The organism is Pseudomonadota bacterium (assembly GCA_018817425.1).
GTDB lineage: Bacteria > Desulfobacterota > Desulfobacteria > Desulfobacterales > RPRI01 > RPRI01.
The window spans coordinates 1-55,361 of sequence record JAHITX010000043.1; the positions used below are offsets into that span (position 1 = coordinate 1).

A 55,361-nucleotide genomic window follows, 5' to 3' on the forward strand; every position below is an offset into this window, starting at 1 on the left:
CATGGTATACTCCTTTCACAATAGTAATTGTTTGTTATTATTGAAAGTGAATATATCATGCTAATGCCATAAAATCAATAGTTATTGTAATATAATTAGTCATTTATAATATTATTCGTTCGCTTAAGTTAATGACATTGAATGGCAACAATCAGATAGGTAATGAGACCTACTATGACTTGCACAATGATGCTGTACAGACTTTTTGTGATTAGTTGTTATCCAGAATAAGCCACTAATTAGTAAGAAAAATAAATAAAAGATCGGTTTTGCCCGGATATATATCAACTCCGCATTATCAGATTCACAACAAATCATTTAAGGCTGTGAGAAAAAATATTTGAGAAGGAGGAATGTTATGGTCGAAAACAAAATATTTTACGGTTGGGTACTTGTTCCCATTTTTGGGTTAATTTATCTGATAAATGTTGGTTTCCCCATTGTTGGCGCCAGTGTTACGAATACATATATGATTCAGGATCTTAACTTGGGGCGAGGCATACTTGGATTAGGATTTACCGTGTCTGGACTTTTCGGTGGACTTTCCTCTCCAATTATTGCTTTTTACATAAAAACCAGAGGGGTACGGTTTACTTTGTTTATAGGTAGTTTATTCTTAATTCTGGGGGCTTTACTAATGGGTACGGTAGTTACCAAGGGATGGCAATATGTTGCTGTCTTTGGGGTACTTTTAGGAATCGGTAGTGGATTCGGCAGTATGATTCCCGTTCAGGCCGGGATTACCCTATGGTTTAGAAAAAAAAAGGCCTTAGCCATGTCACTTGCTATAACAATAGGAAGCCTGGGAGGATTTCTTGCTCCCCCGTTGCTGAATAAGATTATTTTTGTTGCTGACGGGAATTGGCGAATTGCTTGGTTTTTCATTATCGGCTTACTTATTCTCTCGGCTATTTTGATTCTTTCATTAGTTAAAAACAAACCCTCTGATATGGGACTGATTCAGGACGGCGCAAATAACTATGCAGAAACTTCCTTATCTGTTGACGCAAAAAGTACTGCTCCCATGGAAGTATATCGCAGCACCGTAGAATGGAAGGTCTCCGATGCCATAAAAACTCATACCTTTTGGCTGCTTTTTGTTTCTTCACTAGCATTTGTTGGCCCGATGATGTTCTTTATGGCTCATGCTGTCATTTATCTACAGGATATGGGGCATCCAGCGGGCATTTCGGCGATGGCTGTGAGTTATTACATGCTTTTCAGCCTTTTTGGGAGGTTGTTAGGCGGCAGTTTTGCGGATCGCTTTGAGCCTCGCTATATCTGGGCCGCCGGTCTTTTGCTCGAGGCAGTGGGTATACTTTTCTTCCTTGACGCGAAGAGTGTGGCCAGTATTTACCTTTTCGCCATTCCCGTTGGGGTGGGTGTAGGGGCGGCATCGATCTGCTGGCCAACCTTGATAGGCAATTATTTTGGGACAAATTCATTCGCTTCGATTATGGGTACCCTTTTCCCTGTCGTTCAACTTTTCGGAGCTTCTGCCCCTTTTTTTGCTGGGTTGGTATATGATACCCAAGGAAGTTACCGCATGGCTTTTATTGCTTCAGCGGCTTTAGCCTTCATCGGAAGTATTGTTATATTTTTCACAAAACCTCCTAAAACTATTGCAGCAAAAAGTCACCCGGTAGCTGCATCGTAAAGATTTTTAATTAAGCAAGAGTCACAGAGAGACTCTTCTTCTAATACCCATATGGTAAAGTTTTTCATCCAAAGCATAAAGACAGCTTTCAATATCACGAAGGTTTTCGCGATAGGCCAATTGAATAAATGCCATGCATAAAAATTAACCATAGTATGTAAAAGAGCGGACACGATACTTACCATTAAGTTATCTATGATTAATCGAAAACTACCCCAAGAGGAGGATTGTGATGGAAGAGACTCATGAGCAAAAATCCCTAAAAAGGCGATTTCACCCATTGCCAGTCAATGTACCGCTATCTAAAGGAGTTTTACTTGTTGACGATAGAAGGTGTACCGGATGTATGAACTGCATGTACGCATGCACACTTTACAACGACGGTGTGGCTGCCCCGGAGATAGCTAGAATACAGTTGAATGCATATAGTCATCACATATTTGATATTGCAGCTCAACCATGCCTGCAATGCGTTCAGCCTCAGTGTCTGCGCTTTTGCCCTCAGGGAGCTATCCGCATTGATGAGGAATCAGGAACAAATGCCAGGATTATAGTTGAGAAGAAATGCATTGGTTGTCAGGAATGCATTGAGGTTTGCCCCTTTACACCCCCTCGTATAAGGTTTGACAGTGTAAAGAAAAAGGCGATTAAATGCAATCTTTGCGGTGGAGACCCACAGTGCGTTAAGGCATGCCCAATTGGGGCTTTGATATACTACACGAACCCGGAGGGTGTTATTTCGGGATATGGGGCAGGAGGTATATAAGCTATGGCAGAACTATATGGATATGCCGGTAAGATTCTGAGAGTTGACTTAACAAGCGGGGTGATAAGCGAGATCCCATGTGAGCAGTACTTGCCTAAGTATATGGGCGGAAGAGGTTTGGCGGCCAAGCTCTATTGGGATGAGATACCGCCGGAGGTTGGGGCATTTGACCCGGAAAACAGACTGATAATTGCAACCGGCCCATTAACCGGGACCGGTGCGTTGGGAGGCGGACGATGTGAAGCTACAACAAAGTGTCCTGCTATGTATCCTACTCAATCCTTTACAACCGCCAACGCAGGCTATATCGGCCCTGAACTGAAATATGCGGGATATGATGCTCTCATCGTCCAAGGTAAGGCTAAATGCCATGTATACTTATGGATATGCGATGGCAAGGCAGAGGTTAGAAGGGCTGAGGATTTATGGGGTCTAACTACACGCCAAACCCGCGAAAATTTGTGGAAAAAACATGACAAGAAAGCCAAAGTGGCTTGTATTGGGCCTGCCGGAGAGAATTTGGCCACGAGTGCTATCATTTCAGTTGAAGTCAACTCTGCCTTTGGCAAGGGTGGAATGGGCGCGGTTATGGGGTCCAAAAACCTGAAGGCGATAGCAGTGCGCGGAACAGGTAGAATAAAGGTGGCAAACCCTGAGAAATTACTAGGAATAAATAAAATTAGAATGCGCTTTCACAACATCAAGGCTGGAGAAACGAGAGTAATAAATGGGAAAACCACTATAGGTACTGCAATGATAAGGAATAGTCCAACATTCGCGTCTTCTATGCTCGCTGATGAAGCGAAACAAGGCAGGGTAAAGATAAAATTGGGCGGATGCCCAGGATGCTCCTTAAATTGTCGTAATAAAGCAGAATTTACGGACAATTCTTTGCCCAGCGGTTCTGTTGAATGTGCTGACGGATTTGTTTGGGCGATTCCTGAAAAGATGGCTACGGGCGGCAAAAAAATTATCGGAAGGCTTTCCTGGGAAGCCTCTATGCTCATTGATGATATGGGGATAGACAACCTACAAGTATTGGTCGTTGGTCTATTTTCTGGCTTGAAGAAGCTCGATAAAAAAGATAAATACACGAATTTGTTATACGGCGGAGACTGGCTCTACCAGGGCTACTTAGCAGGAATTTTAAATGATGCTAACACCGGACTGCCTTGGGATAAGTTCGGTAGCCAGGAATTTTTGAGACAATTATTGAATATAATGGCTTACAGAGAGGGCTTTGGGGATATCCTCGCGCAAGGTTTAGGGCCGGCAACAAAATACATTATAGAGCATGAGGAATTTGGGTCCAATAGGAAACAAATGGAATATATCTATCAGCGGATTTGTCCAAAGGCGGGGAAACTCGGTAATCCTCAGGAACGGCATAGTTTTCATGCACCTGATCCGATTAGGGCTATTTATTGTGCGGTAGGGGATCAATTCGGTCAAGAACCTGAACCAGGGTGGTGTGGTAAATGTGAGCCTTGGTATTCCCCAGGTTTAGATTCTAAAGTTATCATAAAATGGCTTGGCACGGATAAAATAAAAGACCCTTACTACTGGGGTCCCGAGGTAGCAAAAGCCGTTATCGCTCACGAAGACATTGCGGCCGTGACAGACAGCTTGGTTGTTTGTTCTAAGTTGGACTATGGCATGTATCCAACAGTGATTGGGCATCATGCTCCTGATTGGCCCAATAAACTTCTTGTGGACTGGGAAGAGCTTGTTGAAAACAGTCCTAATGGGGGCCCTGAGTACTTGAGTGCGATCCTCGGAGTAGAAATGACACCGGAAGATGTATGGAAACAGGGCGAGAGGATCGTTAACCTGGTGAGGGCCATATGGGTAAGGGACGGATATACTGAAGGCAAATATGACACATACTGGGATGCTGTTTTCGAGGAAGAAAATGCAGAAGGTAATAAAGTAACGCCAAAAGAAAAATTCGAAAATGCAATAGTTGATTACTATAGTTTGAGGGGATGGAAAGCCGGGGTGCCAACGCGTGCAAAGCTTGAAGAGCTGGATTTAAAGGATGTGGCTGATGAGTTGGATACCTTGGGTAAATTGCCTGCATAACGATTTACTACAAACCATGATTGTACCAATAATTGTCCTCACATCCAAACAAAGGGAGTACATGCTAACCAGCGAGAGGCATATGACCTGTCGCTATTTACAATGTTTATATTTAGCTCTCTTCACCCGTTGTATTAGACTTGTTTTTAGCAGTATAAATAAACGCTCTTTGGCGAAGGGAATTTGTATTAACAAAGCTCCATAATGCATCTAACTCCGCTCTGGAGATATCCGGTTCATTAATCAGAATAGAATTTATTTTTTCCGTTTGCTTAGCGGCAACTTTAAGCCAGCGCTGAATCGTGTCAAACTTCACTTCCATATGTTTCGCCACATGCTGCAGAGGCATTCCCTTGGCCAAAAGCTTAAGGGCACACAGAACTTTTTCTTCCGGAGAGCGTATATCATAAAAGATGGTTCCTGTTCTTATGCAAAAAGATTTACCGCATTCTTTGCATTGAAATCGGCGGCCTATAGTTCCATTCTTGGTTTTGTATGTTCCGTTGGAAATAATAGTACCTTTTTCTGTATTACCATAAAGGGCGCATTTTGGATTTTTACATACTTCTATTTTTGACTTAATATATTGCTTCTTCCCATGTTGTATATAGCACTTATTTTCTTTAACGGTTGAAGGTAGTTGGTCAACGAGTGAGGGTAGTTTACCAACTACTGAAGGTGATCTGTTTTCTTTTATCTTCATCGGCCGTTGCTTTTCTATGGTCAGATTCTTGGTCATCAGTTTCTCGTCAATGTGTTCAATTACATATCTAATAGGTCCATCGGATTTCAGGAAACTATCCAACTTTATTTCATAAATTGCAGGATGACTCTTAGCGAGTTCGCATTCATAGTCTCTTATAAAGTTCATGCCCATGTTTTTAGTAATTAATTCTGACTCTTTTGTAACAAGATGATTGACAAGCAGATATCTTTCTTTCTTTTTTATTTTGTAAAGGTCTCGTATGCCACCTAGGATCACCCATGACGCAGAGCTGATATTGACCGCCAATGCAGAATAACAGAAAAAAACTCCTTCATTTTGCGCAATAATATCATTGATGGTTTCGGTTGTGACATAATCTTCGATGGTCTTTTTTTTAATTAGATTTCGATATGTATCAATTTTTATAGGTAAACAGATTTTATGACCCATGTAATGATTCCAAACATCTAGTATAATGTAATTCATTTCAGGTAGTATAGATGCGGCTTTCTTAATCACATCTCGTTGCAATAGTATTTTGGGACCATAGAGATCTTGATGACATGAAAGAAACATATCAATGTGCTTGTCTTTTGTAATAATGACTTTCTTCAGCATGGAGTAGTATTCTGAGATTTTGCTGTGTTTGAATAAATCAAGGGAGGCATAATGCGATTGTTCTATCGAATAATACATAAACATTCTTTTTTGCAGCGAATACCAAATGGGTTGTTCTGCATTGAGAGCCAGCAAAGGCGCCATAGGAATTCCTGTGATTTCAGAAATATCATGGAGATTATCAATTCGTGCACTTTGACGATTAGCTTCCCAATTCTGTAATTCCCGAACACTTATTTGGATTGATTCTGCAAATGCCTCCTGGCTCAAACCACGCCATTTCCGGTATTCTTTTAATAGAGCTCCAAGGGATGTATAGAGTTTGGCATTATCAAACGAAAGGGTTTTTCGTGGTAATGATATTTTAGATGTCATAATATTCTCCACAACATATGAACACAAAGTGAAGTCGCTGACAAAAAATCAAGAGCCGTTAAATAGATCTAATGTAGTTGATTATTAAGATAGCTATTTTCTATTCAGAAAGTATTAAAGCAAAAACGAGTAAAAAGAAATAATTTTATCTCCATGCAAATAATATATACGAAACATAATTGATTTACAAATGGAATTTTGAAAAAATCTTTTTGATATAAAAAAATAGTATTGGACTAGTCAATTCTGGTAGAGTCAGGTTCTCTGACAAAACCTGAAATGAAAAATCCGATTGAATAGTAGTAATTTAATGAGCTGCCATTAGCAATCCGGCAGAGTTCAAAATCACTATGACTTTCTGTCCAAATACTGGATATAAACACGAAACATAAGGAAGCAAGAGGGATTAGATTATGGAAAGAAATTCGGAATTTTATAGACCTCGTGAAAAAGACCAAGCTTTTCATCCAATGCCAGGGTGCCCTGAAGCGTGTCAGTGGTGGTTTCATGACGGTATATTCACTAACGGATTTTGCTTGCAACTTATGTACTATATAACTCACTCGAAGGCCAGTATCTGGTTTCATGTCTGTGATTCAGATGGAAACTTTACGAAACTGATGCCTGTTTTTCACACCACAGCAGTAGTTGCTTCAACAGAAACCTGCGACGTTAGGATTGGCGATAACCGCATGCACGGCAAATTTCCCAGATATGAGCTGCATTTTCGTAGTGACGATACGGGAGCGGATCTCGTTTACGAATGCCTCACCCAGGGGTTTATGGAACCTCCTGATGGGGTTTTCCTTGGCCGAGAGCAATGTCCGGCTACCCCAATATATGTTTCCTATATCTGTCGTCCCCGATGTAGGATTACCGGTAAGTTGGTCATTGGGGGTAAAGAGATCCCTGTTAATGGGGAGGGCTATGCGGATCATCAGTGGAAAAATGCTGGCATAGGAGAGTTTCAGTTCCACTTCTGGAATTGGGGGAAGATATATTTACCCAAGCACACTATTGTTTGGCAGGATGCGCAATTAAGCCAATCTTTTGGTTACCAAAGAGCCAAGTGGCTGTGGGCACTAAAAGGGGAAAAGCTAATCGAGTATTTAAAAAATGCTGACATGTATGTGAAGTTAGACGACCTTGAAATAGAGCCGGAGTCAGGAGTTACTTATCCTAGAAAGATGGTTCTCATGATCGATGAGCGTAAGATCAAGGGGACTGCAACCTATAAAGTGAAGCGTTTAATACACAACTTCCCAATTGGCCCGGGCCAACAGTTTGGATTGAGACGTTACTTTTGTTATCTATCTGACTGCCACTCTGAATTCGAAATAGAAGGTGAAAAGATCGTAGCTGATTCAAGGGAAATCATTGATATAGGGCTATGATAGTCAAGCCGTTGAGCAGCAAGAAAGCCTTGAGACAATATAGTAAAGTATTTCAGGATCAAGGGCGAATTCAGCTTTCCGGTTAATACTATCAGGTCAAGAATCGCTTGGCTTGTTTTGAAAAGTTGCGGAACCGATTAATCCTGGGCTAATTATTATATATCAATATGTTAATAAAGGAGTCGATTATGGCTGAAACACTAATACAGGTGAAAACGGAGAACTGCTCGGGCTGTATGCGTTGTTGCTTAGCTTGTTCATTTTATAATACTATGGAAAGAGTTTTTAGCCTGGCAGAATCACAGATTGTTGTGACTCCTGACGAGAGTAATGCCTGGTTTAGTATAGATTTTCGGGAAGACTGCCTCGGCTGTGGTATTTGTGTGGAACATTGCGATTTCGGTGCCTTAATAGAATGATGAATTCGTATTACAAGAACTTTGATAATATCAAATAAGTTCGGTTTTTGATTTCGTTTCATAATAGGATGTCATTTATAGCAAAAAATGATTTATCTAATATAGTTGTGGAGTAATTAATAGGGAGACTACTATGGGAAAGCCAGGCGGCTATGCCGGAAAAATCCTGAAAGTTAATTTAAAGGAAAAAGAGATATGCAGTGAATCAATTTCCGAGGATTGGATCTCGCGCTATCTCGGAGGCCTTGGCATAAGTTTTAAGTTGGCCTATGACAATGCCCAGCCCAAAGAGGATGCCTTGGGACCGGGAAATACTCTCATCTTTAGTGCAGGTCCCTTTGTTGGTACTTTAATTCCGGGCGCCTGCAAGACTAATGTTGTCGCCAAGACTCCTGTTTCTGGATTCCTTGGAATTTCCAGCACCGGACATTTGGGTATGTTAAAGTTTACCGGTTATGATAATTTAATGGTCACCGGGAAAGCAGATCATCCGGTTTACCTTAAAATAGATGACGATGTGGAGATTTGCGATGCAAGAGATCTCTGGGGTAAGGATACCTGGGAGACTACAGAAGCCCTCTGGCAAAAGTTGGGCAAGCAGTATGTAGTTGCCTGTATCGGACCTGGCGGGGAAAATCATGCTGTTCAGGCCAGCATCATTGTAAACAAGTATTCTGTCTATGCCCAATCGGGAATGGGAGCGGTAATGGGATCGAAGAATCTCAAGGCTATCGCTATTTACGGGTCTAAGGCCATTTCTGTGGCTGATCCAGGCAGATTTACCGAATTAATAGATAAGGCTTATCAACAGTCTATTGGAAGTAAAAAAGAAACTATCAAAGCCTTCAGAAAGTGGGGAACTCTCGGTGCCATGGGGCCGCCGATCTCTCCATTTGGCCCGCATGAATACAAAAATTACCGCGAGATTGTTCCGGCAGATCTACCCAGCCACTTTCCTCTCGACAAATTTATGAGCGAGATAAAAATAGGAGATATCTCATGCATGGGTTGTCCTGTTGGCTGCAAACACCTTATTCGGATCTTGAAAGGAGAAAAGGTCGGAGATGGCATGGCTGTTTCCTGTCTTGTTGGGGGTTTTCACGGATTTGCCGCCCACTGTGCGATCGAAGGATGGGAGGATGCCATAAGGTGTGATGAATTATGCAATCGTCTGGGTATGGATTATCTATCTACCGGCTCTGCACTGAGTTTTGCAATCGAGCTTTACCAGGAAAAAATCATAGATAAAACCGACACCGATGGGATAGAGTTAGATTGGGGAGCAGCAGAGGAAGTGCAGGAACTGCTCCGAAAGATGGTCTTCAGGCAAGGATTAGGGAATATACTAGCCGATGGATTGATCAAAGGGCCCCAGCTTATCGGGAAAAATTCTGAGAAATATTCAGTCCATGCGAGGGGGCACGCGATTTATTACGATCCACGGCGAGGAATGTCGCCTGATTTATTCAGCGTCATGCTTAACGCTGAGGGAGGTAGATTTCACACACCCGGTTGGGCGGGTAAAGTAATGACCAAGGAGTACCTCGAAAAGAATTTTGGGATGCCATCGGATCAAGCAGAACAAGCTGCCACAGATTTGGAGGGATTTGGATTGGCGCGGTTTGCCAAATGGGCAGAGGATCACGCTACAATGTTCGATAGCCTTGGCCTGTGCCAGATGCCCGTGCATCAGCAGGTGGAATTAAGTGTGTGGGCCGGTCTCTATGAGTCTCTGACAGGTATTAAGATAAACGGGGAAAATCTCATGCAAGCTATGGGGCGTGTCTGGGATATAAGGAGGATGTATAACCTTCGGGAAGGGCGTACCAGAAAGGATGATCGCTTCATTGCCCGGCGCTTTGTTTCAGAGCGTCTTGTCTCTGAGGATGAGGACCATGATCCTGTAAACGAAAAGAGATTCGATGCGCTGCTGACGGAATATTATAAAGAAAGAGGGTGGGATCAAATAGAAGGCACCGTAAAACAAATGAGCAATTTTTAACCGTCTCTATAAGGGGGAAAGTTAAATAGTAAAGTAGAAACCACGACGGACTTATTACCATTTTACGTCAGTATACTGCCGTAAGTAGTGTGTAGATAGCAAATATGATCATAAAAGAGTTTCCCTGAAAGATCATAGTGGCAGTTGAGATCATTATTAGCAAAGAATGAAGGATTGAGGGAGTAAATACGGTGGGAGATTGTGAGGCTCTCAGCAATGCATTGGGCTACATTTTCGATGGTCATGATGTGGTTTTATAGAAACTGCCGTGGCTCGTTATGAACACATATGAGATGATGGAAGGTTTTTCTTTAATGGTGTCAAATACTATAAAGAAGGAGGAAAAAAGGAATAGGCTGAGCTATAAAGTTGTTGCTAAGACACTTTGCAAAGTAAAAAAGGAGGCATTGTTATGAGGTCTAAAAGAAGAATTAGAAGAAAAGGATTGTTATATGTTTTTGCCATAACGGCTATCTTGGGGCTATTCACACCTGAAATCAGGGCTGGGGTGGGGAGCACTGTAACAACCTTCCATGGTTATCTCGAATCAAGCTATGTTCTGCGTGATACAACCGGAATTCAAAACGGCTTTTTCGAAGAAGCAGAAGGAGTTCAGCAGAGAAACACTTTGAAATTCGATCTTGATATCGATCCCGGATCTAATCTGGAATGGGGGAGTTTTCGGGTTTTGAAGGCTCATATGACCTTTCGCGGGGCTTATGACTCTATATACGATTTGAGGGGTAATGAATATCATGACATCCGTGAAAATATGGGACTGTCGCGCTTTGACTATGGCAAGAAGGATGTCAAATTTGAGAATGATTTGCGAGAGGCTTTTATTGATTTTCGTTATAGTGGGGCTTTAGGTAACTTCTTCTTCAGACCCGGAAGGCAGATTGTCTCCTGGGGTGAGGCTGGGGGTAACTCCACCCTTTTGGATGTTATCAACCCCAAGGATCAATCTAATATGATGTTTTTTCAGAACCCTGATGATGTAAAAATTCCACTCTGGATGGCGCGGTTAAACTACAGCCTTCCTGTTATGAGGGGTTTGGGTGTTAATTTTGATTTTCTCTGGGTTCCCGATATCCGCCCCGCGCAATTCGGGCCTCTTGACAGTGTTGCCGGTGACCCATCGGTAGGTTTAAAGGCACCTTATGTAAGTATCCTGTTTGGCGGTTTTAAAGGCTATAACGTCGAACAGCGTGTGCCTACTGAAGAGCAGGAATACGGTGCGAAAGTAACTGTTGATATCAAGGATAATTTAAGTATTTCAGCTACTTACTTCCGAGACGTTAACAATGATGGTGGCACAGTGTTAGTCCCTGCAACAAGTACTTTCTTGTTAACTCACAATATACAGCATGTTTACGGTGCTTATTTTAGTTATAATATTTTGCCCTTGGACCTCATTATCAGAGGTGAGATTGCTCGTCACACAGGCGATCCGATTTCGCGCTATGGCGCTGAGCCAAGCAACAAAGTGCCGGGTGGTCTGGCATTATTTCGTTTGAAACCAACTACCCGGTGGATGCTGGCGCTTGACAAGAAGTATATGCTTCCCTTTCTTACCACTCATGAAAGATCGAATTTAGGTTTCGAGTGGATACATGAGAAGATCAACGAATGGGATAGTGTCTTCAATAAACCGGAATCGCAGAAAGCGGGCTCCAAGCAAAGGGATTTGGATATAATTAGCTTTTTTGTATCATGGAGTTTGCTCGAAGGCAGGATCGCTCCTACGTTTGCTGCCGCTTGGATTCCCAGCCGGCCTGGAGCAGGAGGTGAATCGGGATATATTCACCCTGTAGTATCTTGGCAGATAAGCAACGATTTTTATTCCAGTATTGGATTACACGCCTTCTTGGGAGATAAGACTGCCAAGACCGGCTTTGCGGGACTTGTTACTACGAGCGAGTTGACCTTAAAGTTAGGTTATAACTGGTAACTATGAGGGATAAATAAACCCACAAGTGGCTTGTTGCCCGCTTGGGCAATTGATGAGGAGGAAAAAAGTGAAAACAAAAACAACAAGAGTTTTGGTGTGGTTGGGATGGTCGCTATTTACGGCTTTGCTAATGCTTGGGGGAGTAAGTCCTGCTCAGGAGACCAAGGATATTGCCAAGACGATAGATAGTAACAACGTTGCACAATATAAAAATATGCTTATGCCGGCTCTTTACAGGGCTGTGGAAAGGGGAGACTTCATTCTCCAAACGGGTAAATTAAATTATGAATATAAGCACTGGGATAAATTTGTAGCGGCGGGTAAAAAGAATGACGGTAAATTCGATCTAAATGCCGAGGGTGATTTAATTGATAAAGGCTCGGGGAGACAGGTTCTTCGCAATGTTTATGGCTTTCCTTTTCCCAACGTCAATCCATCGGATCCCAAGGCTGGCGAAAAGATAATGTGGAACTTCTACTATAATAAACATCGTTTGATGGGTGTCAGATATTATAGCCGTATTTCGTGGATACACAAAGATAAAGGTGAGCATCGTTTTATCATCGGGGACAGTCTTAACAACCACCTCTTGGGCCGGCCACCGGAGCTTGCAATCACTGAGAGCCAAAATCCCAACCATTATTCTTACGTTGAGCTTAGTCTGGTACAAGAGCCCTTCAGCATGTACGGAATGAATTCATTGATGTACGATAAGCTCGACTGGCCTGATATTACACAGTTCAACTATATCCCTTCTATTCGCCGTATTCGGCAAAGTTCCGGCGTCGAGCGGTCTGACCCATATATGGGAAGTGATTCCTGGACGGATCTGGGTTTTAGTTGGTGTGGAAAAAACAAAACGATGGAATGGAAACTTGTGGGAGAGCAGACGATCCTCGTTCCGTTTACCTCCGCTTTGAAGATTCATGCCAAGTCTGACCCCGATGGAACGCTTTTCATGCAGGTACCGACGATAAAATTTGGCTTTAATACTCCGGGGTGGAAAGGTGCCAAATGGGCAACCACCAACGCAATCTGGGTGCCAAGGAAGTGCTGGATCATTGAGCAGATGCCAAGAAATCGTTATTATGCCTGGGGATTGCACACAAATTATGTTGATCAGGATACCTGCCTGATCTGGATGAAGGAAGTGAAGGATAGAGCCGGACAGTTCCGAACCTGGACAATGTCCACCTATGGCTTGCAAGAAGGCGAAGATGGCAATAACAATGTGGGATTAAGGGATGCCCAGGTAACTGTTGACGAAAAAGCTCGCCATGCCACCATTGGGTGGTTTTTGACTCCCAAGACTCCGGAAGGGTACGCGATTTTTGAACCTCTTTCCAGGATGCCGTTGGATTGGTTTACTAAGGACTATTTAATGTCCATGTCCAAATAACAGGCAAATCCATAACGATTTTAGAATAGGATTAACTGAGGCGATTTTAATGGGGACTAATTTCACCATTTTACGGTTTTAAAATGCTTGAAATTAGTCCCCAAGATTTACAAAAAATAATCAACAGGAGAAAAACTTCGACCAGTGTCATTTCCAAAATTATATTACCCGGCTGTATATATTCATTGAAATGCCGGTGCTTATACCAAGAGGTAATAAATATTGAAAATGTCTTTTGCGGATGAATAAAAAATATTAATTTTCTGATATTTTTAAGAATATGTTTTAGGAAGAAATTATATTCAAGTTCTTAAATGAAATGACTTTGCTCGTAAAAATATTTTTTCAAAAGCGGTATCGAGGGTAGTAGTTTTTCGGGGCCATCAATAACAGGGTGTTAAAATAACGGCAATTAGTCTATTCAAATCTTTGCATAGAAGCATCTAATATTCTCACGAATCGGTATTAAGCCTTCGGAGAATTCAACCCTATTGATAGTTTACTAATCAACGCCTTGATTCCAACGGCCTGGGCGACTATTGAAAAAACTATAGAAAAGCCAAAATCCATATGGGCTTTAACATAAATATGATGTCAACACCGACAGCTTTGCCTTGATTCGGATATTTTATTACCTATCTGCCCATAGTGATTTATTGCCATGAAACTCATGGAGAGCACATCCGTATCAAAAGAATACGGTGATTACGAATACAAAGAAATACGAACTTCGTGATGCCGGCAGTACTGTAAGTTCGTATTTTTCAGAGAACAAAAACATTCCCGGTTATATGCAAAAACTTAACCGGACATCTCAGTGGTTTTGAAGAAACAAATATAAATTGTGAGATATGAGGAGTAATTGATGACAAGCGAACATAAAAAGACAATTTGGTTAAAGTTGGTTGAATTTCATGTTGGTCATCCGGTTCTGATGCTTATATTAATTGTTTTGGGCACCCTCTTCTTCGGTTACAATTGTTTAAACCTTAGGATCCACACCGATTTTTTCGATCTCTATCCTCCCAAACATGAGTATATCAAACTTTATAAGCAATATCGCAACATGTTCGGCACGGCAAATGTTATGACCATGGTTCTGGAGGTAAAAAAAGGGGATATCTACAATGTGGAAACCATTAAGAAGGTTGATCTGATTACCCAGGAAATCATGGCCGTAAAAGGGGTGGATAACTTACAGATTATCTCCTTGACCCATCCAAGGCTCAAGAATATCGGTGTGGGGGCAAGTGGTTTAAGAATCAGTCCGATCGTGAAAGTATTACCTGAAACACCGGAGGAGTTGAGATCTCTAAAAGAGAGGGTTTATACCAATGAGGGGGTGCGGGGCGTATATGTTTCCCCCGATGACAAAGCGGCTTTGATATCCGCCGGTTTTTGGGAAGAAGGTCTGGACTTGGATTATCTTTTTAAGGAAATGCAAAAGATTAAGTCGAAAGTCGATGACTCTAATCACACCCTTTATATTACCGGCTATCCCATGCTTTATGCTTGGATAGCCCACTATGTCCCTCAGCTTTACAATGTCTTTATCGTGACTGCGGTGGTGATGCTCATCATGCTGTGGTGGTATTTTCGCAGCTTCATGGGGGTATTCATCCCCATGATTTCCGCTGTGGTCAGCGCAATCTGGGGCTTGGGTTTTGCGGCAACGCTGGGAATAAACATTGACCCGCTTGTTCTGGTAATACCACTGCTTTTATCGGCAAGGGCATTGAGCCACTCTGTCCAGTCCATGGAACGTTACCATGAGGAATATGCCACTATCGGGGAGCAGAAAAAAGCCATCATCAGCGCTTACGGCTATCTTTACAAACCCGGTATTTTGGGACTGATCACCGATGGTCTGGGCGTACTCACTATTGCTGTGGCAAGCATTCCTTTGATGCGGAATCTGGCCATCTACGGTAGTTTTTGGATTATCTCTATCTATGTCAGTTCGATCGTAATGCATCCGGTTTTGGTTTCTCTCCTGCCACCGCCGCGGGCCAAGCATTTAAAGAAGGATCAGCTTGCAGCTTTGGACAAGGATGCGGCACGTGAGAAACTGAGAGAGATCACGGCACGTCCCGGTGATAAAATATACATAAAGATTGGTGAGTTTTTTATCTCCCTGACTCAGGGGTTCCGGAAGTGGATTGTTCTGGCTTTGGTTATTATAGTTATCTTTGGAGGCGGTTATTTAACGCAAAAACATTTGAAGGTAGGTGATACCAGCGCAGGCAAGGCTATACTCTATTCTGATCATCCCTACAATATAGCCGCGGATATTGTTAATAAAGATTTTATAGGCGCTAGTCAGATGGTTGTCGTTGCCGAAGGCACAGAAAATAAGGAAGGTTCGATAGCGGATGCGGCTACGGTAAGAGTTATTAATGAATTGGGGATTTATGCCCGCGACAATATCCCAGCCGTGGGCGGTGCCATAACCATAAGCGATATGATAAAAACAGTTTTCCGGATGTTTCATGATGGGCATCCAAAGTGGGCTATGTTGCCCGAAAAACCATTGGATGTGGAACAGGTTCTGCGTTTAATCAGTGGTTCCACAAGCGGAGGTGAGATGGATCGCTACGTATCCTTCGATTATACCAATGCAACCATAATCCTCTATTTCCGCGAGTATAATAACCAGGTCATTAAGGATGCCATTGCAACACTTAAGCAATATATTGATGATAACCCAGTCGATAAGATAAAATTTCGTTTGGCCGGTGGTATTTTAGGTATTCTCGCTGCAGTGAACGAGGAAGTGGAATGGTCCTACTGGATAAATATGGCGCTCATCTTTGGCTTTACATTCCTGTTTTGCACAATTGCATATCGGACCTTTTGGGGTGCGCTAGTCTTGTTTATCCCCCTATTGTTGTCGCAGGTGCTGAGTGATCTTTTGATGCTCGGGCTGGGGATTGACATGAACATCAATTCCCTGCCTGTGGCCTCGGTGGGCGTGGGTATAGGCGTTGACTACGGCATCTATATTCTAAGCCGCCTGTCGGAGGAATACCAGTTCAGCAACGGCGATTACAAAAAGGCACGTTACCTGGCAATCACTACAACAGGGAAAGCGATCATTTTTACGGCATCGACCCTGGTTGTTTCTGTTATTTTCTTTGCTTTTGCCAGTTTCAAATTTCAGGCTGAGATGGCGATTCTTTTGGCATTCCTGTTAGTTGCCAACATGGTTGGGGCACTAACTGTTCTGCCAGCTTTGGTCTCCATCGTGGGCCCTGAAAAGATATTGCCCAAGTACAGGGCATAATATCAGAACAGATTGCCATTGCGTTGCCGGGGTACAGATTTCAATTTTTATTACCCCGATAACAGCACATGATCAAATACGTAATCACAGAGAGGAACAAAATACATGAAAAGAGAGGTTGAAAATAAGATGGAAAGGAAAAGTACCCAACTTATTATCCTGGTGTTGCTGTCCGCATTATTAATATTTTCCAGCGGCCTTGCTTTTGCTGTGTCCAAGAAGCATGGGTTCAGAAATAGTATGTTTTCAGTATGTTTTATAAATGAGCAGGAAGGTTGGGCGGTAGGCGACCGGGGAGAAATCGAGCATACCACAGACGGAGGTTTGAACTGGGAGAAGCAGGATGCCGAGACAAACATGTTGCTTTTATCCGTTTCCTTTTGCAATCCCAAAGTAGGATGGATTGTAGGGAAAGGCAGTACGATCCTTTATACGGTTGACGGCGGCAAGACATGGAGCAAGCAGACTGCACCGGAAAGAAAGCATCTATTTGCGGTAAAAGCCCTTAGCCCTGAGAAATGTGTGGCTGCAGGTGATTGGGGAGCGATTTTCTATACGGGTAATAGCGGGAAAACCTGGGAAAACAAAACATGTCCAAAGGATGTTATTTTTTACAGCATGACTTTCGTTGGAGAAGAAGAGGGCTGGATGGTTGGTGAGTTTGGCACAATATTATACACGAAGGATGGAGGTATAACCTGGAACCCTCAGGATACAGGAACTGAAAACACGCTATTCGGGGTATCTTTTACTTCGAATCATCAGGGGGTTGTGGTAGGGTTGAGCGGCACGGTGCTAAGGACCGAAGACGGCGGAAAGACGTGGAAAACACTTACCCTGGCACGCGATGATAAAGGGGAGTATCCAACGTTTTATGAAGTTAAAATGCAGGGCAATTTTGGTATTGCGGCAGGAGACCGTGGGGAGATAATGACGAGCGAAGATGGCGGAAAGACGTGGCAGCCTACCGAAGTTTCAATGGATATAAAGCTATCCTGGTTCAGCGGACTTGATTTTTTGAGTGAGAAAAAAGCAATCATAGTTGGCGCGCGCGCGATGACCATCATAACTGAAGGCAATCAGATAAACCTGATGGGTTATATGCCTAATGGCCAGTCAAATTGAAAGTAGTCTAAAGCAATATAGTAAAACCGTTATTTGGTGCATGATTTTGGAGCATCAAAGAGAAAGAAGAGAATGCCAATTAAATCTTGGCGGAGACGGTAAAAAGATACAGCTAAGATAAGAATGATCATCAATATACTTTTAGTTTAAGAGAAGGGACATGTTACTTGGAAGCAGAATTTCAAAACAAGGTGGCTCTTATTACCGGTGAATCTATGGGGATTGGTCAAGCTATTGCGTTGGCTTTTGCAAGGGAAAATGCAAAGGTTGTTATTGCTGGTATTATGACAAATGGTGGTGAAGAGACTGTCCGGATGATCAGAGAAACTGGCGGCGATGCCTATTATATCAACACTGATATCAGCCAGCGAATTGAGATAGAGGAGATGATACTGGAAACTATCGGAATATATGACCGTATTGATTACGCCTTTAATAACGCAGAGATCGGTGTGAATTTAGCATTAACAGCAGATATCTCAGAAGAAGACTGGGATCATCTTATGGACATCAATCTAAGGGGGGTTTGGCTATGTATGAAATATGAGATACATCATATGTTAAAGCAGGGAGGTGGGGTTATCGTAAATATGTCGTCAGCTTCGGGATTGTATGGGACGCCTTACCAGTGCGCATATTCAGCCAGCACGCATGGGATATTGGGGTTAACAAAAACAACTGCTCTGGAGTATGCCAAATCGGGTATTCGTGTGAATGCCATTTGTCCGGGCCAGATCCACACTTTTGGGGCGGAGGAACACTTTAAACGTGATCCGGAAGCAGAAGCAAGGCTCAATAATACTATGCCGATAGGAGAGCTTGGGGTGCTGCTGGAGATTGCCGAGACTGTACTGTGGCTCTGTTCTGATGGGGCTTCATCTATTACCGGTCAATTTGTGGCTATCGACGGCTGGAGATCCGCAGTATAATTAAGTCATCTAATATCCTTAGATTGATCGTTCATTTGCCATTTTCCATGTTTCACGCGAATTTGTTGATTATGATAAACAAGGGAAACTGAAAGAAAAAAGGAAAAGGCAGCGTAACTATCCTATCGTCTTCTGTCTCAGGTAAGATATTTCGACTACAAATTTAACATTTTTCCGGGGACAGAAAAATGGACAATTTGTTTGCTATAAAACAGGACAAATCTCTTTGTTAATAACACTAAAATGGAGAATATAATATGCGATTTGAAAATAAGGTAGCCATAGTCACAGGGGCGTCCGGTGGCATAGGCTTAGCCATCGCCAGAGCTTTGGCTGGAGAATGCGCCAGTGTTGTGCTGACGGATGTGCACAAAGAGGTAGCAGAGCAAGGTGCTGAGGACATCAATACAACCGGAGGTAAGGCATTGGCGTTAAAGGTTGATGTAACCAGCGAATACGATGTCAAGGAGATGGTTCAAAAGAGCATTGCCAAATTTGGCCATGTGGATATCCTGGTCAACTCTCACGGTCCTAAGACCGATCACTACGCTTTTAAACGTTTTCACGAAACTGAACTTGAATCGTGGAGAGTGGAAACAGATATACTCTTTATTGGCACCCTTTTGTGTTGCAAAGCTGTCATACCCCAAATGCTTGGGCAAAAAAAGGGCAGGATCATTAATATAGCTTCGGATTCCGGCAAACACGGGACGGCTAATCTTGCCATTTATTCAGGGTGCAAAGCCGCGGTAGCAGGCTTCACCAGAGCTATTGCCCTGGAGTTAGCCGGAGATGGTATAACTGTCAATTGTATATCTCCCGGGCCGGTCAACACTCCAGCCCTGGCTAAGGCTATGACCAAATATTTGGGCATCCAAGACAAGTATGTGTCCGCGGTGCCTGTGGGGAGGCTGGGAGAGCCGGAAGAAATAGCAGCCATGGTCGCTTTTTTATCCTCTGAAGATGCCAATTGGATTACTGGCCAAGATTACAGCGTCAATGGTGGCTTAAGAATGTAGTAAAATGACTTTAAGGTTTATTCCTTGTATCCTCTTATTTCTTTCTTATTGATAGGAGTATTGGAATCTTATAAATATATAAGTATTTACAAAGCTATGATGCAATGTTGCCCTGATAATTTCAGTTTTATCATGTAGCTTTCCCATTCATCTCGAAGCTCAAAGTCGGCCAATGACACGATAGGAGGCACTCAGGCTGGAAAAAAGGATCAAGAAACTGCCAATAAAGAAGAAGGTCGGGGTTTTCGACATTTGAATTTTATCTATCATTTCAGCTTTTAATACACTACACGCATCCCTACGAATGGATCCAAAAAGTCTATTGCCAAAAGATAGCCTTTATAGCACATGACATATGTCAAATTTGTCATATGTCGATTTAGCCACAGTAGAGCTGGAGGTTGCTAAGAATTATAATTTTGGGTGCAGTGCTGTTTTTGATGGCTGAATATATTGGAACCCATTGGTGTCTGAGAGGATGGGGGGGATTTCTGGCAATGAGGCGCGGTCTTCTTCCAGTCCACTTTGGTAGTAATATTTTTCATGTTGGCTATTCATATTCTATGGTCGAATCATCGTCCGGGAAGTTGGAGGCCGCGGCTTGGCATATTTTAAGGAACCCATGGGTTATCTATTCCTTTCCAAAAGTTACTAAAGGTATGCACAGGTTATTTATGGTTACTATAAAAATAATAATGCAATATTAAAAAAAATATTGACAAGAACTAACATTTGTAACTATGCAACATATGACAAATTCGACATTTGTTATTCCATTCAATAGAAATTGGAAGCTGCTGATAAACTGCCACTTTTTCATAAATTTTTATATCATGTATGTATGATGGAAGTATTTTATCGATACGGGTGCATATGAAAAATACTCTGATTTTATTTTATGCAATAACTTTTTTATTTTATTTTTTGACCTTTGGGTTTTGCATACTTCGCAAAAAGATTTTAGAAAATCTCATGGCTCTGATTGGGTTGATTGCTAATGTAATTTGTATGGTTGTCCTTATGGTGTGGTCAGGACACGCACCTGTTTACCGGCTTTTTGAGTCTCTAATGTTAGGGGCGTTAATCCTATCAGTATTGGGGTTTTTGTTTAGCAGGCAGGAAGGGAAAATTCCTGATCTGAGATTCTGGGTATGGCTCGAGATATTGCTTATTATGGGTATAGCTGCTTTTGTAAGAAAAGAACCCAGCCCATTCGGATATGATTATGATGATCTTTATATCATTATGTTTCATGCTCTACGGATAGCAGTGGTTTCATTAACCTTGTTTTCGTCAGCTCTTTATATTCAATCCCGCTTTGATAGCCGCAATAGCAATTCTCTGGCTTTTTACCGTGCACATCTGGGAAGAAATTTTTTAATTTTGGGTGCAGCGCTGTTTTTTATAGCGGAATATGTTGGAATCCATTGGTGTCTGAGAGGGTGGGGAGATTTCTGGCAATGGGGTGCAGGGTTCTTCCAGTCCACCCTGATTGTTATGTATTTTATGTTGGCAGTTCATATTCCGGGTTCTAACCATCGTCCGGGAAGCTGGAGACCCAGACTTGGTATTGTATCCGGTTTTCTGATTTTAGCTCTGATGGCGATCAGGAGTATTATATGAGCAGGATTACGGAACGCCTTTCATCACTTAATTTTGCAGTATGGACCTTCGTTGTCCTTTTATTGTGGTTTGTCTGGGGATTGATACTGGCGTCAAATAAAGACTTCTTTAAATTGTTCAAGGAGATGAATTCTGTACTGACAATAGATTGGCTTATAAATCCCTTACAGGGAACAACTCAGCTAAAGCTTTGGTTTATAGGGCTTTGTCTGGTCATGGTTGGTATGGGCGTCAACCTTATCTTTTGTTCCTGGAATCGCATCTTAAAAATGATGCGGCATCGTTTCAGCGGGGCAAAACTCTTTATGCTGATAGTACATATCATTTTTGGTTTTGTTGCGCTTGGACATCTGGGAGGTTTCATGATGGGTTACAAACACGGGGATGTATCTCTTTTTAAGAACGAAGTGTTTTCGCTTGAAAACACTTATGATCTGAAAATAACTGATATCCATTTTGTAGATGACCCCAAAGTGCTTCAAAAATCACGAAGAGAAATCATGAATAATGAATTAAACTATAATAAAAATTATGCAGAAGTGACACTTAACGAGGGAGACCGTTTACTGGCTAAAGGCCGCATTTATCTGCTCAGGCCGTTATATTACAAAGATATTCAGATTACTCTGAAATGGTTTCTTTCCCCGGTTAACGAAGACGAAACCTTACACGCCTTGCCCGGCGTAAAATTGGCAATAGCCTGCAATCCGGTGCTGCAGGCATTTCTTGTTATTTATCCGTTAATGATATTGGGAATAGCAATTCATTTAATTATGACTTGGAAACATCCTGATAAAGGAGACACGAAAGAAGGACCAACTTCGATATGAATTTTAGATTTAAGTTTTGTGGTTACGAGGAGGAGAGAGAAATGAAGTTCTTTAAGATTTTTGGCTTATGGTTAGTTTTTTCGATTATTACATTTTTGTTGATTAATGTTTCTTTGGCTGAAGAATCGAACTCAGAGACACAAGTTTATGAATTGGGAGAGGTTATTGTTACCGGGCAACAGCAAGCGGTTAATTTGGCTACAACTGTTACTGAAGTAAGTTTGGAAGACATCAAGCAAAGAGGAGCTCAAACAGTTGCGGATGCGCTTGAACTTTTGCCTGCTGTTGATGTCCAAAGGGGTGGAAAGGGTCAGGCTTTTGTAAGTCTTAGGGGATTTGATCAAAGAGATGTCAAGGTTCTGATCGATGGCGTGCCCTCCCTTGAGACTTATTACGGAACTGTTGATTTAACCATGATTCCTATTGATGCAATATCCAAAATTACGGTAACCAAAGGGGCATCTTCTGCACTCTATGGTGCCAACACTATGGGAGGAGTTGTAAACATTATAACAAAAAAAGGAAGTAAAAAACCGTTTACGGAAATTACTACTTCATTTGGGGATTATAACACCAGAAAAATAATTTTAAATCATGGAGCCCAGGTTGGAAAATTTAATTACTGGTTGACATATGGCTATCAAAGTTCCGACGGTTACAGTCTTTCAGATGATTTTAACGAAAACAATTCTACGGTTGGATTGGGTACTGAATATAATGAAGATGGAGGTAAAAGGGATCTTAGTGATTATATAAAACGCACATTTCACGCCAAAGTCGGTTTTGATCCGGATCCGGATACCAGTATCTATTTATCATTTGACTATCATAATAATGAACGCGGGGTTCCGACCGAGTACAGCCGGTATTGGTCTTTTGACAAGTGGGATCAGTGGCATCTTAATCTGGCAGGAGAAAAGAAATTCAACGATATTGTTACACTCAAAGCAAGAGGGTTCTACGTTAAACATAAAGATACTTTGAAGGATGTAAGCTGGGATGCTAATCATACAACTTCAAGAAAATGGTTTGAGGAAAGTTCATATTATGATTATTCATCAGGAGGAATGCTGCATGCTTTTCTCGACTTTAAAAAGTGGAGTTATCTGAAGCTCGGAATAAATTATACAAGAGATAATCATAAACAACAAGATTATCTTGATTCCGCTTCTATGGGTGTACCGGGTTTTACACCCAAGGAAGATTATGAATCTGAGACATACACCTATGCGATTGAAGATGAAATCAAACCTTTGGACAACCTTTCATTCGTACTTGGTTTAAGCTATGATTATTTTAAACCTAAAAAAGCTTATGATCAGCCTGTGCCGGATAGTATCGACACTTTTAATCCGCAGTTTGGGGTGGTTTATGATTTAAATAAGGATACCAGCCTGCATGCTTCGGTTGCGAAAAAAACCAGGTTCCCTAAGCTTATAGAACTTTATAGTAATCATGCTGGTGGTAATCCCGATCTTGATCCACAAAAAGCCATAACTTACGAAGTCGGAATTTCCCGTGATTTCACTGAAAAAATTAAAGGAAGCGTGGCTTATTTTTATAATGACATTGATGATCTTATAGAAAGAGTTCGAGATCCTGTATCCGGTGACAGAATATACGTAAATATCAATAAGGCAAAGATAGAGGGTGTGGAGGCCAGCCTTGACTTTCATTTAATAAAAGATCTCTATATTAATGCTAACTACACATATATGTCTACAGAGGACGATGCCAACGATGACCGCGAATTGGAAAACAGGCCCCGACACAGAATAAATCTGGATGTGCGCTATCTTTTTCCGTTTGGGCTTTCAGCAAGTGTTCAGACTTCTTACACTCAGAGACAATACTGGGAAGATACAAGCTACAATTGGGAGAAACTGCCGGATTATCTTCTGCTTAATGCCAGACTTGCACAAAGAATCGGTAAGTTTGGGGGCCTTGATTCCGAAGTGTTTATCCAGGGAACTAATTTGACGGACATAGATTATTATGAAGGAAGTGGTCCTGAGCCAGGCCTGAATTTTCTGGCTGGTTTTAGTTTGAGATATTAATTCAAGCAAAGACTTATAAATAAGGATATTTATATGAAAAACTTTAGTTTTTGCATAGCACTTATTATGGTTCTATGGCTTGTTTCGTATCCCTGTGCTGCTTCTTCTAACACAGTGAGTATAACAGGGCTGGTCAAGCAGCCAATGAATCTGTCGATTGATGACCTTAATGGGTTTGACTCCATTAAGGTTCAGCTTAACGAAGTCATGACAGACGGCAGTTTCAGGGGTGTTTTCCTTTACAGGGGAGTACCGCTTAGAGCGCTTCTGGAACTGGCTTATATAGAAAAGGAAGAAAGCGCCTTTGGCAAAAAAGTGGATTTGGCCATTCGTATAAAGGGAGAAAACGGCAAAGTCGTAGCCCTTTCATGGGGAGAGGTTTTTTACAGGAACCCTGGAAGAATCATTATTGCCACATCTGCCCAGCCTATTATGCCAAAGCATTCCTGTACAGGATGCCACAGTCCTGAAGAATACCAGCCTCGTATGGACAAATTGAAAAGAAATATTGATTTTCCCAAACTGGTCATATCAAGTGACACTTTTGCCGATCGTTCTCTGGATGGTGTCACATCTATTGAGGTTATTGACTTGAGGCCCAAAATGCCGTCTGAAAAATCAGAAAAATTTTACTCAAAAGATTTTTCCATTATTGGTGCCAATATTAATAATAAAGACTTTAAAACACTTTCGGGTTTTCCAAGAACAAAGATGACCATCAAACATCTTGGGGAAGGCAAAGGCTTCCACGGAATAGATCGTTTTGAAGGGGTGTTTTTCAAGTCTTTGCTTGATACAGTGGAACTAAAACCGGATTTGGCTCAGGTGTTTCTTGCATCAGCTCCGGACGGATATCGTAGCCTTTTTTCATACGGTGAAATATATCTTGATACTACAGGTGATCGTTTGCTGATTGCGGACAGACTTGGTGGTAAAGATATCGAAAACGGAGGTAAATTTGTACTGGTTCCGCCGGATGATCTTATGAGTGACCGCGATGTGAAGGCATTGCAAAAAATTGAAGTACTTTCATTAAAACGCCCAGCTAAGATATATATCATCGGTGTGGGTTGCGGTGACACTAATCTTATTACCCTTAATGCCATCTCATCTATGGCCGAAGCCGATGCTTTTGTGGTATGCGATGATATTTTGAAGCGTTTTGGTAAATACATGGGCAAAAAGCCGGTTCTTTTTGATCATTACAAATCTTCGCCTCCGAAGGTCAGAAAAGAAAATCCGGGCATGTCAGAACCTCAAATCGAGGCAAAATTGGCAGAGAAAAGAAAAGAATATGCTGTAATTATCCAAAATGCTCTGGATAGTAATAAAACCGTGGCAATTATGGATTATGGAGATCCTACAATTTGGAGCGGATGGAGCTGGCTTAGACAGTATTTTCCTCAGGATCAGATTGAAGTGATTCCGGGGCTTAGTTCTTTCAATGTTTCAAACAGCATGATTCGAAGACGTATCGGTTGCAATGGTTCCATTGTACTTACAACACCAATGGGGATTCAAGAAAATCCGGAAATGATTAAAAACATAGCCGACAAAGGTGAAACTCTTGCCATCTTTATGGGATTAAAAGAAGTGCCTGCTTTGGCTGCAAAGTTTAAAAAGGATTTTAAAACGGATACTCCGGCATATTTGGTCTATAAGGCAGGGTATTCCGGAAGTGAACATGTTATCCAAACAGATTTAAATGGCCTTGCGGATGCGGCTGGCAAGTACCATGAAAAATTTCTGGGTCTGATCTATGTGGGTCGTTGCCTTAGCGAACTGGAAGGTGCCTGTTACGAAAAAAAATCTCACAATTAGTATTAAGTTGTGAATAATGAACAATGTAAATGATAACGCCGGTGCCGGATTAAAGCGACAAATCGGATTGGGTACTTCGATAATTCTGGTAATAGCCAATATGATCGGCACCGGCATATTCACAACTTCAGGATTTATTATTGAATCTCTGCAAGATCCAAAAGCCTTGCTTATTTGCTGGATAATTGGCGGGGTTTTCGCACTGTCCGGTGCTTTATGTTATGGAGAACTGGGTTCCATATTCCCCAGGGCAGGTGGTGAATATGTATTTTTAAAGGAATGTTTTGGGGAACGGCTGGGATTTCTTTCAGGTTGGATATCACTTATTGTGGGATTTTCAGCGCCGATAGCAGCATCCTCAATTGCCTTTTCAAAATATTTTTTCAATTCCGTTTTTGAAAGTAAAGGTTTACAGGTTCAGGATTCGTTGTTATTGGCAAATGCCCCATCGGTTTTAGCAATAGGAATTATTTTGTTGTTTTCTTTTGTTCATTGTTACAGCGTTTCAATAGGAAGCCGTGTGCAAAATGCGCTTACAGGTTTTAAAATTTGTCTTATTTTATGTTTTGTTGTTGCCGGTTTTTTATACGGCAAGGGTTCTATGTCCCATTTTTCAATCGAATTTGATCCGACTATACTGACTTCAGGTGGTTTTGCTACTTCTTTGATATTTATTTCCTTTGCATACAGTGGCTGGAATGCGGCCGCTTATATGGGAGGTGAGATAAAAAATCCTTCCAAGAATATACCCCTTTCTCTTTTTATCGGGACAGTTGTTGTCATTTGTTTGTATCTGCTTCTTAATTTACTTTATGTATATGCCCTTTCATTAAATAGCATGAGCGGGAAATTAGAAATAGGTGCTGTGGCTGCTGCTGGACTATTCGGTCCCAATGTAGGCAGGTTTTTTTCGGGTGCCGTTACAATATGTCTGCTTTCGGTAGTCAGCGCCATGATAATGGCTGGTCCCAGAGTTTATTATGCTATGGCAAAAGACGGGTTATTTTTCAATCTGTTTTCAAGATTAACAAAAACACAAAGGGTTCCGGCTTATGCCATAATATTGCAAGCCTTGATTGCAATTATAATGGTGATTACTTCATCTTTTGACAAGCTTTTGCTTTATATCGGATTTACACTTTCAATTTTTGCAGTGTTAACTGTATTGGGTTTGATGTATTTACGCGCTCGCATGCCGGATTCGAAACAAACTTATAAAACCTTTGGTTATCCAGTGACCCCGCTTATTTTTATTTTGGGAAATATGTGGATTATAATATTTTGTGTAAAAGAAAATCCTATAGTGACATTCTATGGCGCATTAACTATTATTTCAGGGTTGATATTCTATTTTATTTTTAAAAGAAGACAGGAACGTGGGGATTGAAAAACAAACAAAAAAACACCCCAACCGGTTATTATACTTTTTAATATTAATATCATTGGGGATTCATCTGATTCTGGCGGTTAAAATATCAGGATTTTACACCCCAGATTTGCTCAGTTATATTGAATTAGAGCTTAAAGATATTAGCAAGCCATTTATTCGGGAAATTCCCAAGCCACGCCGCCGTATAAAAGAATTTCAGTTACCTGAAAATCATAGGATATTAAAAATAAATCGAATTCAACCGCCTCAAAATATTCCCATGAAAATCAAAACGCCTGAAATATCTTCTAACGGCATTGTAGAAAATATCCCCATGCCTGACCTGTCTTTTGGTTCTCTTCATGTAAGCCAATGGCAGCCTGAGATATATAATGTTGAGTCCGGTGATTATTCTACCGCGGAAAGTTATCTTGAAATGGTAAAATTGCGGATCGAACAAAATAAAAAATACCCTGACAAAGCTCAGAGACTCCAAATAGAAGGACGAGTTCCTGTGGTCTTTGTAATAACTCCGGAAGGAAATGTTCGGGATATTAAAGTGATTATGCCTCAGCATGTGCTTCTTGATGAAGCGGCGGTGAAGGCTATAATGAATGCGGTCCCCTTTCCAAGACCTCCTGTAAATATTTTTAAAGGTGCTGTCCCTGTTCGGGTGGTTGTTGTGTTTGAATTAACATAAAAACTTTAGATGCTTTGTTAAATGATAACGTTATTACATTAGTGTAAATTGGATAGATAGTAATGACTTTTTATAAAAATTTATTTTTATGTATCATTTGCCTGATATTTTTGCTTTGGCCTCAGGCGACGTGGTCTGATGGAAAAATCAAGAACAGAGATGCTAATAATGACGGCAAGGACGATCAGATTGCACATTTTGATCAGAAAGGACGTTTAATTAAGCTTGAAATTGACAGTAATGCCGATGGAATAATGGACAGGTTCCAATATTATAAAAATGGTAAACCTGTGTGTGTTGAAAAAGACCTTGATTATAATCAAAAGATCGACTGCTGGGATTTTATAGAAGATGAGAAGAGAGTAAGGCAGGAAAAGGACAGCACCGGTAATGGAAAAGTCGATCAGATTATATACTTTGATATGAAAGAGAAGCCTTCAAGGATTGAAAAGGATTCAACAGGAGACGGTTATTTAGATACGATTTTTAATTTTGATAAAGGAGTACTTGCAAGCTCAACAAGAGATACCGATGCAGACGGAAAAATAAATATCTGGCAGACATATCAAAACGGAAAGCCTTTAGAAAGAAAAGAAGATCTGGACGGTGATCTGCAAGTTGAAAAAATTATATTGTTTGATGATGAAGGCCTTACAAAAGCAATCAAAATGGATTCGGACAAAAGCGGTAATATGGATACTTTCCGGTTTTTTGATAAAGGAGTTATCGTTTTACAGAAAAAGGATATGGATTCCGACGGCTGGTTTGAATCTGTAATTATATTTAAAAACGGAAAAGTATTTGTAGAACAAAAAGATTCAAACAATGATAAGGCATTTGATATAACCCTGAAATTTAAAAACGAAAAGCCTTTTTACCAGGAAAAAGACACTAACTTTGATAGAATAACGGACTTCTTCTGTGATTTCGATTCAAAAGGACTTCCGGCAGTAATCAAGGAAGATAGCAGGTATACGGGAAAAATAGACCGTATAAGACATTTTGAAAACGGCGAGATAAAAAAGATGGAATATGATTCCCAGGGGGATGCATTCATAGACCAGATTACCTTTTTTAAAGACAGTAAACCGATCTTGCAAACACTTGATGAAAATAAAGACTCAAAGCCTGATATAAAGATTTTTTTCAACCGGAAGGGAGAAAAACAAAAGGTTGAAAGTGATACCAATTATAACGGCAAACCTGATACTTGGCAGTACTACGAAAATGAAAAAATCGTAAGATTGGAAAAAGATGAAAATGAAAACGGTGCAGTTGATCAAAAATTGTATTTCGACAAAAACGAAAAAAGAACAAAACTACTCATGGATCAGGATCACAATGGTAGGTTCGAAACAACACAATGGTTTAACCGTCCGGATTGGGATGTTGTTATAGAAAAGGATATTGATGGAGATAAAAATACGGATGCCCGCCATTACTACAAAGATAATATTTTAAGGATTAAGGAAATAGATGAAAACGGTGACGGGAAGGTGGATCTTGTTGAATATTATGATAAAAACAAAAAGCTTGTAAAGAGTAAGGAAGATATTGGAAACTCCGGTATTTTAAATACTGTCTGGTATTATGACGGCAAGCAAGAAGCTGTTCGAGCCGAAAAGGATGTTGATGGAGACGGTAAGATTGATACCTGGTTTTACTATGAAAAGGGTCGTGTAGCAAAAGTTGAAGAAGATTCAAACCATGATGGCAAACCCGATATCTGGGAAGAATATGATGAATCCGAAGCAGTAGTAAAGAAGTCAAAGGATCTGGATTATGACGGGATTGTCGATGTGGTGGAAGATAATAAGAATACAGAGAAATAATTTAAACATTAATAAATATCAGGGGGTGTATCGATATGCTCGAATTCTTTTCGAAGGGCGGTATATGTATGTGGCCGATTCTTCTGTGTTCGGTTGTATCATTGGCTATTTTTATTGAGCGGCTTATATGGATCGGCAAGATGCGTAAGCGCGGACAAGGACTTGAGTCTAAGGTAACTGAGAAGCTGAAAAACAGGGATGATAATGATGCTTACAGGATTGCGGGCGAGAGTGATTCTCCCATGGGGCATGTATTGGTAAAAGCCATGGAAGTAAAAGACCAGGACCGGGAAACCATTGAAACTGTAATTGCTCATGCGACGGATGAAGAGGTTCAGGGCCTTTCGCGTTATCTTCAGGCATTGGCGACTATGGGCAATATTGTGCCTATGATGGGGCTTTTAGGCACGGTTATGGGTATGATTAAAGCATTTATGGTTATTCAGGAAATGGGAGGCAAGGTCAATGCTTCGGTTCTTGCCGGAGGTATCTGGGAGGCCATGCTGACAACAGCCTTTGGTCTTGCGGTCGCTCTTCCTATTGTTGTTGCTCACAGTTATCTTCTTTCAATGGTAAATGGCTATGAGTCAAGAATTCAGCAGGGCAGCGTTTTGTTTTTGAAAACCATATCATCTCTTAGAAATAAATCTTAGAAGGAATGTTTTATGATTAAAAGCCGTAAAAAGAGGGCAATTTATGAAGTGCAGATGCCGCTTACCTCACTTATTGATATTGTTTTCATGCTGCTGATTTATTTTCTTCTGACTACCAATTTTATGGTGGATGAAGGAATAAAGATCAAGCTTCCTCAGGCGAAAGCATCAAAGCCCCAGGTGGAGGAATCCATCACAATATTTGTGGATAAAGACGGCAGATCATATCTAAACGACCAGGTCGTTACGATAGGCGAACTTTTCAATAAGGTGAAGGATATGGTCGGGAATGACAAGGATAAACTGGTAGTGGTAAGGTCCGACAGGGGAGTAATACTCAACAAGGTGGTCAAGGTTATGGATGTCGCCAAGGCCGCCGGAGCTGGCAGGCTTTGTCTTGCTACGGAAAAGGATTTTTGAGTTTTTACAAATTCAATAGATCTTGGCTTTAGCCTTAAAAGAAGCATCCAAAGTATTTTAAAACTCTACAATATTCATTAACTTCAGAGAGGATCAATGCTATTGTTACACTCAAAATTCAATAATCTCATGATTATCATCTTTTGTTTTTATTTCTCTTTTGTTGTCGCCGGTTGCTGTGAAGGCCCCCTTAAGCACACGTTTTCCGATATTTCTCTCACGGCTCAGCCGGAAGTGTCTAATTCTCCATCACGCATCCAAAAGGCTGATGCACCTGAGAGAATTATTTTAAATCTGACCTTAACGCCTTCAACCAGCCAGGCGGTAACATGGCGCACGAACTTTCCCATGTTTTACCCCCAGGCCCAAATTGCACCTGCAACCGGATTTGCTATCTTTAACGAAAAAGCACACACCGTGAATGCTGAAACACAAACGGTTTCCTTGGAAGACGGCAGTGTGGTGTTTCACCATGCTGTGGTTTTTGAATCCCTTGTCCCCGACACGTTGTATGTATTCCGGGTGGGGATTGAAGGGCGTTGGAGCGAATGGAGCCAGTTCAAAACCGCCTGTAGTGGGCAGGTATCTTTTACGTTTGTCTATTTTGGCGATCCCCAGGAAGAGATCAAATCCAAGTGCTCGCGGATTTTCCGGGCTGCTTATAAAAAAGCCCCGAATGCTAATTTCTGGCTTTTTGTCGGCGATCTTGTGGATAACGGCGGCAAGGACGAAGAGTGGGAGGAGCTGTTTGATGCCCTTGGCTGGATACCACGGACTACCCCGTTGATCCTTTTGCCCGGCAACCATGAGTACCCTGATAAAAGATTCGTTTACGGAGCGGATTATAAATTGTTTAGTCTGTGGCGTCCTCACTTTACCTTACCCGAAAACGGACCCGCTGGTTTGGAAGAAACTGTCTATTATATAGACTATCAGGGGGTCAGGCTGGTGATGCTCAACGGAAACGAGAGGTTGGAAGATCAGGCCCGATGGCTGGACGGTATTTTATCCGAAAATCCACAACTTTGGACGATCGTGGCTATTCACCAGCCGATGTATTCCACCGGAAAACGGCGCAACAACAGCATGCTTCGACAACTGTTTGCCACGATATTTGATAAACATTCAGTGGATCTTGTGCTACAGGGCCATGATCATAGTTATAGCCGCACATATAAGATTAAAAATGGTATCAGAGTGGACCCGAATAAACAAGGAACCGTTTATGTCATCTCCGTCAGTGGCCCGAAGTCCTATCCCATCAACACACTACATCACAATCTGATGGAGAAAACAGGAAACGGAAGGCAGTTATTCCAAGTGATCAGCGTAAACAGTGCTCGTTTGAAATATGAGTCCTTTGATGCAACGGGAGCGCTTTATGACATGTTTATACTCAATAACAGAAAATGATTTATAAACTATTAATAGCCTAACTTATTGAATATATTAAATAAAAACAATAGTTGTAATTTATAGCTATTTTTGGTAATTTATAGTTTTTATAAGGAGGGTGTCTAATATGAAAGAACTGATATCAACAAAAGAAATAGCCAAATTTCTTGGAATTAATGAAAAGATGGTTTATGCTCTCATTACTGAAAAAGGGCTCCCGGCTACAAAAATAACTGGTAAATGGCTTTTTCCCAAGCATCTTGTAGAGCAGTGGGTAGAAAACAGTACAATTAACTATCCTGAGCCTGCCAATACCCTTCCTCCTTACCATGGACTGCTAATAGTATCAGGGAGTAATGATCTTCTTTTGGATAAATCTTTAGCGCTTTTTAATAAATTTTATCCTGATAATGTGGCCGTTTTTGGAAACCTTGGCAGCATGGGGGGGCTTAGAGCCCTTCGGCAAAATATGTGCCACATTGCTTCCAGTCATCTTCTTGAAGAAAATGAAAATGACTATAATTTTAATTTTGCATCCAAGGAACTTGGAGATATGCCTGCTGTTTGTAATTTTTGCAGGCGTGAGCAGGGGCTTATAATTCAAAAGGGAAATCCTAAAGGAATCTCAAAAATAGCTGATCTTGCAATGCCTAAAGTTTGCATTGTAAACCGGCCTCTTGGAACAGGTACAAGACTGCTTTTTGATCGGGAGTTAAGCAAAGCCGGTATAGATTGTGGGAAAATTAAAGGGTACGATAATGAGGTATCGAGACATATTGATGCGGGCATTGAAGTATTGACGGGGCGGGCTGATGCTGCTGCCTGCATCCGATCTGTGGCTTCTCTTCTGGGACTTGATTTTATTCCACTTCGGTGGGAACGCTATGATCTTCTTATTCGAAAGGAACGATTTTTTGATAAAGGGGTCCAACTGTTTTTAGGGTTATTGCATGAAGATTCATTCCGGGAGGCTGCAAATCAGTTTGAAGGTTACGACACAAGCTTAAGTGGAAAAATGGTATTTCCTATAGAAAGTTAGGCATAGATTTTTAGTTTGAACAATAAAAACACTATTAAGGAGGATTTTGATGAAACGTAATTTTGGAGTTTTTTTGATCGCAACAATTGCTGTTTTTTCTCTTGTATTTTGCAGTCCTGTTATGGGAAAAGATGCCGGGATGCTGCGCTTGGCCACAACCACAAGTACCGATAATACGGGTTTGTTAGACTACCTGAAACCATATTTTGAGAAAGAGACAGGAATTGATATTGAGTGGGTTGCAACCGGGACCGGCAAAGCGCTTAAGCTTGGTGAAAACTGCGATGCGGATGTACTTCTTGTTCATGCGCCTGATGCTGAAAAAAAATATGTTGCCGATGGTTTTGGCATAAATCGCAATGTTGTTATGTATAATGACTTTGTAATAATTGGTCCTGCATCGGATCCGGCAGGCATCACGGGTAAAAGTGTTAAGGAAGCTTTGAATGCGATTTTAGAAAAAACGCAAAAGTTTGTGAGCAGGGGCGATCAATCGGGAACGCATAAGGCCGAAAAAAAATTATGGAAGGAAAGCGAAATTTCGGTTCCTGATAAAGAAAGCTGGTATGTACAGTCGGGCCAGGGGATGCTTTCTACTATAAATATGGCGGCGGAACTAAACGGATATACTCTTACGGATCGTGGAACCTATATAAAATACGAAGACACAATGAAGGGAAATCCTCCGTTAAAAATTCTTGTTGAGGGCGATGAGTTGCTTAAAAATATTTACAGCGTTATCGAGGTGAATCCACAAAGATGCAGTAATGTTAAATCGGATCTGGCCGCAAAATTCTCAAACTGGATGTCAAAGCCGTCTACTCAAAAGCTGATTAATGATTTCAAGCTTTCAGGAAAACAACTTTTTTATGGTTTTTCAAAGTAAGATAGGCTTTTTGTTATTCGTTAATTAAGGTCAAAAATGAATTTTCTTATTGATGCTTTGCTTCAGGCATTTAAATTATTAGTCGGTGGAGACGGAGAAACTTATTCAGCTGTTTTTGCTACACTGAAGGTATCCACATATTCTATGGTGGCCAGTCTGCTGATAGGTATGCCGCTTGGTTTTTTGCTTGGGCATCATGATTTTTTATGGAAAAAGCATGTAAGAACTTTTGTTGATACCCTGATGTCGTTGCCCACTGTGCTGGTCGGGCTTTTGGTTTATGCGCTTTTAACTTATAGAGGACCGCTTGGGCAATATGGACTGCTATTTACTTTAGAAGGTGTAGCCATAGGCCAAACGGTTCTCGCCCTGCCTATTGTGGTTGCGCTCACAGCAGCGGCTGTTGAAAGTATTGATGATAAGTTGCGGGTAACATTTATATCTCTTGGAGCCAACCCCAGGCAAATTCTTTTTTCAACTCTCTGGGAAGCGCGTTACAGTATACTTTCTGCATGTATGAATGCCTATGGCAGAGTGCTTACAGAGGTTGGGATCGCCATGATTGTAGGCGGAAATATAAAATGGCATACGCGAACCATTACCACGGCCATTGCACTTGAAACAAACAAGGGCGAGTTTGTCATGGGTGTAGCGCTGGGACTTGTCCTGATGGCTATAGCAGTTGTTGTTAATTATTCTCTTTCATTTCTAAGAAATCGTTAATAATCATGCAAACACCTGCTTATCAGCTATCGAATATTAAAAAATATTATAACCGGCATCCGGCTGTTGATATCAAAGAATTAACACTTGTTGCCGGTTCTATAACCGGGGTTGTTGGTCCTAACGGGAGCGGTAAGAGCACTCTTTTAAGCATGCTTGCTTTTGTAAACAGCCCGTCAGAAGGCACAATATTATATAAAGGCCAAAAAGCCCATCCCTTTTCCGAAGCAGTCCGTTTTCGTGTAAGTCTGTTGCCTCAGGAACCTTTTTTGCTTAAACGAACGGTTTTTGAAAATATTGTATATGGATTAAAATTAAGAGGTTTTAACAAATCGCAGTATTTGAAAAAGGTGAATGATGCTTTAATGCTGGTAGGGCTTTCTCCAGTGGGTTTTTCCGGCCGCAAATGGTATCAGCTTTCGGGGGGAGAGGCACATAGGGTTGCTCTGGCGGCCAGGCTTGCATTAAAACCGGAAGTTCTTATTTTGGATGAACCTACAGCCGGTGTGGATGCTGCCAGTGCTCAGCAGATCATGGACAGTGCGTTTATGGCTTCTAAGGAATGGGGCACGACTCTTATTATTGCCGGCCATGATTGGAAATGGCTTCATGAAATCTGTGATAATGTCATACAGATGTTTAAAGGAAAGATTGTTGGAAAAGGTCTTGAAAACATAATTTTTGGCCCATGGAATCAGGTTTCAACAGGGTTGTATGAAAAGCTCCTTGATGACGGGCAGCGTATTCTTGTGAAAGGGGACTCTCCTTTACCGACTTGTGCGGCTATTATTCCGCATACTAATATTGCCATAAGCTCAAAACCGCCGGGTCGTAAGCCGGCTGAACATTTACTAAAAGGAGTGCTTTTCCAGCTTTCATTTGAACCGGGAATAAATGCAGTTATGGCTTTTATACGTGCAGGCGGCCAGGCATTTACTCTTCGAATTCCCTTGGATAAAGCCAAAGAAAATAATTATTACCCCGGTCAGAGTATTTATATCACTTATCCCATCTCATCTGTTGTCTGGTATTAAAATACTAATAAAATCACAAAGCACATAAAGCCTAAAAAAACTCTTTACCTTTAGAAGTTTAGATGAAATATTAATATCGTTTTTATATGGAACCAAAACAAATAAATGGAGTATGAAGTGGCGGTATTATATAGCTATATAAGCTTTTTATGGTGCCTGCCCTTTATTGGAATTTTATGAATAAATTTGATGATGTACATGTAGAAAGATTATATCCGTATCTTGCCGTATTCAGAATCCCTTATTTTTCTTCCGGCAATGAAAAGGCTTTTGCCAATGTTTTTCTGATTATTGATGATGAGTTGATGCTAATTGATACTGGTCCTTTTACAGACAGCAAAAGTGAAAAACTTTTATATGCCCTTAATCAGTCAGGTTTTGATATAAAAGATATATCGAAAATTGTATATACACATGCGCATCCCGATCATATGGGCGGAGGAATAGGACTTGGCGAATATACAAAAATCAGACATTGTGCATACCACAAAGCAAAACAATGGGCAGAAAAATATGGTGAATATGTCAGTTTGGTAAAAACAATTGCAAAAAACATTTTTTCAGAGCAATTATTTTTGCATCCTAAAGTAAAAGATATCTATTTTGATGTAATAGATCATTTCTGGAATCCCACATATGGTGAAATAGGAATAGATGAAGAACTGGATGATGGTGATTTAATCAGTACAGGAAAGCTTAAGTTCAGAATAGTTTTCACCCCCGGTCATAGCCCTTGGGATATAAGTTTATGGGAAGAAACAAAATCTTTACTTTTTTCAGGTGATTTTCTTCTTGGTAAAAGCTCTACACTAACAGGAGGTTTGAATAATTTTGGCTCCGATCTGATATCGTATGACTCGTCTTTAAAAAAGATAAATCAATATCTTGATAAGACAAAAGAAGTATTTCCTTCTCACGGGCCTTCAATAAAGTCCTGCTCGGGGCTTACAGATCCTGTGCTTTCTATTGTAAAAAGCAGAGAAGATAAGATATTTAAAGCTATATCTGATAAAGACCACACACTGATGGATTTAATGAAAGTTGTTTATCCCTCGTTAGACAGTGTTATTGTGCTTGCAAGATGTCTTGGAATAGTACTTACACATATTGAAAAACTTGAAAATGAATCAAAAATTTATCGTTATAAGGATAAAGATGAAGTACATTTTGCCCTATAGACTTCCAGATAATATTTTGGGCTGCGTTATCAGTCGCCCCCTTCGACAACGTACAGAATGTACGTTTTACTCAGGGCGGCTCCTTCTGGCCTTGCCGAAAACATTATCTGAAAGTCTATAACCTTGATGGTACAAAGGGGGAATATGGGTGTAACAGCAGAGATTGCCCGCTTTGCAGCGGAAATAAAATACGAAAATTTACCGTCTTTTGTTGTTTCTGAAACCAAAAAACTTCTTCTTGATACTATTGGCTGTGCTATAGGTGGAATAAAAACACAAAAAGGCGATGCTGCAATTCGTCTGGCGCTTATACTGGGAGGGCAAAGAGAGAACAGTCTTTGGGGTACAAGTGAGAAAGTGGGTGCGGCACAGGCTGCATACGCCATAGGAGAGTTGATGAATGCCCTTGATCATGAAGCATTGCTTTCTCCTCCCGCACATGCCACACCCTATATACTTGCCGCTCCTCTTGCAATAGGTGAAATAAAAAAAGTATCCGGAAAGCAATTGATTTTAGCTTCTGCAATTGCTCATGAACTTGCAACCAGAATTGCATCTGCAATGGTTTTTGGGCGAAGGTTTTCTGTAGAGCTTCCCGATAGAAAAATTGCGATGACACTTCCCACACCCGGATATGGTGTGTGTGCTTTTGGCGGAGCTGCTGCCGCAGGCAGGCTTTTGGGGCTTGATGCAGACAAAATAGCCCATGCAATGGGGATAGCCGGTTATAACGCACCGGTTCCTATGGTAGGTAAATTTGTAAGCTCTGCTTGTGTTTCTGATCCTAAGTATATGTCTTCCGGGTTTTTATCTTTGTCACAAGTAATTGCTGTGCTGTCCGCCGAAATGGGATCGACTGGAGATGTTGAAGTATTGGATGGTGATCATGGTTTCTGGAGGGCTTTTGGTTGTGACCAGTGGATGCCCGAATACATAACTCAGGGATTGGGAAATAAATGGGTATTTCCGGAAAGGCTGTTTTATAAAAGATATCCATGCTGCGGTGTGATGCAAAACGCGCTATGCCATTTGGAAGAAATTGTCACGGTAAATAATATATTACCCGAAGATATAATGGAAATTACCGTTAAACTTGGTAGCCTGGCTGATTTTCCTTTATGGAAAACAAGAGATGTTAAAACAAATTCACAAGCGCAGTTTAGCGTACCTTTTGTTTTCGCGGTTGCAGCACACAGGATAGAGACAGGCCCTGCCTGGCAGTTAAATGAAACTCTTGAGGATAGGCGTATTCATGAGTTTATGAAAAAAATAAAATTGATTACCGATCTTGATGATAATGCCGGTTTAAGGCCGGAAATTGAAGTTGTGGTGCATAATGGGTCAGATAAAAAGACTTATGCCAAGTCAGGCATTTCACAGAAATATGAAATGACGGATGATGATATCACGGATAAGTTTAAAAGTAATACATGTTTGCTTTTAGATGAGAAAGAGATTAAAAAAGTTATAGCAGATATTAATAATTTGGAAGAAATCGGTGATATATCGGAGATATTAAAAATTTTCAATAAATCCGATTAAGGAGATAAGCATTGATTCATCCAGATACCAAATTACATTTTATAAATGATGAACTTGGTTACGGAGTAGTAGCCACCGGATTTATTCCTAAAGGTACGGTAACCTGGGTTCTTGATAAACTGGATCGCGTATTTTTGCCTTTGGAAATAGAAGAATTTCCGAAGGAGTTTGTAGATGCTGTGAGCAAATACTGTTTCAGAAATAGTACCGGGAGCTATGTTCTGTGCTGGGACAATACCAAATTCGTAAACCATAGTTTCAATCCTAATTGTATGATTACTGCCTTTGATTTTGAAATATCCATAAGAGATATTAAAGCAGGCGAGCAAATAACAAACGACTATGGGTGTTTTAATATAATCAGATCTTTCAGGCCAAATGATGAAGGTAAACGGAGAAAGATAGTTTATCCTGATGATCTGGCTAAATACTACCAAGCATGGGATAAGAAATTACTTTCCGCTTTAAAAAAAATTAAAAATGTCGATCAGCCATTGTTTGAATTTATAAGTGTAGATTTATGGGATAAATGTTGCAGGATTGCAAACGGAAAAGAAGAAATGGTTTCGATTTTAAACTGCTATTACAAAGATCCTGTTGAATAAAAACAGGCTCAACTAATAATTACCCCAAAAACCAGCTAACCTATGAAACAGTTTGATCTAATTAATGCACAGCTAAACGGAACTAACCTTATAGAGGCAGGGGCAGGAACAGGTAAAACTTATACGATAGAAAGTCTTTTCGTAAGGCTTATTATTGAAAATAAGCTTACAATAGATCAAATTTTAGTTGTAACATTTACGAAAGCAGCTACTGAAAATTTAAAAGAAAGAATCAGAAGCAAACTCACAAAGGCAAAAGAAGCTTTCTCTGCCGACACAAAAGATAAGAAGTCAGATGATGCATTAATTGAAGCTCTTTGTGAAAAATATGAAAATCATGCGCTTGTCTCTGATTTGTTAAGCAACGCACTTATTAATTTCAATGAAGCTGCAATATTTACCATTCATGGCTTTTGCGCAAGAATCCTTTCCGATTATTCTTTTGAAACAGGAAACCTGTTTGATACCGAACTTGTTACCGACCAGACGGATTTGATATTAGAAATTGCAGAAGATTTCTGGAGAATTAATTTCTACAGGGCAGAGCCTGAATTTATAAACTACAGTTTAAAACAGATATCCGGGCCGCATTATTTTTCAAGACTTGCTTCAAAACAGATATTTCATCGGATAAGGATAATACCCGAAGTTAATAAACCTGTATTAGAAAAGCTTTCCGAATATCGAAGTATCATTAAAGAAGTAAAAAGTATATGGATAGCATCTAAAGATGAAATATTGGTTTTGCTTTCCGATCCTGTTTTAAAAGGAAATATATATGGAACTATAGTACCTGTAGAAAAAGGATTGTCTAAAAGAGAGATTAAAATACAATCTATGTTTTCCGGGATGGAAAGATTTTTAGATGACAGGCATGTTAGCTTTCCTCTATATGATAAATTTGAATACTTTTGTTCGGAAAAAATAAAAAAATCAACAAAGGCAAAACAGACAAGCCCTTCCCATAAATTATTTGATCTTTGCGAAATGCTACTAGAAACAAGTAATGAAGTAAAAGCTGAGTTTGACAGATACATCATTTATCTTAAAAAGGCATTTATAACGTTTGCAGATAAAGAGCTTGAAAAACGGAAACAAAGCAAGAACATCCAATATTATGATGATCTTTTAACCAAAGTAAAAGATGCCATTTTAAGTCATGACGGCAATGATCTTGCCGCATCGATTCGTAAAAAATACAAGGCAGCACTAATTGACGAGTTTCAGGATACCGATATTATACAGTATGAAATTTTTTCCAATCTTTTTGATTCTAAAGAAAGTGTTCTTTTTATTATCGGAGATCCTAAACAGTCTATATACAGCTTTCGCGGAGCAGATATATTCTCTTACATCAAAGCAGCTGAAAAATCGGATAAAAAAAATACTCTAATAGAAAACTGGAGATCTTCTCCGGGTTTGATTGAGGCTGTAAATGCGATATTTTCCGGTGTAAAATACCCGTTTGTATTTGAAGGGATTTCCTTTATAAAAGGCATACCAGGACATAAGGAAAAATGCATAAGCGAAAAGGAGATTTGCTTATCCGGTGCGCCTTTAACGCTGTGGCATCTTTTTACAGATGACTATACTCAAAACAACAAGGCTATCACGAAGAATAATGCTGAAAAAATAATTTCGGAATCTGTAGCATCAGAGATTTTACGCCTCCTTAAATCAGGTTATAGCGAAAAAGCGGAAACTGTTAAGCAAAGTGATATTGCCATACTTGTAAGAACAAACACACAGGCTGCGATGGTAAAAAATTCACTTTCAAAAAGAAGGATTCATTCTGTAATATACAGTATTGATAATGTCTTTGATTCCGATGAAGCTATGGAACTTGGAAGAGTTTTGGCTGCTGTTTCTGATCCATCTAATGAAAGTAAAGTTAAATCAGCCATCATAACCGATATCTTTGGTGTTACAGGCGAAGAGATAAATTCTTATGAACATAATCCTGTGTTACTGGAGAAATGGCAATCTTTATTCATTGAATGTCAGCGTTTATGGAATAAATACGGCTTTATTAAGATGTTTGGTTATTTGATGAAGAAAAAAAGAATTAAAGAGCGCCTTGCTTTATTTTATGACGGGGACAGGCGAATAACAAATTTACTTCACCTTTCAGATATTTTGCATAAGGTATCGATAGAAAAAAAACCGGGCATTACCGGACTTATAAGATGGTTTGCAGAACAAAGGGATATTTTACGGCAAACTCAGGAAGAACATTTGCTGCGCCTTGAAACAGATGATGATGCTGTAAAGATTGTTACGATACATAAAAGCAAAGGTCTTGAATTTCGCATTGTTTTTTGTCCTTTTAACTGGCATGGGTCCGAAGTAAGAGATGAGGAAATACTGTTTCATGAACAAAGCAGTGACAGGAATCTGGTGCTTGATCTTGAAAGAAATGATAACAGCATATTTCTTGCGGCAAAAGAGATGCTTTCTGAAAACCTAAGACTTTTATATGTCGCCTTAACAAGAGCAAAAGAAAAATGCTATCTTGTATGGGGGCGAATAAATACAGCAGAATCATCCGCACTGGCTTATCTTCTTCATTATGCCCGAAGCAATGAATATAATGGTGATAAAGAAATCACTTTAGCTGTAAAGGATTATTTTAAAAGTCAGGAGACTGCAAAGCTTCTTTATAATCTGGAAGAAATTTCAAAAAATGCAGGCGGGGCAATTAATGTTTCTGTTATTCCTCCTTCCGACACCGACAAATACTTTCCTTGTGAAAAAAATGTTGAGCAGTGTTTTGCCAGAGTATTTACAGGAAAAATTGATGATATCCATAGAATCTCAAGCTATTCATCTCTTGTGGCAAGCAGTTATACTGGCCATGATGGCAGAGATTTAGATTCGGAAGCAAGAAGCTTTGTAGAAAAATTATTTGAAAAGCAAGCAAATGCCGACCAAACGGATATATTTTCATTTCCAAGAGGAGCAAGACCCGGTACTTTTTTTCATGATCTTTTTGAGAATATGAGTTTTCTTGATTCGGATTTTAAGGATAGAGAAAAACTTGTTGATGATAAGCTTATAGAATATGGATTTGAGACAAAATGGAAAGACACTGTATGCGACATGATAAAGAAAGTACTTGGAGCCGGTTTGAATGCTTATTTATCTTATGATGATAATGAGAAATCATTGAAATTGTCAAAAGTAGATATTAAACAAAGAATTAATGAAATGGAATTTTATTTTCCCTTAAAAATGATTAGTCCTCAAATAATCAGAAAAATCTTTTATGATTATGGGAACATTAAAATAAATGATGAATATCCCGGCTGGATAGAAAATCTTTCTTTTTCTCCGTCAAAAGGTTTTATGAAAGGCTATATAGACATGGTCTTTTACTCCAATGATAAAATTTATATTGTTGACTGGAAATCAAATTATCTTGGCGGCAGTCTCGGAAATTATCAAAAAACAAATCTTGCCAAAGTAATGGACAAAGAATCATATATACTCCAATACCATTTATATTCGCTTGCTCTCCACCAGTATTTGAGAATTAAATACAAGGAATATAATTATAGTGATTCGTTTGGTGGAGTATTTTATATTTTCTTACGCGGAGTAAACGATTACATAGCTCCCGGTTCGGGGATATTTTTTGATTTGCCGGATATATCTTTAATTGATGCACTTGGAAAAGCGATGATACCTGGGTATTAGAAATTAACTATGAATAAAAGTTATGTAAAATCATTATATAATAAAAATATATTTACAAATATTGATTTGCATTTTGCCAAGTTTATCAATGAACTCGAAAATGTGGATGATTCCGATCTTTTTCTTGCCGCAGCACTTGTCAGTAATGCTGCCGGAAACGGTGATGTATGCCTTGATCTTAAGACTTTTGCAGGAAAAGTAATTCTTGAAAAAGGAGAAGACTATAAAAGGCTTGCATGTCCTTTGCTTGATATCTGGACAGAAAAGCTGAAAATATCAAATGTTGTTGGTAAACCCGGTGATTACAGTCCATTGGTACTTGATGATAAGAACAGGCTTTATTTGCACAAATTTTGGTATTACGAAAATACTCTTTCAAAAGCCATAAAGAATAAAGCAGACGATGATATAATCTGGCCTGATATAAAACTTGATGAAAATCATGTAAGAAAGCTTCTTGATAAATATTTCCCCGATGTTTCCGGTGAAAGGATAAACCTCCAAAAGCTTGCCGCTCTTGTATGTGTATATAAAAGATTATGCATTATGTCAGGTGGTCCAGGCACAGGAAAAACAACAGCAATAGCAAAAATTCTTGCTGTTTTGATAGAAGTTGAATCCGGCGATAAACCAAAGATTTATTTGTGTGCTCCAACAGGAAAAGCTGCTGCAAAGCTTTCCGAGTCCATCAGAAATACAAAGAAAAATATTGATTGCTCGGATGATATAAAGAATTTGATACCCCAGGATGCCTATACAATTCACAGGATGTTAAAAACTATTCCCGGCTCTTCCGCTTTTCATTATAATGCCGACAATAAACTTCCCGCAGATATAGTCGTTATTGACGAGGCATCCATGGTTGATCTTGCGCTGCTTGCAAAACTTGTTGAAGCTTTGCAAGATGATGCCAGGCTCATCCTTGCAGGAGATAAAGACCAGCTTGCTTCTGTTCAAGCCGGGTCGGTATTGGGAGATATTTGCAACAGAAGTGATATGACCGGATATCCGATTAAGCCATATAAAAAATTATATGCTAAAATTGAAGATGGCATTGATGTTATATCTGGTAAAAACAGCTTAAATGACTGTATCGTAGTTCTTAAAAAAAATTACCGTTTTTCAAAAGACAGCAGGATTGGCCGGTTAAGTATGGCTGTTAATAAAGGTGAAACGGAAAATGCTATTGAAATTTTAAAAGAGAAAAATGATGATGAAATATGCTGGGAAGAAAATAATAATCAAAAAGAACTTTATCGCGTTCTTGAAGAAAAGATAATTGAAGGATATTCTTCCTATCTTAAAATTGATGATCCAATAGCCGCTCTTTATTTGCTTGGTCAATTTAAAATATTATGTGCTGTAAACAAAGGGCCTTTCGGCATTGATGGTATAAACTCTTTCGCCGAATCAGTGCTGGCAAAAAAAAGGTTTATAGATATTTCAAGCCAGTGGTACAGGGGAAGGCCGGTTCTTATAAAGGAAAACAGCTATAACCTTGGTCTGTTTAATGGTGATATGGGTATAATTATGCCGGCACGAGATGAAGATGATAACCTGTATGCATATTTTGGCAGTAATATGGAAGCTGAAAGAAAATTCAAACCCGGTATTCTCCCCAAACATGAAACAGCTTATGCAATGACCGTTCATAAAAGCCAGGGCTCCGAATTTGACAATGTTGTAGTAGTCCTTCCGGAAAAAGATTACCCGGTATTGACAAGGGAACTGATATATACAGGCATTACAAGAACCACGGGAAAATTGACTATAGTCGGGACCGAGAGCATACTAAGAACTGCAATATTAAGAAAAACTCAAAGAACATCCGGGTTAAATGATGCTCTTTGGGGATAGAAAAAAAGTTTATAAAAAAAACAGTTAATACTTTACTTTTTTGTGCCGATATAGTAATAAGCGTTTCCAGCAATTAACTGATAGGGGTTTTCTGCCTGTTTATCTTTCATGGCCTGTATTTTGATTAGGATAAAAAGGGGACTGTTGCGGGTTTGAAGAAATATCAAAAGATACTCTCAAAGATTCTGCTTATAATTGCAATTTATAGTTTTATTTTACCATCAACTGCTTTCGCGCAGCATACTATAAAAATCGGAGGTACCGGCTGTGCTCTTGGAGCAATAAAAATAATATCCAAAGATTTTGAGAAAGCATATCCTGATATAAAAGTTATCGTATTGCCGAGTATAGGAAGCGATGGAGCCATAAGAGCCATATCAAACGGTGCAATAGACATCGGGCTTTGTGGCAGGCCCTTAAAAGAAAATGAAACAAAACTTGGTTTAAAGGTTATTGAATATGCAAAAACACCCTTTATTTTTGTTGCAAATAAAGATGTAAATATATCGGATACTGATACCAGCGATATTATAAAAATATACAAAGGTGAAAAACAAAAATGGTTTGATGGAAGACGTATCCGCCTTATACTTCGCCCAAACGAAGAGGCCGACACGCTTATTTTACGCAAAATATCTTCCGAAGTAAATAATGCCGTTGATATTTCTAAATCCCGCTTAGGAATGCAGGTAGCTCTTACCGATCAGGAAAACGCTGATAAAATCGAAAGTATTCCAGGAGCATTCGGAACGTTTACTTTAACACAGTTTATAGCCGAAAAACGTTCGGGCATCAAAATTCTCTCCTTTAATGGTGTAACGCCTAATACTGAAAATCTCACAAATGGGTCCTATAATTTATCAAAACAGTTTTTGATTGTAATAAATAAAGACAGCTCTGCTTTAGTACATAAATTTATAAATTTTATAAAAACACAGCAAGGCAAGGATATACTGGAAAATACGGGAAATTTGGTTATTCTAAAATAAAACAAAGAGGTGGTATATGCTACCCGAAAAGAATGTAACCTTAGTTATTACCTGTTTGTCAGTAATTGTTACTTCATTACTTGTAATTATATTTCCCCTTGGATATTTTTATATTTCTTATCTTGATATGTCATCTGCTCTTAAAATCGATGCAGAACTTAATGCAAACATAGCCCAAAAAATAATAAATGCAAATCCGGAATACTGGCAATTTGAAAAAGCCAGATTGTATGAATGCCTGTCTATACGTCCAAAAAATGGAATTCAGGAAATACGAAAAATAACAAATAATCAAAATGAGATTGTTGCACAGAGTGCTGGTGATTTGGTTTCTCCTGTTATGATGAGATCTTATGATATCATGGACTCAGGTCTTGTTGCGGGCAAAATAAAGGTTTATCGATCTTTGCGACCTGTTATAAACAATGCCGGTTTAATAGCTTTGTTGATATTACCCTTTGGCCTTGGGGCATTTATAGCATTGCGAATTATGCCGATACGGGCAATATCCCGCATAGAAAAGGCGCTTAAGCAATCCTATAGTAAAATGGAAAAAACAGTAGAAGAACGTACTGCTGAATTAAGAAAGACTAATAAAACTTTGCTGGCGGAAGTTAACAAGCATAAATTGACGCATGAAGCGTTGCGAAGAAGCGAAGAACAATATCGTGCGCTGGTTGAGACATCTACGGATGCTATAATAACAACAAATGGTAAAATGGAAATAATTCAATGGAACAGTGCCGCTTCAAGAATATTTGGTTATAACAAAGAAGAAATTATAGGCAAGCCTTCTGATATTATTGTTCCTGAGAAATATTTTGATGAACATATAAGTACTTTTAACCAGGATATAGAATCTGTTTTATCTGATTTATCAAAATATGCCGGAAAGACTGTTTCCCTTGAAGGTCGGACCAAAGAAGGTATATTTGTGCCTCTTGAACTTACAGTATCTGCATATAAAAGAGAAGGCTCCTTGATAGTAACATATATAGTGAGGGATATGACAGTACGCAGGCGGTTAGAAGAAAAGCGCCGGGAATTGGAAACAAAGCTACAGCGTGCGGAAAAAATGGAAGCTATAGGCATATTGGCAGGCGGGGTTGCTCATGATCTTAATAATGTTATCGGAGTTGTGATAGGATATTCGGAATTGCTTCTTACATATAAAGAAATAGATGAATCAGGCGAAATAAAATCCCGGCTTATGACTATTATTAAAAGCGGTGAAAGAGCTGCTGCTATTGTTCATGATATGCTAACTTTGGCAAGAAGGGGAGTTCATACCGAAAAAGTAATAAATCTCAATACTGCAATTATGGAATATCAGAACACACCTGAATACCAGAAATTGTTGTCCTTTAACCCCAACATCCTGGTAAATACTCAACTCAAACCGGATTTGCCAAATGTTTTAGGGTCTCCCGTTCATTTTGGTAAGACGATTATGAATCTTGTTTCCAATGCCGTCGAAGCCATGCCGAAGGGTGGAACTTTGACTATCAAAACGGACTATGAATATGTGGAAAGCTCGATACAGGGATATGAGGAAATTAGTGTGGGAGATTATGTGATTGTATCTATTTCAGATACTGGTGAAGGTATATCGAATGGGGATTTAAAACATATTTTCGAACCGTTTTATACAAAAAAAATTATGGGGAAAAGCGGAACTGGGTTAGGGCTTTCCGTTGTCTGGGGAACTATAAAGGATTACGACGGGTATATTGATATTAAAAGCGATATAAATAAAGGTACAATTTTTAACCTTTATTTTCCAACAACACAAAAGGAGATAAGCAGCGAGACTACATCCATAGCTGTATCCGAATATATGGGTCATGGGGAGTCAATAATAGTAGTTGATGACATTAAGGAACAGCGTGAGATGGCCGCCAGCATGCTTGCCAGCCTTAATTATAATGTGATGACTTTTCCAAGCGGCGAAGAAGCGGTAGGATATCTGAAAAGAGGAGAAAAAGCAGATCTGATATTACTTGATATGATCATGAATCAAGGCATGGACGGACTGGATACATATAAGAATATTCTTACCATCCGTACAAAACAAAAAGCTATCATAGTCAGTGGTTTATCAGAGACTGATCGAGTCAGCAAGGCTAAAAAGCTGGGCGTAAGCGCTTATATCCAGAAGCCCTATATGCTTGAAAAGCTAGGATCTACAATTAAGGAAAGCTTATTAAATTAATTTCTACCTCAAAGGCTTTCGGCTTATTTCGCCTAAGTCAGAAGCCTGTTATGTTACTACAGATGTCAGTGAATTTTCTCTCGGCATTAAACAGTATATATTATTTTGTATCTTCAAATAACTTCATATATTCGCAGTAACCTTCCTTTTCAAGATTTTCTTTAGGAATAAATCTTAATGCTGCTGAGTTCATGCAGTATCTGTTGCCGGTTGGCTGTGGACCGTCAGGGAATACATGTCCCAGATGAGAATTGCCATCTTTACTTCTTACTTCTGTACGTAAGGAAAAAAAGCTTACATCTTCTCTTTCAACAATATTTTTAGGCTCAAGAGGCTTTGTAAAGCTTGGCCATCCGGTTCCCGATTTATATTTATCCTTTGAGCTAAACAATGGTTCTCCCGATACTATATCAACATATATTCCTTCTTTTTTATTGTCCCAGTATTCATTTTTAAAAGGAGGTTCCGTGCCTTCTTCCTGTGTTACTTTATATTGCAAAGAAGTAAGCTTTTTCTTATTGGCTTCAAAATCAGACTTAGCTTTTTTTAGTGCCGGCAAAGGACAAAATTTGTCGCCTTCATTTTTCCCCCACACTTCGTTTATAAACCAGTCTCTACCCGATCCTTTCCGGTAAGCTTTATAATGAGAAGGGTTTTTCTTGTAATACTCCTGATGATAATCTTCTGCATTATAAAACTTTGTAAAAGGTATAATCTCTGTTACAACAGGCTTTGCATACTTTCCTGATTTATCCAGTTCTTCTTTGGAAACCTGAGCCTGTTCTTTTTGTTTTTCATTATGATAAAAAACAGCAGACTTATATTGTCTTCCGCGGTCGGCAAACTGGCCGCCTGCATCAGTTGGATTAATATGTCGCCAGAAAACCTGTAAAAGTTCTTTGTAAGTAACAACAGAAGGGTCATAAAAAACCTGTGCTGCTTCCAGATGCCCTGTTGTTCCGCTGCATACTTCTTCATAAGTCGGATTTTCTTCTTTACCCCCTGTGTAACCGGAGATAACTTTTGTTACGCCTTTAACTTTTTCAAAGTCTGCTTCCGAACACCAGAAACATCCACCTGCAAAAGTAGCCGTTTCGATATTTTTATTTTCTTTTGTCATTTTGTCACCAGCCTTGCTTTGGTTGCCGTTAAATAAAATGTATCCGGTAATAGCTAAAAAAGAAAAAATAATTACCATGAAGATTTTCATAGCCGACACCCCCCTTTTTTTGTATTATGATTTATAATAAGCACTGATTCTCAATAAGGCAATGAATCAACCAGTATTGCCAAAAAATAACGCTTAAAATTTGTTGACGGCGATGCTTACATAGTTGATTATGATGATTACCATTAATAAAGTGAGTTAAATGAAAAAAATGGCCAGACAACCAACACATCCAGGCAAAATTATTAAAGAAGACTAAATCATTAAATGCAAGTAGATAGAAACATATCTAAACAACTCAATTTCGTGTTTCCTATCTGCCAGATTTTTTCAGGTCGCAACAAGTGCTTAATATCCCGACCTTTCTCCATTAACCTTGTAACCTTTTAATATTGACATATTCACAATAAAATGTTTTATTTCAAGCCTATTCAATGATTTTAGTATCTTATTCCTGTTTCACTAAAGATTTTTCAGATATTCTCAGTATTGTTGAGATTGTTAGATGCAAGGATAATGCAAGTATCTTTGACAATTCAAAAGCTCCATTTATTCAAACGAAATAAAGTCAAATTTTGATGCTGGGAGGAGGGCACTATGATAACGGCTCGGATAGACCAGATATCCGAAGATATCGTAGAGACAATACACGAACCCCTTTTGGTGCTGGATTCAGATCTGAAGGTTATCTTAGCAAACCGAAGTTTCATTGATTCATTCAAGGTAGCACGGAAAAAAACTTTAGGCAATTTTATCTATGACCTCGGTAATAAACAGTGGTATATCCCCAAACTGCGGGAACTGCTGGAAGACATCCTTCCCGAGAAGGCAACCTTCGACAACTACGAGGTCGAACACGACTTTGCCACAATCGGCAGGCGCACAATGCTTTTGAATGCCCGGCAGATCCAAAGAGGGATGGGCAAGGATCGGATCATCCTGCTGGCCATCGAGGACATCACCGCGCACAAACAGGCGGATCAGGCACTGCAAGAAAGCGAAGCAAAATTCCGGAATCTATTTCAAAATCATTCCGCCGCCAAACTAATAATTAACCCCGATACCGGAAATATTGTTGAAGCCAATAGATCGGCTGAAAGATTTTATGGGTGGTCGGTGGATCAACTCAAAGAAATGCGAATTCAGGACATCAACACCTTATCGGGCGAGCAGGTTAAAGCAGAGATGGAAAAGGCCATGCTTCTGAAACGTACTTACTTCGAGTTTCGCCACCGGTTGTCCGATGGATCCTTTAAGGAGGTGGGTGTATACAGCGGTAAAGTTGACATCAATGGAAAGGCTCTGCTCCATTCCATCATTCATGATACTAGCGAGCGCAAGCGGACAGAAGAACAAAAGGACAGGTTGGTTTCAGACCTTCAAAAGGCACTATCAGAGGTTAAAACCCTTCAAGGCTTAATACCCATATGCGCTTCATGTAAAAAAATACGTGACGACAAAGGGTATTGGAATCAGATTGAATCCTACATTCAAGATCGTTCTGACGCTGAATTCAGTCATGCTATTTGTCCTGAATGTGCGAAAAAATTGTATCCTGATATGGATATTTTTGATGATAATGGCGAGGTTACAGAGGACTAATACTGCATAATGGAATTCAAGGATGATTATCCTATTCTTGAAATTCTGTTGGAAAAGCTGAAATCAATGTCTTACGTTCCTGGTCCGGTAAGACAAACCTTAATCCCTTATTAAGATATATCCTAAGAGTAAAATATGCCATAGACTATTTTGAATGCCTAATTATACAAATATATGATCGTGAGCCTATTGCCTTAATAGGGAACGATGGGTTCTAACGGGGATTGTCTCAGGTGACTGTGGTTTCTATCCAATCGCCCCTTAACCAATCAGTTGGGAGCAATAAAATGGCTTATTGGCAAGATAAACAAAAACCCATGAAGTTGGATAGGAGCATTAAATACATATTTTGTCTGCTGGGAGTTTTTCTTGCATGCGGGATTTCCTTTGCCGAGCCGCCTCCTTCATCCTTTGATCTTCGAGATATCAATGGCGACTCGTATATCGGCCCGGTCCGTGATCAGGGCGTCTGCGGCAGTTGCTATTCGTTCGGTGCTCTGGCGGCTGCTGAGAGCGTTTATAACCGGCATAATGGCCTTTATGACTCGGTAGTAGTAGATTTTTCCGAATCCTTTATTATCTGGAGCCTGAGCCCCCTCTATGAAGGATTTGATGGTTGTGACGGAGCCAGCTATGATTATGAAGAATTAACCGGACTTGTGGAGCATGGTGTGCCTATGGAGGCAGACTTTCCTTATGTCCAGATTGATCCAGGTCCGGATAATCACCACTGGGATGCGCCACGGGTAGGTTTCACCGAATGGTATCGTATCCCCCCCAATGATATCGAGACGACCAAGCGTATCATCCGGAGGTTTGGAGCGGTTGATGTCGCCGTCTTCGTTGATGGGGCCTTCCAGGCTTACCCGGGTGGCATCTTTCAGAACACGGGCACTGCGGCCAATTCATTTCTACCATACTATAGCAGCACAAACCATGCAGTGTCGCTCGTAGGCTGGGAGGACGATCCAGGTGACGGAGGAATGGGATATTGGATACTCCGCAATAGCTGGGGCACGACCTGGGGCGAAGACGGCTATATGAGGATAAGATACACCTCTGCCAGGGTGAGTATGGAGGGAACATATCTTATCTATGAGGCCTGGGGCGGAGAAGATGTGTCCTGGGAGAATGCGGGAGAGATCCAGGCTGTTCCCTGGAGCGCGGGCGGGACAATGAACGCGCACGCCGTGGATATCTGGACGGGCGAAGAAAGTACCGTGACCAACACCGGAACCTTGTCCGCCACTGCTGCGGCTGATGCTGATTTGACCACGGCCAGAGGCGTGTATTTATGGGGCGGACCGCAGGGGAGCGTGACCAATCAGGGCTTGATTTATTCCACGGCAAGCAGCCTGCAAAACCAGGCCATTGCCTATGGGATCTGCGCCCAGGCCCATGAGGTCCGGAATACGGGGCAGATCTCCGCCAGCGCCTCAGCATCGAACGATCAGGCACTGGCGTATGGTGTTTTGCTGTTCAACGGCGGCAGTGAGGTTGATCTTCAAAACAATGGGCAGATTACTGCCGGGGCCGAGGGTGTGAATGCCAGGGCATATGGCGTGTGGACCGACAGCCGCTTACACAGCACTGTTGTCAACAACGGCCGGATCATCGCAAACGCTTCGAGTAAATCCGCAACAGGAATCTTACTCAGTGGCGGACCCTCGAGTGTCACCAACACCGGCCGCATCGAAGCCACAGCGGATTCAGGATACGCATTCGGGGTAGCCGCATATGCTGATGCGACCATTGTAAACAGCGGCAGTATCCTGGCGTCAGGGCCTGATCCATACTCTATCTACTCTGATGGTTTTTTTAATATGCGGTTGATCCTCCAGACGGGTTCGGCTTTGTTGGGGTTTGTAAGCCTTGATGGAAATGATGACTATGTGGAATTGCAGGGCACCGGCACTGAGGATGAGGTTTTCCTCGGTGTTGAGACACTGAAAATGTCCGGTGTGGACTGGACCCTTACGGGGAGTTCAGCCTTTGGTTCCATCGGCATCCAGCGAGGCCGGCTGCGGATAAACGGCGCTATTTCCGGACCGACAACTGTTGAAGCCTCTGGCACGCTGGGGGGGTATGGGATACTTACGGGCAATGTCTTCAATCAGGGCATGGTAGCACCGGGCAACTCCATCGGCACCCTCACCGTTGCCGGGGACTACACCCACACTGCCGGTGCGGTTCTGGAAACCGAGGTGGGCAGTGGCGTCTCCGATCTTTTGGCGGTCACAGGCACGGCCGATATTCAGGGAGGCACACTACAGGTTGTGCCATACGGTTACGCTACTGCAGGCGATTACACATTTCTGACCGCAGGCACGCTCCAGGGTGCCTTTGACCAGGTTGACACCCCGGCAGTACTGAATGCCGCGTTGAGCAGTCTATCCCCCAATGCACTGTCCATGAGCATAACCCGAAACAGCTATCAGTCACTGGCGGCGGATCATAACCAGACCAGTGTGGCCAGTGTCATGGATCAGGTCCGCCCTCCAGCTGTCGGCGACATGGCCGTTGTTCTCAATCAGGTTGACACGCTGAGCCTTGGAGGCGTTCGGGATGCTATGGACGATCTGATGCCAAAGCTTCATGCCGGGGCAAGCTCTACGGCACTGGCCAATGCTCACAGGAGCATGGACTACATTCGTATTCGCGGAAGGAACCTGCGGAGTCACCGCAATCCGGAGGTAGGCCAAACCCGCTTCAAGGGACTGATGTTGGCCTCTGTTGATAATTGGATGCCAGGCATGGGGCTGCCGGAAGAGCCCAGAAACAGCAGCAAGGCTGAAGAGGCGTCCTTGATCTCCAATCCCGGCATGTGGTTCAACTCCCTGGGATCCTATGCCAAATACAAGGACACATCCGAGAGCCCTGCCTTTCGGGAACGTGTGTGGGGTTTTATGCTGGGGCTTGAGTTCCGGATCAATGACAGCCTGAGGGGCGGTGTGGCAGGAGTATTTTCCGAAGAACGACTTGAAGAGGCCGCCTCACGGAGCATCAGCGAAATTGATTCATATCGAGGTCTGCTTTACGCCTTGTGGGACGATGCAGCCCAGGCCGGTGGATACTATGTGGAGATAGCGATCGGCTTCGGGCAGAACCGGTTTGACTCGGAGCGTTCGATTGCTTTCCTGAACCGAACTGCCTTCAGCAAACATGACGGACAAGACTATTTTGCTTCCATAAACGCCGGTCATGACTGGACCATTGACCGCTGGAGATTCGGCCCGACCATGGGGATAGGATATGTCTATCTTCACGAGAAAGGCTACGGGGAACACGGTGCGGGTGCGGCAGACCTGAAGATCGATTCCCGTAATTCAGATTCACTGCTGAGCCTGCTGGGCTTCCACGTCACAAGGTTCTTTAAGCTTGAAAAATCTGTTCTGATCACTGAATTACGGGCCCGGTGGGATCATGATTACCTGGCAGATTCGGAATCGCTTCGTTGCCGGCTTACCGCGGCCGGACCTTCCTTCGACATTTCAGGCCGGGATAGGGCCAAAAACTCTGTACTTCTGGGTGCGGGTCTGAAAGCCGCATTCAGTAAAAAAATAACCGGGTCTCTTGATTATGACTGTATGCTCCGGAACAGCGATGGCTATACGTCGCATATGTTTAATGTGGGTCTGAAGATATTATTCTAACAACTCAAGTTTCGCACCCATTTTTTTATCAAAACTTAAACAGTAAGGGCTGAAATAAACTGCTACCAGCAAACATTATATATGTAAGCCACTTTCAAAACGTTTCAGTATGGTCAAGCTAAAGGCGGGAGAAAATTTCAACCACAGGAATACATTTAGTATTTCGAGGATAGCGCTAATGCTTCACTTCGTGCGAAATTTGAGCCCAACGCAGAGATTGGCCAAAATGGGGCGTTTTGAAACTGGCTCTGATGATTACCATTAATAAAGTGAGTGACATGAAAAAAATGATCAGACAACCAACACACCCAGGCAAAATTATTAAAGAAGACTATTTGGTTCCACTTTCCATCACTGTTACTGAATTGGCTTCGATTCTTGGTGTATCAAGAAAGACATTATCTAAAATCATAAATGAGAGGGGAGCGATAACCCCTGATATGGCTCTTCGTCTATCACGTGCTTTTGATACTTCATCCGATTTGTGGATGAATCTGCAAAAAAATTATGCCTTATGGCAGGCAGAACATGCCTCCGGTTCCTGGCAACTAGTAAGTGTTTAATTGTAAGCGCTTAATTAACCCCATCTTCACAAACCATTCAGACTATGCCAAGAGCTGGTCGGGAAAAACTGTACAGTTGCTTAAGTGGTAAAGCTGTTCTAAATTGATTTTAAAATATAGAAAGGAGCAGCGGTAAAATGAAGAAATTAAGAAGGAATCATGGAGCAACGTTTAAAGCAAAAGTAGCGA

38 protein-coding genes and 1 pseudogene are annotated in these 55,361 nt (G+C 40.8%); 36 read left to right on the forward strand and 3 right to left on the reverse strand.

Features of this window, described 5'->3' with window-relative positions; all coding sequences use genetic code 11:
- Nucleotides 1–358 precede the first annotated feature (358 nt).
- Nucleotides 359–1,657, forward strand: a complete 1,299-nt coding sequence (locus tag KKC46_08800; GenBank protein MBU1053913.1) for an MFS transporter — start codon at nucleotides 359–361, stop codon at nucleotides 1,655–1,657.
- A gap of 39 nt (nucleotides 1,658–1,696) precedes the next feature.
- Here KKC46_08800 and KKC46_08805 read toward each other — a convergent pair.
- Nucleotides 1,697–1,792, reverse strand: a pseudogene (locus KKC46_08805) (DUF4372 domain-containing protein).
- Between the two features lie 97 nt (nucleotides 1,793–1,889).
- Between KKC46_08805 and KKC46_08810 the strand changes: the two are divergent.
- Both KKC46_08810 and KKC46_08815 read left to right on the forward strand, forming a co-directional pair.
- Entirely contained in the window at nucleotides 1,890–2,423 is a 534-nt protein-coding gene (locus KKC46_08810; protein MBU1053914.1) for a 4Fe-4S dicluster domain-containing protein, read from the forward strand.
- 3 nt (nucleotides 2,424–2,426) lie between these two features.
- A complete protein-coding gene (locus tag KKC46_08815; protein ID MBU1053915.1) occupies nucleotides 2,427–4,505 on the forward strand; it encodes a hypothetical protein in 2,079 nt (692 codons plus the stop codon).
- 112 nt (nucleotides 4,506–4,617) lie between these two features.
- Here KKC46_08815 and KKC46_08820 read toward each other — a convergent pair whose 3' ends face one another.
- The gene (locus KKC46_08820; protein ID MBU1053916.1) at nucleotides 4,618–6,204 is read right to left on the reverse strand and encodes a helix-turn-helix domain-containing protein; all 1,587 of its coding nucleotides are present in this window, start codon (nucleotides 6,202–6,204) and stop codon (nucleotides 4,618–4,620) included.
- 413 nt (nucleotides 6,205–6,617) lie between these two features.
- Here KKC46_08820 and KKC46_08825 point away from each other — a divergent pair, with 413 nt between their 5' ends.
- The 30 genes from KKC46_08825 to KKC46_08970 all read left to right on the forward strand — a co-directional run bounded on the left by KKC46_08825 (nucleotide 6,618) and on the right by KKC46_08970 (nucleotide 48,186).
- Nucleotides 6,618–7,598: a hypothetical protein gene (locus KKC46_08825; GenBank protein ID MBU1053917.1), complete on the forward strand. Its 981-nt coding sequence runs from the start codon at nucleotides 6,618–6,620 to the stop codon at nucleotides 7,596–7,598.
- 188 nt (nucleotides 7,599–7,786) lie between these two features.
- Nucleotides 7,787–8,017: a 4Fe-4S binding protein gene (locus tag KKC46_08830; GenBank protein MBU1053918.1), complete on the forward strand. Its 231-nt coding sequence runs from the start codon at nucleotides 7,787–7,789 to the stop codon at nucleotides 8,015–8,017.
- A 133-nt stretch (nucleotides 8,018–8,150) separates the two neighbouring features.
- Nucleotides 8,151–10,019: a hypothetical protein gene (locus KKC46_08835; GenBank protein ID MBU1053919.1), complete on the forward strand. Its 1,869-nt coding sequence runs from the start codon at nucleotides 8,151–8,153 to the stop codon at nucleotides 10,017–10,019.
- A 412-nt stretch (nucleotides 10,020–10,431) separates the two neighbouring features.
- The gene (locus tag KKC46_08840; GenBank protein MBU1053920.1) at nucleotides 10,432–11,970 is read left to right on the forward strand and encodes a hypothetical protein; all 1,539 of its coding nucleotides are present in this window, start codon (nucleotides 10,432–10,434) and stop codon (nucleotides 11,968–11,970) included.
- A gap of 52 nt (nucleotides 11,971–12,022) precedes the next feature.
- On the forward strand, nucleotides 12,023–13,369 hold the full coding sequence (locus tag KKC46_08845) for a DUF1329 domain-containing protein (GenBank protein MBU1053921.1): 1,347 nt from the start codon (nucleotides 12,023–12,025) through the stop codon (nucleotides 13,367–13,369).
- Between the two features lie 865 nt (nucleotides 13,370–14,234).
- Nucleotides 14,235–16,652, forward strand: a complete 2,418-nt coding sequence (locus KKC46_08850) for an MMPL family transporter (GenBank protein MBU1053922.1) — start codon at nucleotides 14,235–14,237, stop codon at nucleotides 16,650–16,652.
- Between the two features lie 105 nt (nucleotides 16,653–16,757).
- Complete coding sequence (locus KKC46_08855) at nucleotides 16,758–17,777, forward strand: hypothetical protein (protein MBU1053923.1); 1,020 nt, start codon at nucleotides 16,758–16,760, stop codon at nucleotides 17,775–17,777.
- Between the two features lie 167 nt (nucleotides 17,778–17,944).
- Complete coding sequence (locus KKC46_08860) at nucleotides 17,945–18,706, forward strand: SDR family oxidoreductase (GenBank protein MBU1053924.1); 762 nt, start codon at nucleotides 17,945–17,947, stop codon at nucleotides 18,704–18,706.
- 257 nt (nucleotides 18,707–18,963) lie between these two features.
- Entirely contained in the window at nucleotides 18,964–19,725 is a 762-nt protein-coding gene (locus KKC46_08865; protein ID MBU1053925.1) for a 3-oxoacyl-ACP reductase FabG, read from the forward strand.
- A gap of 873 nt (nucleotides 19,726–20,598) precedes the next feature.
- Complete coding sequence (locus tag KKC46_08870) at nucleotides 20,599–21,348, forward strand: hypothetical protein (GenBank protein ID MBU1053926.1); 750 nt, start codon at nucleotides 20,599–20,601, stop codon at nucleotides 21,346–21,348.
- Nucleotides 21,345–22,178, forward strand: coding sequence for a hypothetical protein (locus KKC46_08875; protein ID MBU1053927.1), 834 nt, complete (start codon nucleotides 21,345–21,347; stop codon nucleotides 22,176–22,178). The genes KKC46_08870 and KKC46_08875 overlap by 4 nt, the downstream gene beginning before the upstream one ends.
- Nucleotides 22,179–22,219: 41 nt before the next feature.
- Nucleotides 22,220–24,235: a TonB-dependent receptor gene (locus KKC46_08880; GenBank protein ID MBU1053928.1), complete on the forward strand. Its 2,016-nt coding sequence runs from the start codon at nucleotides 22,220–22,222 to the stop codon at nucleotides 24,233–24,235.
- Between the two features lie 33 nt (nucleotides 24,236–24,268).
- Nucleotides 24,269–26,056, forward strand: a complete 1,788-nt coding sequence (locus tag KKC46_08885; GenBank protein MBU1053929.1) for a hypothetical protein — start codon at nucleotides 24,269–24,271, stop codon at nucleotides 26,054–26,056.
- A gap of 16 nt (nucleotides 26,057–26,072) precedes the next feature.
- Nucleotides 26,073–27,443: an amino acid permease gene (locus KKC46_08890; GenBank protein MBU1053930.1), complete on the forward strand. Its 1,371-nt coding sequence runs from the start codon at nucleotides 26,073–26,075 to the stop codon at nucleotides 27,441–27,443.
- Nucleotides 27,444–27,552: 109 nt separating this feature from the next.
- Complete coding sequence (locus tag KKC46_08895) at nucleotides 27,553–28,125, forward strand: energy transducer TonB (GenBank protein ID MBU1053931.1); 573 nt, start codon at nucleotides 27,553–27,555, stop codon at nucleotides 28,123–28,125.
- A 62-nt stretch (nucleotides 28,126–28,187) separates the two neighbouring features.
- The gene (locus KKC46_08900; protein ID MBU1053932.1) at nucleotides 28,188–29,957 is read left to right on the forward strand and encodes a hypothetical protein; all 1,770 of its coding nucleotides are present in this window, start codon (nucleotides 28,188–28,190) and stop codon (nucleotides 29,955–29,957) included.
- Between the two features lie 35 nt (nucleotides 29,958–29,992).
- On the forward strand, nucleotides 29,993–30,610 hold the full coding sequence (locus tag KKC46_08905; GenBank protein MBU1053933.1) for a MotA/TolQ/ExbB proton channel family protein: 618 nt from the start codon (nucleotides 29,993–29,995) through the stop codon (nucleotides 30,608–30,610).
- A gap of 12 nt (nucleotides 30,611–30,622) precedes the next feature.
- Nucleotides 30,623–31,030 carry a biopolymer transporter ExbD gene (locus KKC46_08910; protein ID MBU1053934.1) on the forward strand — a complete coding sequence of 136 codons (408 nt, stop codon included), beginning with the start codon at nucleotides 30,623–30,625 and terminating at the stop codon, nucleotides 31,028–31,030.
- 129 nt (nucleotides 31,031–31,159) lie between these two features.
- Nucleotides 31,160–32,443, forward strand: coding sequence for a metallophosphoesterase family protein (locus tag KKC46_08915; protein MBU1053935.1), 1,284 nt, complete (start codon nucleotides 31,160–31,162; stop codon nucleotides 32,441–32,443).
- 109 nt (nucleotides 32,444–32,552) lie between these two features.
- Nucleotides 32,553–33,464 (forward strand): helix-turn-helix transcriptional regulator, encoded by a 912-nt coding sequence (locus tag KKC46_08920; GenBank protein MBU1053936.1) that lies wholly within the window; start codon nucleotides 32,553–32,555, stop codon nucleotides 33,462–33,464.
- A gap of 49 nt (nucleotides 33,465–33,513) precedes the next feature.
- Entirely contained in the window at nucleotides 33,514–34,350 is an 837-nt protein-coding gene (locus KKC46_08925; protein MBU1053937.1) for a substrate-binding domain-containing protein, read from the forward strand.
- A gap of 36 nt (nucleotides 34,351–34,386) precedes the next feature.
- Nucleotides 34,387–35,073 carry an ABC transporter permease gene (locus tag KKC46_08930; protein MBU1053938.1) on the forward strand — a complete coding sequence of 229 codons (687 nt, stop codon included), beginning with the start codon at nucleotides 34,387–34,389 and terminating at the stop codon, nucleotides 35,071–35,073.
- A gap of 5 nt (nucleotides 35,074–35,078) precedes the next feature.
- The gene (locus KKC46_08935; protein MBU1053939.1) at nucleotides 35,079–36,107 is read left to right on the forward strand and encodes an energy-coupling factor ABC transporter ATP-binding protein; all 1,029 of its coding nucleotides are present in this window, start codon (nucleotides 35,079–35,081) and stop codon (nucleotides 36,105–36,107) included.
- A 176-nt stretch (nucleotides 36,108–36,283) separates the two neighbouring features.
- The gene (locus KKC46_08940; protein ID MBU1053940.1) at nucleotides 36,284–37,285 is read left to right on the forward strand and encodes an MBL fold metallo-hydrolase; all 1,002 of its coding nucleotides are present in this window, start codon (nucleotides 36,284–36,286) and stop codon (nucleotides 37,283–37,285) included.
- 144 nt (nucleotides 37,286–37,429) lie between these two features.
- Entirely contained in the window at nucleotides 37,430–38,827 is a 1,398-nt protein-coding gene (locus tag KKC46_08945) for an MmgE/PrpD family protein (GenBank protein MBU1053941.1), read from the forward strand.
- Between the two features lie 11 nt (nucleotides 38,828–38,838).
- Nucleotides 38,839–39,432 carry an SET domain-containing protein gene (locus tag KKC46_08950; GenBank protein MBU1053942.1) on the forward strand — a complete coding sequence of 198 codons (594 nt, stop codon included), beginning with the start codon at nucleotides 38,839–38,841 and terminating at the stop codon, nucleotides 39,430–39,432.
- 42 nt (nucleotides 39,433–39,474) lie between these two features.
- Nucleotides 39,475–43,128: an exodeoxyribonuclease V subunit beta gene (gene recB / locus KKC46_08955; protein MBU1053943.1), complete on the forward strand. Its 3,654-nt coding sequence runs from the start codon at nucleotides 39,475–39,477 to the stop codon at nucleotides 43,126–43,128.
- Between the two features lie 9 nt (nucleotides 43,129–43,137).
- Nucleotides 43,138–44,985 (forward strand): exodeoxyribonuclease V subunit alpha, encoded by a 1,848-nt coding sequence (recD, locus tag KKC46_08960; GenBank protein MBU1053944.1) that lies wholly within the window; start codon nucleotides 43,138–43,140, stop codon nucleotides 44,983–44,985.
- A gap of 152 nt (nucleotides 44,986–45,137) precedes the next feature.
- Entirely contained in the window at nucleotides 45,138–45,974 is an 837-nt protein-coding gene (locus tag KKC46_08965) for a substrate-binding domain-containing protein (GenBank protein MBU1053945.1), read from the forward strand.
- Between the two features lie 16 nt (nucleotides 45,975–45,990).
- Entirely contained in the window at nucleotides 45,991–48,186 is a 2,196-nt protein-coding gene (locus KKC46_08970; GenBank protein MBU1053946.1) for a PAS domain S-box protein, read from the forward strand.
- Between the two features lie 100 nt (nucleotides 48,187–48,286).
- On the opposite strand, the gene msrA is transcribed toward KKC46_08970, so the two are convergent.
- Entirely contained in the window at nucleotides 48,287–49,396 is a 1,110-nt protein-coding gene (gene msrA / locus KKC46_08975) for a peptide-methionine (S)-S-oxide reductase MsrA (GenBank protein ID MBU1053947.1), read from the reverse strand.
- A 555-nt stretch (nucleotides 49,397–49,951) separates the two neighbouring features.
- On the opposite strand from msrA, the gene KKC46_08980 reads away from it, so the two are divergent.
- From KKC46_08980 to KKC46_08990, 3 genes are all read left to right on the forward strand, one after another.
- Nucleotides 49,952–50,956 (forward strand): PAS domain-containing protein, encoded by a 1,005-nt coding sequence (locus tag KKC46_08980; protein ID MBU1053948.1) that lies wholly within the window; start codon nucleotides 49,952–49,954, stop codon nucleotides 50,954–50,956.
- 287 nt (nucleotides 50,957–51,243) lie between these two features.
- Nucleotides 51,244–54,609, forward strand: coding sequence for an autotransporter domain-containing protein (locus KKC46_08985; GenBank protein ID MBU1053949.1), 3,366 nt, complete (start codon nucleotides 51,244–51,246; stop codon nucleotides 54,607–54,609).
- A gap of 278 nt (nucleotides 54,610–54,887) precedes the next feature.
- Complete coding sequence (locus KKC46_08990; protein MBU1053950.1) at nucleotides 54,888–55,172, forward strand: HigA family addiction module antidote protein; 285 nt, start codon at nucleotides 54,888–54,890, stop codon at nucleotides 55,170–55,172.
- Nucleotides 55,173–55,361 lie beyond the last annotated feature (189 nt).

Coding starts and splice junctions, on each gene's coding strand:
- KKC46_08800 (MBU1053913.1), top strand. CDS start 359: ATGGTCGAAAACAAAATATTTTACGGTTGGGTACTTGTTCCCATTTTT.
- KKC46_08820 (MBU1053916.1), bottom strand. CDS start 6,204: ATGACATCTAAAATATCATTACCACGAAAAACCCTTTCGTTTGATAAT.
- KKC46_08930 (MBU1053938.1), top strand. CDS start 34,387: ATGAATTTTCTTATTGATGCTTTGCTTCAGGCATTTAAATTATTAGTC.
- KKC46_08970 (MBU1053946.1), top strand. CDS start 45,991: ATGCTACCCGAAAAGAATGTAACCTTAGTTATTACCTGTTTGTCAGTA.
- recD (MBU1053944.1), top strand. CDS start 43,138: ATGAATAAAAGTTATGTAAAATCATTATATAATAAAAATATATTTACA.
- KKC46_08835 (MBU1053919.1), top strand. CDS start 8,151: ATGGGAAAGCCAGGCGGCTATGCCGGAAAAATCCTGAAAGTTAATTTA.
- KKC46_08910 (MBU1053934.1), top strand. CDS start 30,623: ATGATTAAAAGCCGTAAAAAGAGGGCAATTTATGAAGTGCAGATGCCG.
- recB (MBU1053943.1), top strand. CDS start 39,475: ATGAAACAGTTTGATCTAATTAATGCACAGCTAAACGGAACTAACCTT.
- KKC46_08830 (MBU1053918.1), top strand. CDS start 7,787: ATGGCTGAAACACTAATACAGGTGAAAACGGAGAACTGCTCGGGCTGT.
- KKC46_08840 (MBU1053920.1), top strand. CDS start 10,432: ATGAGGTCTAAAAGAAGAATTAGAAGAAAAGGATTGTTATATGTTTTT.
- KKC46_08945 (MBU1053941.1), top strand. CDS start 37,430: ATGGGTGTAACAGCAGAGATTGCCCGCTTTGCAGCGGAAATAAAATAC.
- KKC46_08925 (MBU1053937.1), top strand. CDS start 33,514: ATGAAACGTAATTTTGGAGTTTTTTTGATCGCAACAATTGCTGTTTTT.
- KKC46_08865 (MBU1053925.1), top strand. CDS start 18,964: ATGCGATTTGAAAATAAGGTAGCCATAGTCACAGGGGCGTCCGGTGGC.
- KKC46_08990 (MBU1053950.1), top strand. CDS start 54,888: ATGAAAAAAATGATCAGACAACCAACACACCCAGGCAAAATTATTAAA.
- KKC46_08810 (MBU1053914.1), top strand. CDS start 1,890: ATGGAAGAGACTCATGAGCAAAAATCCCTAAAAAGGCGATTTCACCCA.
- KKC46_08985 (MBU1053949.1), top strand. CDS start 51,244: ATGGCTTATTGGCAAGATAAACAAAAACCCATGAAGTTGGATAGGAGC.
- KKC46_08875 (MBU1053927.1), top strand. CDS start 21,345: ATGAGCAGGATTACGGAACGCCTTTCATCACTTAATTTTGCAGTATGG.
- KKC46_08905 (MBU1053933.1), top strand. CDS start 29,993: ATGCTCGAATTCTTTTCGAAGGGCGGTATATGTATGTGGCCGATTCTT.
- KKC46_08890 (MBU1053930.1), top strand. CDS start 26,073: ATGAACAATGTAAATGATAACGCCGGTGCCGGATTAAAGCGACAAATC.
- KKC46_08845 (MBU1053921.1), top strand. CDS start 12,023: ATGAGGAGGAAAAAAGTGAAAACAAAAACAACAAGAGTTTTGGTGTGG.
- KKC46_08935 (MBU1053939.1), top strand. CDS start 35,079: ATGCAAACACCTGCTTATCAGCTATCGAATATTAAAAAATATTATAAC.
- KKC46_08900 (MBU1053932.1), top strand. CDS start 28,188: ATGACTTTTTATAAAAATTTATTTTTATGTATCATTTGCCTGATATTT.
- KKC46_08980 (MBU1053948.1), top strand. CDS start 49,952: ATGATAACGGCTCGGATAGACCAGATATCCGAAGATATCGTAGAGACA.
- KKC46_08825 (MBU1053917.1), top strand. CDS start 6,618: ATGGAAAGAAATTCGGAATTTTATAGACCTCGTGAAAAAGACCAAGCT.
- KKC46_08880 (MBU1053928.1), top strand. CDS start 22,220: ATGAAGTTCTTTAAGATTTTTGGCTTATGGTTAGTTTTTTCGATTATT.
- KKC46_08885 (MBU1053929.1), top strand. CDS start 24,269: ATGAAAAACTTTAGTTTTTGCATAGCACTTATTATGGTTCTATGGCTT.
- KKC46_08815 (MBU1053915.1), top strand. CDS start 2,427: ATGGCAGAACTATATGGATATGCCGGTAAGATTCTGAGAGTTGACTTA.
- msrA (MBU1053947.1), bottom strand. CDS start 49,396: ATGAAAATCTTCATGGTAATTATTTTTTCTTTTTTAGCTATTACCGGA.
- KKC46_08915 (MBU1053935.1), top strand. CDS start 31,160: ATGATTATCATCTTTTGTTTTTATTTCTCTTTTGTTGTCGCCGGTTGC.
- KKC46_08855 (MBU1053923.1), top strand. CDS start 16,758: ATGAAAAGAGAGGTTGAAAATAAGATGGAAAGGAAAAGTACCCAACTT.
- KKC46_08870 (MBU1053926.1), top strand. CDS start 20,599: ATGAAAAATACTCTGATTTTATTTTATGCAATAACTTTTTTATTTTAT.
- KKC46_08940 (MBU1053940.1), top strand. CDS start 36,284: ATGAATAAATTTGATGATGTACATGTAGAAAGATTATATCCGTATCTT.
- KKC46_08850 (MBU1053922.1), top strand. CDS start 14,235: ATGACAAGCGAACATAAAAAGACAATTTGGTTAAAGTTGGTTGAATTT.
- KKC46_08920 (MBU1053936.1), top strand. CDS start 32,553: ATGAAAGAACTGATATCAACAAAAGAAATAGCCAAATTTCTTGGAATT.